This is a genomic window from Photorhabdus sp. RM323S (assembly GCF_042879375.1).
Lineage (GTDB): Bacteria > Pseudomonadota > Gammaproteobacteria > Enterobacterales > Enterobacteriaceae > Photorhabdus > Photorhabdus tasmaniensis.
The window spans coordinates 1-51,003 of record NZ_JBHFKZ010000035.1 but is presented as its reverse complement, the minus strand read 5'-3'; the positions used below and the strand labels follow the sequence as shown (position 1 = coordinate 51,003).

Below are 51,003 nucleotides of genomic sequence, written 5' to 3'. Positions count from 1 at the left end.
CCAATCAGTTGCGCCTGTTGCAAACGCTGCTGTTCTTTTTCCCTGTCAAATATCGGACTGAGGACATTAGCGGCGTTATCGGTATCGCCGCTCAGAGTGGCAATATCCTGCGTCTGGTGGTCCTTATCCCGGATAATCACCGCGCCCTCACTGACGGCAGCGTGCGTGGTACTTTCATCATGGCCGGCGCTGTTTGCGCCCACCAGAGTATTGGCGGCCAGATTGCTCAGTAATTGACTGCCAACGGGCCCCCCGGTGCTGATACCGGCACTCTGGTGTTCAGTACGGAAGTCCGCTTTGTTTTGAATGTCCTTAAAGCCCAACGTGCCCGTGTCAAGGGTGTTGTGGGCTTTGTCGGCCGTGCTGGCAATCACCGCGCCGTCAAGCTGAGTATGGTCCCCCACGTTCACCTGATAGCCCCCTTTCCCCGCATACAGCCCGGTTTGTTCCTGTACGCTGTCAAAATTGCTGTGGAGCTTGTCGCGGCTGGCGCTGAGGCTGAGGGTCCCGCCCGGTTGCGGGCCCACGGTGGCACTGGCTCCGGCACTGGCGTTCTGCTGCTGACTGTCATAGCGGTGGCTGTCTTGTTCGCTACTGAGCGTCAGGTGACGTTTCACCTCGGCGGTTATCTGTTCGCCGCTGACCTGAGCGCCTTTTAGCGAGGTGTCCCGGCCACTGTTCAGCTCGACGGTCTGTCCTGCCTGTAACGTGGTGTTATTGTGACTGACACTGTTGCCATTTTCATGGCCTTTGCCCCGACTGACATTGGCTGAGACATTCAGGCCGGTGCCCCCCGGTCCCGCAGTCAGGCCCACGCCCAGCGAGCTGCCGTGGCGACTGTTTTTGCCAGTGGTCTGCTCACTGTTCTGGCTGGAGGAGAGCTGAATATCCCGGTTAGCATTCAGTTGCAGGTCTTTACCTGCCTGTAACTGGCTGCCCTGAATGTGGATATCCCCGCTTTGATTTGATGGACCTTTGCTCTCCCCGTTAGCGGTTATCGTGAGGTTATCCCCGGCAGTGAGATGGCTGCCTTGTTGGGTGGTCTGATGCTGCTGCTGTTCTGAACGGGAAGATTGACGCCCGTAGGACAGGTTAACCCCGGCCAGGTTGTTATTGCCTGTGTCATCACTGCCCTGAGCCTCCGCCAGTCGGCCCGCCTGCACGGCCTGTACCCCACTCAAGGCGGCTTTGGTGTGCTGTAACGCGTTGAGGCGCGGGTCTGCGGTCTGCTGCGCGTCACGGACCGTTTGCACCGCGCTGTTGACGGCACCTCCCGCGGTGCCACTCAGCGCCACGGTTAAGCCGCTCTGTTTTTGCTCGGTTTTTGTCAAGACCGTGTGATTATTTTCCGCACTGGTGATACTGACGCGCTGACCGCTGAGGGTCATGTTTTTACCTGCCACTACGTCACTGCCGTGAATCCGGAGCTGTTCACCTGCGGTGAGAGTGACGTTGCCCTGACTGCTGCCCACGGTGCTGCCTTTGGTCAGCTGGCTGTCACTGTCCGTAGTGGTTTTTTGGCTGGCCTTGCCTAATGTGAAGCCGATACCCCCGGTGCCCATCAGGCCCGATTGTTTCTCCTGCCGTAAATGGGTTTCATCGTGCGCTTCGGCTGCGGTGGTGACGGTGAGCTGATGACCAGCGCTCAGGCTGACATCCTGCGTGCCCGCCACATGACTTCCACTGATATGCAGGTCTTTACCGGCCTGGAGAGTCACTTTATCGCCACTGAATGTGGTGCTCAGGGCCTTCCGGTCATGCACTTCGTCGTGGGTTTCCACTGACGACTTCGACAGCCAGCCTTGACTGGCTTGTTTGCTGTGCTCCACTAAGTCGGATGAGGCGGTACCGGTGGTCAGCGTCAGGTTATTTCCAGCCTGCGCCGTCAGTTGCTGACCGGCATTAATCTGAGCTGCGGTGGCCGTCAGGTCATGCCCGGCTTGCAATGTCAGGTCACCGGCGCTGGTTATCTGGCTGCCGATATCGGTCTGTTGGGTCAGATGGCGCGTGTTACCGCCGCCCCAGTCGCCGCTTTCTGTGTGTTGCGTGTTTACGGTCTCCAGCGTCAGGTCATGCCCGGCCGTTATCCCGGTGTGACCGTCTTTCCCGGCGTTCTTCACCTCACTGGCGGTTATCTGGACATTATTTATCGCGTTAAGCGACAGGGTGCCCTTATCGTTCTGCACATAGATGCCCGCCGGACGGTCCAGCCAGCGATTAGCCTCATCCCCGCGCACCGTCGAGGCACTGGTGATATCGCGGCCTCGCAAGCTCACCCGGTCATCTCCCTGAATCTGGCCGCCCCGGTTGGTAATAGTCTGCTGGGCCGTCAAATCCACTTTGCCGCCGCGAATAAAGCCGCTGTTGGTCAGATTGTTGGCGGTCAGTTGCGTGACGTCACGCCCGCTTATCGTGCCGCTGTTAGTGATATCGCCCTGACTGTTAAGGGCCACGGTATTGCCGGCTAGCAAAGCGCCGTCACTGCTCAGGTCGCCCTGACGGACACGCGCGTAAACCTGCGGCACAGTCACCACCTCGGTCGTGCCATCCGTCAGGGTCACTGTCTGGTTAGTCAGCCAGATAATATCCGAGGTCAGCAGCGCCATTTGGGCTGGACTGAGGGCAACGCCGGGGGTGAGTTGTTGGGCTTTACCGAAAGCCACTCCGGCATCCATCAGCGCTTTAAACTGCGCTTCATCATTGTGGTAACCGGGCAGATAACGCTGGCCGGTCAGTTGGGTGATTTGGTCGCGCACCAACCGCTGTTCGTAAAATCCGTCCCCTAACCGTTTGTGGACCAGAGCCGGGTCGTGCGTTAACTGTTGCTGCATGTAGTCCGAGCCCAGCCAGGGTTTATACTGGGTAAATTTCGGGTCGGTCTCCACCAGATAGTGGCTGTCACTGCCCGGTTGCACGGTGTACAGGCTGTTATCCGGTAATCGGGTATCGGGCGTGATAACGCGGATGACCGGGTCAACCGTTTGTCCTTTGACAGTTTCCGGGGGCAACGTCAGTTCAAACGGCTGGCCGGGTGGCAGAACTAAGGGCTGGCCGGGCGGCAAGACTAAGGGCGCGTTGTTTATCCCGGCAACCGGTTTCACGGCGGTGGGGGCTTGCTGCACTTGCCCGGTCTGGCGATCCGCTATTGGGATACCGGCAGCCTCTGGCCGGGTATGGTCCTGCCAGGCCAGCGTGTTCAGGTCAATCGTTTCTGTCACCGGGCCCCGTTTATAATCGCGCGTATCTTTCCCCTGCGAGGTTTTGGTGCCGCCGAATCGGTGCCAGCGTTTGGTCTTTTTGGCGTACCAGTGGATCCGGCTGCCGGTATCGGTGGTGATACGTTCGCCCTGCGTGGCGATATTGTGCAATTCGCCAATATTGCCCGCCAGCGCCCCGCCGGCGACTATCTGGCTGTCGTGATTGATGACCTGCGCACTGTTGAGCGTGATATTGCCGCCCGCCAGAATTTTACCGGGGTCACTGTGTTTGACCTGGGTCTCTCTGACGGTGCGGGTGTACTGATATTCATAAAAGTCATTACTGCGGCTGCCATCCGGCATGATGGCATCGTGTACGCCGTATTTGTTGCGGTGCGACGTATCGACCTGCGACCAGTCGTAACGCGCAGTCTGGCCGCTCAGTACCGCATCGTGATGCGGCGATTTCTCTGTTTCGACGACCTGGGTGACCAGACCGGCGTTGGTGTTGCGGATCTGGTCAGCCTGGATCTTCAGGTTGTTCCCGGCTTCAATCGTCGCCGCGTGGTTATTGAGTTTATGCGCCTGACCGCTGGCCGTCAGGGTGTTATCCAACTGGCCGCCGATATGCATGTCGCCCACGCTGTAAATCTGGGCATGATGCTGGTTGTTGAGCGTTCCGGTGCCGATATTTAGCCGGTCACGCGCCGCAATCACGGCGGCTTTGCCATCTTGAGCGGTGTTATTCAGGGTGCCCGTCTGGAGGGCGAGCTGGTCCCCGTAAATACGCCCGGTGCCGGTATTGTTCAGGGTGTTGGCTGTCAGGTGGGTCAGGTCGCCATCTATCAGCCCGGTATTGTTTACTGTGTCGTGGACGTTGATTTGCGTTTGTTTAGCGCTGATTTCGCCTGACGCGTTATTGGTGAGATGTTGTGCGTCAAGATGCAGCGCCTGACCGGCTTTTATCTGACGGTCATTGCGAATATGGCCGGTCGTTTTCAGGGTCAGATTGCCATTGGCCGCGGTGTTGCCGGTCTGGTGAAAATCTTCGGTTAAGGTGACCGCCATATCGCCCTGTGATAACAGTTGACCGTCACCACTCAGGGCTCCGGCGCTAATGTCAGCCTGTTTCCCGGCAATCAGGGTGCCCTGTCGATTGAGGATCACCAGATGCGGTTGCTGAGCCTCACTGTTGACCGTGAGCTGTTTGCCCGCAGAGACCAGCCCCTGGGTATTATTCAGCGTCTGGCTGATGTTCGCTTGCAGGTGGTGAGCCGCCCGTAAAGCCCCGCCGGTATTATCGGCCAGTTGGGCGTTTATCGTCAGATTTTGGGCTTCCACGCCGTTATCTGTGTGCGCTGTCTCGCGGTTAATCAGGTGAGCAGTGTTCAGGGTGAGTTGCTGACCCCCTCGCATCAGGCCGCCAGTGTTGTCGGTTTTTTCCTGCACGTTAAGCGTGGTATCGCCCACCGCTTGTACCTGACCGTGACGATTGTCGAGCCGTTGGGTTTTCAGGTTGAGCCTCCCTGCCGACAACAATTTGCCGTCCCGGTTATCGGTCTGCGCCTGTCGGGTGTCGATAGCCAACTGTCCGCCTTGAAGGTGGCCCTGACGATTATCCAGTTGGCCACTGGTGACCGTGGTGGTGCCCTCACCAATAATCTGGCCCTGCTGGTTATCCAGTAACTGCCCGTCAGTATCCAAAGTCAGGGCGTCTGCGGATTGTAAGGTGCCTTCGCGGTTTATCAGTTGTCGGCTGTGAATGTCCAGTCCGCCATTGCCCGCTACCCTGCCGCCGGTGTTATCGATGTCGCCGGTGCGCAAGGTTAACTGCCCGCCACTCAACAACTGGCCCGCTTTTTGGTCAGTATTGCGGGTATTAGTCAGCCAATGGCCGTGGGTATTAATGGACATCTCACGACCCGCCTGTAACAGCCCCGCCGTATTATCCAGTTGGCCACTGGTGACCGTGGTGGTGCCCTCACTCAGAATACGCCCCTGCTGGTTATCCAGTAGCTGCCCGTCAGTATCCAGCGTCAGGGCGTCTGCGGATTGTAAGGTGCCTTCGCGGTTTATCAGTTGCCGGCTGTGAATGTCCAGTCCGCCATTGCCCGCGATCTGTCCCTGCGTATTGGTGAGCACGGTGCTGGTCAGGGTGGTTTTGCCGTCCGCCGTGATTATCCCGCCAGTGTTATTGATGTCACCGGTGTGCAAAGTTAAGTGTCTGTCGCTCAATAACTGACCGCCTTTTTGGTCTGTCGTGGCGGCATTGGTGAGCCAGTGACCGTGAGTATCCACGGTCATGTCGCCACCAGACTGTAACAGCCCGGCGGTGTTCTTCAGCTCACCACTGTGTAAGGTTAGGGTGTCCCCGGCTATCACCTGCCCCTCGGTATTGGTGAAGGGATGGCCTGTGGTCTGGTTGTTAATGTTTTGCGCCAGTAACACACCCTGAGTGTTATCCAGAGTCTGGCTGGTTGTGGTCAGTTGGGTTTTGGCTTCAAGATGACCGTTGGCATTCTGAATGGCTTTGCCAACGGTGAGGAGGGTGCTGTCCCCGGTGGCAACGATGCTACCCTGACGATTATCCAGTTGGCTGGCGCTGAGCTCAAGCGCATTGCCGGCTTCCAGCCGGCCCGACTGATTGTCCAGTGCATCGTTAACCGCCAGTGTCAACGAACCATTTTTAGTCGCGACAAGTTGACCCTGACGATTATTTATTGCCGTGGCATTCAGGTGTAGATTGCCGTTGCTGGCAATCTTACCGCTTTGATTATTCAACGTGTTGACCGTGAGGGACAGGTTATCGGTGCCCGATTGTTGCATGACGCCGCCCTGATGGCTCAGGGTGTCCGCATTGACGGTCATCTGCCCGGCCTGAGTTTCAGCGTGGTTGAGTTGCAGTTCACCGGCCTGTATCGTCAGGGTGCCATTGGTCAGCAGTTTGCCCTGATTGCCCAGCCACCGTTGGGTGTTGAGCGACAGTTTCCCGTTGCCCGCCAGTTGCACCGTGCCTTGAGTATTATCCACCTGATGTGCGGTGAGATGCAGGTCCTCGCCCTGACTGGCAATGTTGCCCTGACGGTTGTTAAGCGTGTCAGTGGTTATCGTGAGCTGTTTGCCTTGGTTGAACAGGGTACCGCCACCGTTATTCAGGCTGCGCGTGTTAAGCGTCAGTTCACCGGGACCGGTCTGGTTAATTTTTCCCCGTTCGTTAGAGATATCAGGCGTCGTGAAGTGGATTTCCCGCGCCACTAACTGGCCGCCTTCGTTGTTAAACTGGCCCGGTGTTTTCGCAATAAAACGGTTGGCGTTGACGGTGGCGTGAGCCGTCCTTATTCCCGCTTGACTGGCGGTGAGTTGAATCTGGCTAGCGGCGGTCTGGCTGTGGCTCAGGTCAATCTGCTGACTGTGGATAGCCAGCGTATCGGTGGCCAGATTTTTCCCCTTCGCCTGAACCTGCCGCGCGGTCAGGGTTAATGAGCCGGGGCGGGTGGTGTTGCCGTTATCATCCAGCCCGGCCACCCACACACTGCTGTGACCACTGTGTATTGTTCCTGCTCTGGCAGTGATATTGCCCCGCGCCTCAATCCGGCCGCTATTGTCCAGTTGTCCGCCGGATTGCAAGGTCACTGTCGATTGCGACAGGAGTTTGCCCTGATTGTCTATCCCGACGGTCCCGGTTAATTGCAGCGCATCCCGGCTGCTGATGGTGCCCCGATTTTCAATCCTGCCCTCGGCGGTGATATGCACCTCGCCTGCCGGAACACCGAGGTTACCGGCGTTACGCACCCCCACACCGGCTTCGGTGCCCACCAACTTAATTTTATCGGCATAAATGCCACCGAGGGCAGCCACATCCAGCGCAAACAGCGGGTGCGCCTCATCCTCCCCGGCAGATTTCTTCTCACTCTGCTGATGTGCGGCATCCACGGTATTGCGTCCGGTGGTCACGTTCAGGTCTTGCGCGTGTAATTGGGCGTTAATCGCCACAGAGCGGGCGATAATATCGGTGTAACTTTGCTGTGTGCTGTCCATGCCGTGCCCGTCAATCCGGACTTCCCCCTGATTGACATCAAACCCTTTCAACCGGCCCTGTTCCATCAGGGCCTGTCCGGTGGTCAGGGTGGTGCGGTGGGCGTTAATAAAGCCGCAGCCGTTGCAGGTGATCCCGGACGGGTTGGCAATCACCACTTCAGCCTTGCGTCCGGCGACTTCAATCCAGCCGTTGAGGTGACTGGGGTTGCGGCTATTGACCTCATTGAGGATAATTTTCGCTTCCCCTTTCGCCAGCCAGGGGTTACCGGCCACTTTGCCGCCGAGCTGGGTGTCGGTGGTTTTGTGACTGTTATTGAGGATAACCCCGTGTTTATCCACATCAAACTGGCGATAGGTATTGTGGGAAACCCCGGCAGCACTGGGGGTCTGGATATTGACCTGCGGCGTGCCATTGGCACTGGACATTACCGTCGGTTGCTGATGACCGGGCGCGTGTCCATCGGCCACAATCGCTGCCTGAGCAGTGAAAACAATCCCCCCCAGGGCGAACAATAAACCCAATCGTAATGCCGTTAAACGGCAAAGACGTTGGACGGATGACCGACCCCGGCGACGTGCCGTATGACCTGGCCCGGGGCTCGCAATCTCGGCTACCACCATCAGCATGTTGCGGGCGTGATTAAAAATAATGCGATACAGATGTTTATTCATAGTGTTGCTCCACTCCCTCGACGGATGTTGGCGATGCGTCGGTTGAATTAATACTGCCAGTACAGATTGAATCCAGCGGTGACCGGTGAGGTTTGAAAGCCTGCCGGTTTGGATAGCGGGATACCAACAAACAGGTCATAGCTCAGGCTTTTCAGGCTGCCTCGCCAGCCCAGAACACTCCCGGCCAGGTGTTTGCCCAACAACGCTTCACTGCCCAGTCCGCCCACTTCGCCATAGTCGATCCCCAGATACAGTGATTGCCCGTGCAGTGGGGTATGCCAGTCCAGTTCGTTCCGGCTGTACCAGCCCCGGTCAGCGGATAAGGTCAGTTCCCCATCGAAGCCACGCACGGTCCAGCGACCCCCCAACGAGAATCGATCTTGTGGCGTCAGCGGACTGGCACTTATCTGGCGCAAATACTGGGTTTGATAAGAAAAAGGTTGGGAAAACAGCGTCAGCGGCCCGGACAGCGTGGCCGAAAACTGGGTGATTTTTGGCAGCGCGGTGCCTTCGTTTAGTCCCTCTTCCGGCGCAGGTTGGGCACCAAACCAGCGCCGACCTCGCTGATAAGTGACGTTGGTATCTAACGTCGCGCTGCCGAGGTAGTGATGATGGGATAGCCCCAGTCTCCAGCCCGCAGTTTCCCGTCGCTGAACATCGATTTCGGTGTCATCGATAAAGTTTTTGGTGGTGCGACGATAAATTTCGCCGTTGAGCGTGGTTTTCTGCCCGGCATTATGGTGCAGGACCCGGCTGAGCTGGACCGCCAGATTTTGGCTTTTGCCTCGATATTGAATCGCCTGATTCAGCCCGGCTATCGTCTGGGTATAATCGTAATGACTGGCCGTCACACTCGCCAGCCAGTAGCCGAAGGGCAGGGAGTAATAGAGCGTGTTATTTTGGCTGCCTTTCCCGGCGGACGCATGAATATCGTGTCCACCGGAGAGGTAAAACAGGTCGCTTAACGCCAGCGGATTATCCAGAAAAAAGGTGAATCCGCCTTGATAACGCCCGGTGCTTTTGGAACCGGTATCATCCAGATAAGTGGCGACTCGCCAGTGCCGTGACTGACGCCAGTCCAGCACAATATCGCTCTCACCCGGCTGTTCAGCCGGGACAATATTCATATCGGCTTTAACGGTGGGAACACGTTGCAGATTTTCCAGTCCCTGCTCAATAGCCCGTAAATCCAGCAGGTTGCCTTCACGGGCAGGGAACGGGGTTATTCGCTGGATGTATTTGCCGCTGTCCGGGGTATAACGGATATGCCGGATGTTGCCCGGTATCATCACCAGGGTTAAGGTCTTGGAACGAAGATCTTGACGGGGTGCCAGCACCCGGCTGGTGACATAGCCATGATCGATTAACTGATTTTGTAACCGGGTCATCAGTCGGTTAATGCCCTGATCACCGAGGCAATGATGTTCGCCTTGTTGGGCTATCCGCCTGAACGGTAACCAATGGGGGAAATTTTCGGTCCCTGCCAATACGACGCGGGCGACAGGAAAACAGGGGGTTTCCGAAGGAAATCCCGCAGGCACGGCCTTTTCAGGCACGGACAGACGAACATCTGGCTGCGGTGGAGCCAATTGGGCTTCCAGCGCGTCCTGACGTGCCTGTTGATGGATCAGTTGTTGATCTGCCATGTCTGCGGCCTGACTGCTTGTCATCACGCTACAAAGAACCGCAAACACTAAAATACTGCTTTTCATTGTCTTTCTATCCCGCAATTTCGAAGCAGTATTAACCTTGAATTTTACTTAGCGATCAATGTTTGCGGTTGATAATCAACCAGGCAACTAAAATAGGGGGATTGGTTAAGATAGCAGCAAAAACAAGAAGTTATATTTTTAGATAAAAAATAGAATAATGTTATTATATTGTTACAAATCATACAAAAAATAGATTAATATTAATCATTTAATAACTTAATGTAATAATTTGAAATTAATTTTATTTTTTTTGCTTTATTTTGTGATCTATATCGCATATTTAAGTTTGGTTGTGGAAAATGCAATCACCAATAGGATGATAATTTTGGTTATGATACGGTAGCTTGGATTGTTTTTTCATCAATATTTTGGATAAGGATAAATTGGACGGGCTAAATTATTGCGGGTTGAAAGGGGGCTCATGCAGCTTATTGAGGAGCAGACGAAGTTATTGGGGAAGTGGCTACCACGAACTTTTTTATTATTGAGAGATAATGACTTCACATATTCATTTTAAGGAAATAACGTATTTATTTGATAAAATGCGTTCATTAAACTAATAAAGCAATAAAATAAAGTATTTGAAAATACATCATTAATGACTTGGGATGGAAACCGTATAGATCATTTTATTTCATTAAAGTATAAATTAAGCAGTGATTACACTTAATAATCAATCTGTAAACATGCTAACGAAGTTCTGAACATGATAAACAGTTACAAGATAATTTATAATTTCACCAATGAGAATGATTTTATTTCCATTACCATCCCCAAGAAAACAATTAATACTAAATAACATAATAACTTGTGATTATTTTCAATGTATATTAAAGCAATAATAAATAATTAATACGTTGAAAATTATCGATTATATATAGTGTTAAATATTTAACTTCTTCAACATATAATATAATCGTTAGTCGCGAAAAATAATAAAAAATCACCGTGAAGCCGAATTTAATTTGCAACGCATTGATATGGTTAAAAATTAATGAAAAAATTAAAGATCTTGATCATTTTGCTGATAACACTAAATAAATTTATAATTTCATTACCATCGCCATAATAATCAGATTACGAATAGATAATACCTACAGCTCAATTATAATTAAATTCATCATTCCGCGCCGTAATTAAATATATATTTACATCCTATTTAAGAGTAATGATCGTAATTTTTCAATAACACCATTATATATAATCATTCAGTGATTTTTTATCTTATTTGTGATTATAGTCACCCAGATAATTTAAATACAAAAACGAATTAACATATAATGTTTGAAAATACCTTTTCATATAGATTGACAGCACAATTTCAACATTGTTCAATAAAGTTTAGATATCAAATAATTGCAATTGCCATTAAGAAGAATACTATATTAATAGTAGGCTAAAGTTTTTATTTACAATGTTTTTTAATAATTGGCGGACTCTACTAATAAGCTATCGTCTTGATTGTCAAGTTTTTATAGTATAATTTTCATCATATGATTGCTGCGTATTTAGTACTCTTTCGTCATCATTTTACGAAGCAAGGCCTACTCAGCTTCACCGCCCAGTCCAGATACAGTGCGCTGTTTTGTTTATCGGTATCAATAAATATCAAATCAAACGATATCTATAGTTCCGTGGTGAACCATACCCCGGGGTGTTGTGCGGTGGGTTTCGTTGTAATGTTAGTCGCAAGTATTTTAGGGCAGTTTGGTGAAGTGTAGATATCTATAGCCTTTGGGCAGGGGAACAGTCAGAATATTGGGTTTACAATAACATTAAACACACCCTAACAGTGACTGGTTGAAAATAATATGATTTCTAATGTTACAGCGGCGTTGGCTGATGTTACCCATCGTTATGTTGATTTGTGGCAAAAGGAAACCGGAGCCTCACCTGCCAGCAGGGAGCTTTATGGTGTGCCATCACCTTGTATTACCCATACTGGTAATGACATGGTTTACTGGCTTCCGCAGCCTTTTCTTTCAGAAGATAAACTGAATAGAGTTGAAGTAGCACTGGATATCCAATTACAGCCAGCAATTCATGATTTTTATACATCGCAATTGGCCGGTGATATGACGGTAATGTTTGAAGGCCAGCAGTTTAGTTTGATTCAGGTCTGGAGTAAGGATGACTTTATCCGTTTACAGGAGAACCTGATAGGGCATTTGGTGACGCAAAAGCGGCTGAAACTATCGCCAACGGCATTTATCGCTACTATGGATTCGGATATGAGTATTATTTCTCTATGTAATTTGACCGGTGAAGTGATTTTGGAGCAGTTTGGCAGTAACAAACGCACTCGTCTATTTACCGACTTAGTTGAGTTTCTTGGTGCAATCGAGCCTGTCTTCATTCGTTAGTCCCGGATTTTTAACTCTGAATTTGTGAGATATCTCTTACACTTTATGTAAGAGATGTCATTGTTTACTTTGGTGAGTTTAACATCAGTTTATTATTTTTATTTTATTTCAATAGCCTATAAATAATTACAGATTTAATTTCCTTTACTGACTTACTGGTTCCATTTGTATGGCTTGTTTCATACAGCGAATTAATTCATGCTGTCCCTCGCAGGAAAGGAATCATTGCGCATAACTTCTCAAGGACAAATAGGGTGATGATGGTCAGGATGACTGACACAATGCATAACAGGATTGTATGCAATATAAATAAAAATGATGGGTAAGGGATAACCAATTAAGGATAATTTGTCAGGGAATGAGCAGGGAGCAAACTATTAGCCGGACTACTATAAAAGCACAACTTAAAGGGAGCGCTGGTTCGCTCCCTTCTCTTTATTTCTTTTTATTTGATTGATGGAAAAAGCAAATTTTCAGCTTTGGGGTTATCAATGATATTCTTATAAACTTGGTAGCTTTGAATAAATATTTATCAGGCTGAAAATATGAGTACTGAAAAACAAATTCTGCAAAAATTACAACTAATTGAACAAGCTATGAGGGAAATTGACTTATGGCAAAGTCATCCTCCTAAAGCGGAAGCTTTCGAAAGTGTTGAACCGTTTTCAATTGATACGATGCTGGCTGAAGAGTGGTTGCAGTGGGTATTAATGCCGGGAATGTATGCGTTGCTGGAACAGGGCGCAAAGTTGCCTGTGGCATTCGCTATTGCTCCTTATTTTGAAGAATTTTATAAAGCAGAGGCTACCGGGCGTTGTCAGCAACTGCTTGAGCATCTTCGTGCATTGGATCGCTTATTTATTCAGGATAACTTCTGATATGTTGGAAGTGTTATATCAGGATGAGTATATTGTGGCGGTTAATAAACCGGCTGGTTGGTTAGTTCATCGTAGCTGGTTGGCGCGCCACGAAACACTCTTTGTTATGCAGACATTGCGTGATCAGATTGGTCAGCATGTTTTCCCTGTACATCGTCTGGACAGGCCGACATCAGGCGTATTGTTAATGGCGCTTTCCAGTGATGTTGCTCGTCAGCTTTCTCAGCAATTTGAATATCATCAGTTGCAAAAAACTTATCATGCGGTTGTGCGTGGCTATGTGCTGGAACCCGATATTATCGATTATGCTCTGGTTGAAGAGTTGGATAAAATTGCCGATAAATTTGCAGACAGTGATAAAGAGGCGCAACCCAGTGTGACTTATTACCGACCATTGGCGAAAGTAGAATGTTCGGTAGAGATTGGCCGTTATCCTACATCACGCTTTAGTCTGCTGGAACTGACGCCGAAAACAGGCCGGAAACATCAATTGAGACGGCATATGGCACATATTCGTCATCCAATTGTTGGTGATACGACACATGGTGATTTACGGCAGAATAGAGGGATTATCACCCATTATCAAACCAGCCGGTTGATGCTTCATGCTAGTCTGCTTGAATTGGATCACCCTGTTACCGGTGAGAAATTATCTCTTACGGCAAAATGGGATGCGTCGTGGCAACATTTGATGCAACAATTTGGTTGGCAAGGCATTATCCCTAATTTGGAATATGACAATAGTTAGTACGGAGAAAGAATACCTGTTTGCCTTGTCTCTTGATTTAGTTAATTAAGAGACAAAGGAAAAATAAATAAAATATTATAAATAGAAATTTTCAATATATAATATTATTGATTTTTACTGGTTAATGTTATTGTTTTTTTGGAATTAATCATTGAGCGAAAAATAGTTGAGGTGACTATTGAAAAGATTAATAATATTGTAAATCCAGCGACTATTTCTTCAATTCCGGCACCTAAGTAAATAGTATAAAAAAGAATAATCATAGTAATAGATACATAAACGCCTGATTGCATACCCAAGGTATAAAGAGAGTCTTTAGAATATAAACCCAGATAAGAGAAAAAAACAGGTTGCATCAGTGTATTCGCTAAAAATACCAGGATCATAAATAACAAATAGAATATACCAGAGCCCATGATAATGCCAAGTAAACAGCATCCAAGAGCAAATAATTGAATGATATTACCGACTATGATTTTTTTTCTGCAAGGTACTGGTTTCATCACTTTAATGATCGCAATTGCACAAGGGAGCCATATAATCAACAAGATAGTATACATATGAACCATGTTAATATGTTCGAAATATTTTGTCCTGACTGCTGGCATAATCATTAGGGATAGGAAAAAGCAAATATTTATTATAACCAGACTAAGAAAAGCAAAGAAAACACCTAATTTATTTGTTATTGTCACAGAGTGATTAATATCGTTTTTTTGTTTTATTAATGTGTTATTTTTATAGCCAGTTAAATAGATAATCAAAGCAATAGAATAAATAAAAGCAGAGAAAAAATCTGCTGATGTACGAGAATTTAAATCAAGGAGAGAGAAAATAACAGGGATCAAAAAGGGTAAACTTAATAATGCGAGGCTTAAAATAGAGAAACCTGTATTCGTTTTCTTTTTATTTTTTTCGACTACCAGAATATTTCTTCCCATTATCACAATAAATCCACTTATTCCTCCCCACAATATTCTATGTAGAGTATCCAGCCAAACGGGAATGAATATTTCTTTTCCTGAAAATAGTATGCAATTTAGTGTTGCTAATAATAAGAATGATCCAAAGAGATTTTTTCTGGAAGCGGGAATATTCGATTTTTGAATGAAAAAGGATATTTTCATACATCCAAGGGAGAGCCCTAATAAATAGGAAAAAACAGGAAGGTAAGCATTTAATACCATGCTTCCATTTTTGAGCATAATATCTATCCAGATCATTAGGCCAGATGAACCGGCTATGTTTGCGGTGCTTAATAACACACTCAGCACGATAGCCCTATTATTAAACATGATGACCATTCTCCTTATGTATATTTACTTCTGCCATTCTACTAATTTCATTCGATTATTGTTTTCATTGAAATAGAGTATAAGTAATCTTTAATACTAATGAAAATATTATTAGCTGGAATTTTTCCAAAAAGTAACGTTAATATTAAATGATTATTGGCTAAATGACTTAGTTTAATACCACTTTATTCTGCTACTTCATGGCCATTTTTAGCGGAAATTTAAGTTATCCTTTTGAATTATATTTAATTTTTCAGGAGTTGTTAAAGATGCAATGTTGGTGATTACCTATTACCGCTTTATTGTAGAATAGCCACAGTCATTGATCAGTGCATCTGTCCGTAATTAGCCTGACAGATATATCATTAGTCATTAGTGCTGATGAGATTATTGTTTACATGACAGAGGGAGCTCAACAGTGGCAACATTTGATCGGTGCGACGACTTAGCTGGCAAAGTAATTATCCCTGATTTGGAAAGGGTTGAGTTTTCTGTGGTTGCCAGCGAGGATAATGAATAATTCCTTTAAAAAGAGATAATAGGCGATGGCGAAGATTGGTATTTTTGTTGGTACTGTTTACGGTAATGCCTTGGCAGTGGCAGAAGAAGCACAGCTAATTCTTGAACAACAAGGCCATGAGATAGAGGTATTTGAAGAGGGTGAGTTGGAACAGTGGCAATCCTATCTGAATCAGGTAATTTTAGTTATCACTTCAACGACTGGACAAGGGGATTTGCCTGATAATATTCAGCCGCTTTATTGTGCTTTGCGGGATGAATTAGGTTATCAGCCGGAATTACGCTATGGCGTTATCGCTTTGGGTGATGGCAGCTACGAGAATTTTTGTGGTGGTGGTCGTACTTTTGATGAGCTGTTGCACGAGCAGGGAGCAATAAGAATCGGCGAGGTTCTTCTGGTGGATGCGATGGAAGAAGCTGAACCGGAAGTTTTTGCTCAGTCTTGGATCAAGCAGTGGGGCGAATTAGTTGAATAATCTTAATACACCGTTTATACCGGATAGGATATAAGCGGTGTAGTCATGTATGAACGGTTTTATTTACGGGTTAATTTTTCCAGATCGGCTTCAATCTCGGCAATTTTATTGGCAACAACGTGTTCAAGATGGCGCAGGTCATCAAGGATTTTATGTTTCAAATCGACTTCTGCCTGATCACGTTTGCAAATTTGATCCAACTCTTCAATCACATAACGTAGGTTAGTATTGATTTCGTTGATCTCTTTGTATCCTTGTTCTGTATTGTCTGAAGCAACCGTTTTGCGTTGACGTGGGTATTTGAATTTCACGCTTTTGGCAAAGAATTCTCCTCTATCTTTGCGAAAATAGATTTTCAGGATGTCGTTGTTAGCTTCCTGACGCAGACTGTAGCGGTCAATCTCTTCGGGATATGTGATCCCCAGACTCTTTAAGTTATCGTACATGGCACCACCTTAAGGGTATTTTTCCCAGTAGGGTATTAATGCGTCATTTTGAATTTGGATCGTGCTTAAACCCCTTATGTACTCTGTGTACGTTCGGGGTTGTGCACATTGCCTACGTTCAAACTACCTATATTAATAACACTGACTGAGGTCGGTAATGATGATAAAAAGCAAAAAAATAGCGGACTGATTATCCGCTATTTTAAAGCTTAATCTATCGCTCTTAATAGTTCATTAATGCCTACTTTTGCCCGTGTTTTAGCATCCACTTTTTTCACAATGACAGCACAATACAAGCTGTAGCTGCCATCTTTCGATGGAAGGTTGCCAGAGACAACAACAGAGCCGGCAGGGACTCGGCCATAATGGATTTCGCCTGTTTCACGATCGTAGATTTTGGTGCTTTGACCGATATAGACGCCCATTGAAATCACAGAGCCTTCTTCGACAATGACACCTTCTACGATTTCAGAACGGGCACCGATAAAGCAGTTATCTTCAATAATGGTCGGGTTGGCCTGCAAGGGTTCCAGCACGCCACCGATACCAACGCCGCCGGATAAATGGACGTTTTTACCAATTTGGGCACAGGAGCCGACAGTTGCCCAGGTATCTACCATTGTCCCTTCATCAATATAGGCACCGATGTTGACATACGAAGGCATCAGTACACAGTTACGGGCGATAAAGGCTCCCTGGCGCGCTGCCGCAGGAGGAACCACGCGAAAACCCTCTTTTTCAAATCTCGCTTGATCGTAATCAGCGAATTTCATCGGGACTTTATCGAAATAACGGCTTTCGGCACCATCCATGACCTGATTTTCATTAATACGGAAAGAGAGCAGTACCGCCATTTTTAGCCATTGATGAGTGACCCACTGACCGTCAATTTTCTCTGCAACCCGCAGTTTTCCACTGTCCAGTAGATGGATGACCTGAGTAACGGCATCACGTGTTTCACTGTTGACTGTTGCTGGAGTAATAGTTGCGCGATTCTCAAAAGCACTTTCGATAATGGATTTTAATTGCTGCATTACATCTGTTTCCTTGGTTATTAGCCGGATCATGGGGGCTTGTATTCAGTTACATTTTATCCTTTGGATTTAGGGTTTCTGTCAACCTTTCTGACAATTCTTCTCTGACTTTTTTATCTAATGCTTTATGGTCCTTATCCGCCAGCACAAAAAAATCTTCGACACGTTCGCCGATCGTAGTGATGTGCGCACCATGCAGTGAAACCCCCATTTCGGTAAAAATATTGCCGACTCTGGCCAGTAATCCTGGTTGATCCAGCGCGAATAGCTCCATATAGGTTCGCCGTTCATTGTGGGTAGGCAGGAAGATCACTTTTGTTGGTACATTGAAATGACGCAGTTTGGTTGGCAATCTTCTTGCTTTGGGGGTTTTGGTATAAGGATCCAGAACGACTCGCAAAAGTGCGTTATGTATTATTTCGTGACGATCCGGCGCTAAAGCATGACCATTGGGTTCCAGTACCACAAAAGTGTCCATCGTCATATCATCACGATTGGTAAATATCTGAGCGTTATGAACGCTCAGATTGCGTCTGTCCAGTTCGCCGACTACTGCTGCAAAGAGGGAAGGGCGGTCCGGGCTCCAGATAAAAATCTCGGTACCGCCACGAGTTGGCTTGGTACTGATCAGTATCAGCGGCTCTTGAGAATCATGAGCCACCAGATGACGAGCGTGCCATGCCAGTTGCCTTGATGTATGGCGAAGGAAATAATCGGCATGACAACGGCTCCAAAGCTGATGCAGTCTCTGCTCGTTAATATTGTCCTGGCGCAGAAGTGCAAGAGCCTGAAAGCGGTTATGACGGATGCGCTCCCGCAAATCCGGTGTATTTCCCTGACGTAATTGGCTCTCTGTAGAAAAATAGAGTTCCCGTAATAAGCTCTGTTTCCAACTATTCCACAGGTTGGCATTGGTTGCGCAGATATCCGCGACTGTCAGGCAGATGAGATAATGTAACCGGGTTTCATTGAGTATTTCATGGGCAAATTGTTTAATGACTTCCGGATCCTGGATATCTCGTCGTTGAGCCGTGACTGACATTAAGAGATGATAACGAACCAGCCAAGTCACCAAGTCAGCTTCTCGTGAGTTAAGCCCATGTTGCAGTGAAAATGCCAGCGCATCTTCAGCGCCAAGTTCAGAATGATCACCATTACGCCCTTTGGCGATATCGTGAAACAGCGCAGCAAGGCGCAGGATCTCAAGCTGAGGTAAACGTGGGTATAGTTCAACGCAGAGTGGGTGGGCTGCCCGGTTGTTCTCATCAGCAAAACTTTCCAGTTTTCTCAGTACACGGATTGTATGTTCATCAACGGTGTAGGCGTGAAACAGATCAAATTGCATCTGGCCGACAATATTGCCCCAAAGTGGTGTATAAGCGCCAAGAACACTGTGACGGTGCATGGGGACAAATGCGCTTTCAATTGCCCTTGGGTGACGCAGGATATCCATAAAGATTTGGCGGGCTTCGGGTAATTCACACAATGGCTGATTTAAATTGCGGCGGGCATAACGGAGCTGGCGTAACGTAGTAGAATAGATGCCCTGAACTTCGGCATGTTCAGCCAGGCGATAAAACATCCGCATAATCGCTGTAGGATCTTTGATAAACAGCGTCTCATCGACCAGATCAATTAATTGTCCACGTAGCTGGAATTCACTATCCAGTGGGCGGGATTTTTCACTGGTTTCCAGCGCCAGAATAGCTTCATCAAACAGTTGCAGCAGCATATTGTTGAGTTCGCTGACGCGGCGTGTCATCCGGTAGAAATCTTTCATCATCCGCTCTATCGGCTGATTACGTTCTCCTTGATAGCCCAGTAACTGAGCAATGCTGAATTGGCGATCAAACAATAGGCGATTATCATAACGATTAACGACCAGATGAAGGGCAAAGCGGATACGCCAGAGGAAGCTTTGGCACTCATTCAATTCATTACGTTCTTCCGCTGTCAGGAAGCCAAAATCGACCATTTCATCTATTGAGGTTGCTCCAAAATGGCGGCGGGCAACCCACAGCAAGGTATGGATATCCCGTAACCCTCCGGGACTGCTTTTGATATCAGGTTCCAGATTGTAACTGGTGCTGTGATAGCGCTGGTGGCGTTCATGCTGTTCGACAATTTTGGCATTAAAGAATTCAGTGGAAGGCCAGAAACCATCACTGAAGGTATGTCGCTGTAATCGAAGAAAAAGTGATAGATCGCCGCAGATTAACCGTGATTCGATTAAATTTGTCGCAATAGTCAGGTCTGACAGCCCTTCCAACAAACATTCTTCGAATGTACGAACACTATGGCCTACTTCCAGCCGGATATCCCACAGCAGGGTGATAAATCGTCCAATATTCTGAGCTTGATGTTGTGTGAGAGGTTGCTCACTGAGTATCAATACGTCAATATCAGAGAGCGGGTGCAGTTCCCGTCTGCCATATCCGCCGACTGCAATCAATGAAAGTGATGAAATTTTATCAAACCCATAAACATTCCATAACTGTTTCAGTAACTGATCTATGTAATCGCTGCGGGCAGAAATCAAGGCTTCTGCGGAAATTCCTGCTTTAAATGCATGTTCTAGCCAAAGTTGAAATTCTTCGAGGTGTCTTTTCAGCATCGGGTAGTGAAGATCATCACAGGAAAAATCCGCTGGAGAAAGTGGTGGGACAGGTGCCTGAATGGTGGCGATATCTGCTGGCATAAGTATGAACCCATGAGAAAGGCGAATCATAATGGCCAGATTACTGAGAAAATATCGTGTTGAACAGGAGATATTGCCGGAGAAAGAGATTGGAAGCCCTGTAGGGTTTCAGTAAGGCTTCACAATTTAGCGTCTAACTTATTCATTAACCAGGACGGCGGAAAGTACGGGTTCCTCTTCTTTACGCAACGTCATGATTTCACAGCCGTTATCAGTGACAACAATCGTGTGTTCATACTGAGCAGACAAACTGCGGTCTTTGGTTTTGACTGTCCAGCCATCTTTCATGGTACGGATGCGGTAATCGCCAATGTTAACCATAGGTTCAATCGTGAAAGCCATTCCTTTTTGCAGTACAACACCGCCATCATCTGCATCATAGTGCAATACTTGAGGTTCCTCGTGGAAAACTGCGCCGATGCCGTGACCACAATATTCACGGACCACAGAAAAATCGTTGGCTTCAACAAACTGTTGAATGGCTTTACCAAGAGTGCGTAGGCGAATACCTGGTTTTACCATTTTCAATGCCAGATAGAGGCTTTCTTGGGTGATACGGCACAGACGTTCACTCTGAATAGTTGGCTTGCCGACAATAAACATTTTGGAAGTATCGCCGTGAAAGCCCTCTTTTATGACAGTCACATCAATATTAACGATATCGCCATTTTTCAGTGCCTTATCATCGTTTGGGATGCCGTGACAAACGACTTCATTAACAGAAATACAGACAGATTTTGGGAAACCGTGATAACCAAGACAAGCTGAAACAGCCTGTTGTTTATTGGTGATGTGATCGTGACAGATACGGTCCAATTCACCTGTTGTTACACCCGGTTTGACGTAAGGTTCAATCATTTCCAGTACTTCCGCCGCCAGGCGGCCAGCGACGCGCATTTTTTCAATATCTTCAGAGGTTTTAATTGAGATTGCCATGAAACTTGTCCATTCAAAGCCAGCAAATCTGCTGGTTGTATGATTATCAATAGGGAAAAAATTATTGAACCAATGGTATCAGCCTACAGAATATCTGCCAATAACCGTTGGTAGCCATATTTCCCCCGTTATTTGTATTTATTAGGAATATCCATTACAACTGTGTTTTTCTTTCCATATTGTGCTGTCAGAAAATGACAACTAAAGTTGGTGTCTTAAGCTGGTTTATGGTATAAAGCGCGCCGGCGTTCTGTGTGTTTGTTTCTAAGGCAAAACACCAGAGGCGTTAAATATACTCACTGTGTAAATAACACACACGGGTCGGCACATACACCGGGGTGCTCTCATGCAGAACATGCAGCTAAAGAGTCGGTGTTATGGGGCTCGTGGAGGCATAACCCCAACTTAATATTTTACAGAGGTTTACAATGGCAACTGTTTCCATGCGCGATATGCTGCAAGCGGGCGTTCACTTCGGTCACCAGACTCGTTACTGGAACCCAAAAATGAAACCCTTCATCTTTGGCGCTCGTAACAAAGTGCATATCATCAACCTGGAAAAAACCGTTCCAATGTTCAACGATGCGTTAGCTGAACTGAACAAAATTGCTTCACGCAAAGGCAAAATCCTGTTTGTTGGTACTAAGCGTGCTGCAAGCGAAGCGATTAAAGAATCAGCTCTGAGCTGTGATCAATTCTTCGTTAATCACCGTTGGTTAGGCGGTATGCTGACAAACTGGAAAACTGTTCGCCAGTCCATCAAGCGTTTGAAAGATTTAGAGGCACAGTCTCAGGACGGTACTTTTGACAAACTGACCAAGAAAGAAGCGTTAATTCGTTCTCGTGAACTTGGTAAGTTAGAAAACAGCCTGGGCGGTATCAAAGATATGGGCGGCTTACCTGACGCTCTGTTTGTTATCGATGCTGAACATGAACACATTGCTATCAAAGAAGCGAACAATCTGGGTATCCCAGTATTCGCTGTTGTTGATACTAACTCTGATCCAGATGGTGTTGATTTCATCATCCCTGGTAACGATGACGCAATCCGTGCAGTAAAACTGTATTTGGGTGCTGTTGCTACCGCTGTTCGTGAAGGTCGTTCTCAAGATCTGGCTGTTCAGGCAGAAGAAAGCTTTGTAGAAGCTGAATAATAAGGCAAGCTCATTGGTTGAGCCCTTATTAACCAGGTATTGAAATATATTGGTTAGGGGGCCTGTTATGGCCCCCTTTTACGTATCTGATATAAGAACTATCCATGCGGAATATTGTCTTCCTGCGGGATACATCGAGGAATAAAACAAATGTCTGGAATTACCGCTGCTTTGGTAAAAGAACTGCGTGAGCGTACTGGCGCAGGTATGATGGAATGTAAAAAAGCGCTGGTTGAAGCTAATGGTGACATTGAGTTAGCCATTGATAACATGCGTAAATCAGGTCAGGCGAAAGCGGCTAAGAAAGCTGGCCGTGTTGCAGCTGAAGGTATCATCCTGGCGGAAGTGGCTGCTGATGGCAAATTCGGTGCTTTGGTTGAGTTGAACTGTGAAACTGACTTTGTTGCTAAAGATGCAGGTTTCATCGCTTTCGGTAAAGAAGTTATGGCCGCTGTATTGGCTGATAAAGTCTCTGACATTGAAACTCTGAAAGCTAAGTTCGAAGAACAGCGTACGACACTGGTTGCTAAAATCGGTGAAAACATCAACATTCGTCGCGTTTCTGTATTAGAAAGTGAACAACTGGGTACTTACCTGCATGGCGCGCGTATCGGCGTTCTGGTTGCGGCTGAAGGCGCTAGTGAAGAGCTGATTAAGCATGTTGCTATGCACATTGCTGCAAGCAAGCCAGAATATGTTAACCCAAGTGATGTTCCTGCTGAGGTTGTTGAGCGTGAGCACCAAATCCAGCTGGATATCGCAATGCAGTCTGGTAAACCACGCGAAATCGCAGAGAAAATGGTTTCTGGCCGTATGAACAAATTCACCGGCGAGATCTCTCTGACTGGTCAGCATTTCGTGATGGACCCAAGCAAAACAGTTGGCGATCTGCTGAAAGAGAACAGTGCTAAAGTGATTAACTTCATCCGCTATGAAGTTGGTGAAGGTATTGAGAAAGTTGAGGCTGACTTCGCAGCAGAAGTTGCTGCAATGAGTAAACAGTCTTAATTTCTATAAACAGAGCCGCCAAATGGCGGTTCTGTTTTATCTAATCTAAACCGTCTATTCCAGTAGGCGTTGAGTTTTGGCATCTGGTCAGAGTGGCCCAGATGTATGTAAATCCCCAATATACTTTTCTGCTTTAGGACAGAACATCATGGCAACTAATGCAAAACCCGTATATCAGCGTATCCTGCTTAAACTCAGCGGCGAAGCCCTGCAAGGTGCAGAAGGTTTTGGTATCGATGCCAGCGTCTTAGACCGCATGGCTCAAGAGGTCAAAGAACTGGTTGAGTTAGGCGTACAGGTTGGTGTCGTCATTGGCGGAGGCAACTTGTTTCGTGGCGCTGGTTTGGCCGAAGCAGGAATGAACCGTGTAGTAGGCGATCACATGGGCATGTTGGCAACAGTGATGAATGGTCTGGCAATGCGAGATGCATTACACCGCGCCTATGTGAACGCCCGTCTAATGTCTGCCATTCCTTTAAATGGCGTTTGCGATAACTATAGTTGGGCAGAAGCGATTAGTTTGTTACGTCATGGTCGGGTTGTTATTTTCTCTGCGGGTACTGGTAATCCGTTCTTTACTACAGATTCGGCGGCATGTTTGCGTGGTATTGAGATTGAAGCAGATGTTGTGCTAAAAGCAACAAAAGTAGATGGTGTTTACTCTGCTGATCCGGCTAAAGATGCGGAAGCGGTATTGTTTGATAAGCTGTCTTATCAGCAGGTATTAGAACGTGAATTAAAAGTCATGGATTTGGCGGCATTTACTCTGGCTCGTGATCATAGCTTACCAATTCGTGTATTTAATATGAATAAACCGGGTGCGTTGCGTCGTGTGGTAATGGGTGAAAATGAAGGTACTTTGATTTCCCACGAATAATGTTCAGAGACACCAGAGATGTTTGGCGGTATGATTAACCGCCTGATACGCCAAATTTAATAAACATGGTCATAATGACTTATGGCTTGAAAAACAACCAGTTCCCAAGGGTTTGTAACGTGATTAATGAAATCAAAAAAGACGCACAAGACCGTATGGAAAAAAGCGTCGAAGCACTTAAAAACCAAATCAGTAAGGTTCGCACTGGCCGTGCTTCACCAAGTCTGTTGGACGGTATCACTGTTGAGTATTATGGTGCGCCTACACCTCTGCGTCAGATTGCTAACGTCATCGCTGAGGATGCACGTACGCTGGCTATCACGGTATTTGATCGTACTATGACTCCGGCGATTGAAAAGGCAATCATGGCTTCTGATTTAGGTCTGAACCCCTCTTCTGCGGGTACAACAATCCGTGTTCCTTTGCCCCCATTGACAGAAGAACGCCGTAAAGATCTGATTAAAGTGGTGCGTAGCGAAGCTGAACAAGGGCGTGTTTCTGTGCGTAATATTCGTCGTGATGCTAACGATAAAATCAAAGCCTTACTGAAAGATAAAGAGATCAGTGAAGATGATGAGCGTCGTGCACAGGATGATATTCAGAAATTGACTGATAATTTCATCAAAAAAGTTGATGAAGCTTTAGCTAAGAAAGAAGAAGAACTGATGGAGTTCTAATCTCTTTCGTGAAATATATCAAGCGCCGCTATCGTGCGGCGCTATTTTTTATCCGGCATTTCTCTGAGGTCATGGGCATTCATCGCCAGGCAAATCAGACAAGTATCAATACACATCAAACAGAGCAATTCAGAGCATCAGTATGAAAAGGTTGACCATCCTTGGTTCCACAGGTTCCATAGGCAAAAGTACACTTACTGTAGTTCGCAATCATCCTGATAAATTTGAAGTAACGGCACTTACCGCCGGGAAGAATGTTCAGGTTATGGTTGAGCAATGTCTGGAATTTCAGCCTCAATATGCTGCGATGGCGGATGAAGTTTCCGCAAAAGAGCTTAAACCGTTGCTTATTGAACAAGGTTGTCAGACCGAAGTACTTTTCGGCGAACAGGCTGCGTGTGATCTGGCTGCTTTGAATGATGTTGATCAGGTAATGTCTGCGATTGTCGGTGTTGCGGGTTTACTGCCAACACTGGCCGCTATCCGAGCGGGTAAACAGATTTTACTTGCGAATAAAGAATCCCTGATCACTAGCGGTCGGTTTTTTATGGATGCTGTAGTGAAGCATAATGCTCAATTGTTACCCATTGACAGTGAGCATAACGCGATTTTTCAGAGTTTACCCGAGGTAATACAACAAAATCTTGGGGGCGGGGATCTAAAGCAACACGGGGTTGCTAATATCATTCTGACAGGATCAGGTGGGCCTTTTCGCCATACTCCTTTGGAACAGTTGGCTTTTGTGACACCGGACCAGGCTTGCGCTCACCCGAATTGGTCGATGGGGCGCAAGATTTCTGTAGATTCTGCGACAATGATGAATAAAGGTCTGGAATATATTGAGGCATGTTGTTTGTTCAATGCGTCTGCTGCGGAAATGGAAGTGGTGATCCATCCTCAATCGGTTGTTCACTCGATGGTCCGTTATCAGGATGGTAGTGTTATTGCTCAACTAGGAACACCGGACATGTGTACGCCGATTGCCTATGCAATGGCCTACCCAAATCGTATTGCTTCCGGTGTTGAACCCCTTGATTTTTGTTCTTTAGGCACACTGACTTTTTCGAAGCCAGATTATGAACGGTATCCCTGTTTGAAGCTGGCTATTGAAGCTTGTCACGAAGGACAGGCTGCAACTACAGCGCTAAATGCAGCGAATGAAGAAATCGTTAAAGTTTTTTTACAAAATGGAATCTCTTTCACAGATATTGCTATTATAAACCGGCAGGTTGTAGAAAAATTAAATTTACCGGAACCTCAGAGCATTGAAGAAGTCTTACAGCTTGATAAGCTCGCAAGAGATTTAGCGATAAAGACTATCAGTTCATTTATCAGATAGTATTGCTGATTGGCAAACGGGTATTTGTTCGCATTTTTACCTGATGGTATAGTTTTCGTATAACTGTAGGTTGGTATAATTAACAGTTTAGATTTTGGAGGGTTTTCTCTCAGATAATTAGGCCCCTACCCAAGTCGTGATACAAGACACGGCTTTTTTCTGTTTGGATGCCTGAGTTTGTAAGAGAATTACTCCGACCAGTAAAGGATTAATTGAGTGATATTATCCAGCGATCATCATCAGAACGATTTATCGTCATTATTACCTAAACACGTTGCCATTATTATGGATGGTAACGGTCGTTGGGCAAAGAAACGTGGAAAATTAAGAGTCTTTGGTCATCGTGCGGGTATTAAGGCGGTACGGAGTGCGGTGAGTTTCTCGGCTAAACACAAAATTGAGTCGTTGACTTTGTACGCTTTTAGTAGTGAAAACTGGAACCGGCCGGAGCAGGAAGTCAGCTCTTTAATGGAGTTGTTTATTTTTGCACTAGATAGCGAAATCAAAAGCTTACATAAACATAATATTAGATTATCTGTTATTGGTGATATCAGCCGGTTCAGTGAGCGTTTACAAGAGCGTATCCGTCGTTCGGTTAAGTTGACTGCTAATAATATTGGCCTGCAACTTAATATTGCTGCAAATTATGGTGGTCGTTGGGATATCGTTCAAAGTGTTCAGAAAATTGCTCAACAGATTAAGGATAATTCCCTTGAACCACAGGATATTACTGAGGAATTAGTCGATAATTACATTAATCTGAGCCAGCAGCCTCAGGTTGATTTGGTCATCAGAACCGGCGGTGAACATCGTATTAGTAATTTTCTGTTATGGCAGATAGCTTATGCAGAATTCTATTTTACCGATATACTCTGGCCTGATTTTAATGAAACCGTTTTTGAAGGTGCAATTAATGCCTTTGCCAAAAGAGAACGCCGGTTTGGCGGAACAATACCAGACGATGCCGATGTGGGATCATAGGAGGAACTCTTGCTGAAGTACCGCCTTATAACGGCTGTGATATTAATCCCTCTTGTGATTGCCGCTCTGTTTTTGCTGCCACCAGCCGCTTTTGGGCTGGTTATTATCGCTGTCTCAGTCCTTGCTGCATGGGAATGGGGGCAATTCGCCAGCTTATTTAGCCAAAAGAAACGGGTTATTCTGGCTGTTTTATTTGCTATCGGTTTATTGGCTTTACAATATACCCTGCCAGATTTCACTGATTTGATTGAACAACAGCAAATCACTTTTATCCTATGGATGGGGATGATTTGGTGGATCATTGCGACTCTTCTGGTGATTACCTATCCTTCTTCCGCTTTAATCTGGAAAAAATCCATACTATTGCGCCTCTTGTTTGGTGCCCTGACATTAGTGCCGTTTTACTGTGGAATGATGGTTTTACGGACTCAGGGATATGGTGATAATTCATATCACGGGGCATGGTGGTTGCTGTATGTCATGTTACTGGTATGGGGCGCTGACTCAGGTGCTTATCTATTCGGACGTACTTTAGGTAAACACAAAATGGCGCCAAAAGTTTCTCCAGGAAAAACGCTGGAAGGATTAATTGGCGGTTTAATGACTGCGGCTATTATTTCATGGTTATTTGGTCAATATGCTCCAGTACCTGTAATGCCTGAAAAACTCATGTTGTGTTCTGCCATTGTTGTTATCGCTTCTGTATTTGGTGATTTGACTGAGAGTATGTTCAAACGTGAATCTGGTATTAAAGACAGTAGTCAGCTAATTCCGGGGCATGGCGGTGTGATGGATCGTATCGATAGCCTGACTGCGGCGATCCCTGTCTTTGCCGGCCTGATATTGCTGGTATTTTGATTTCTGTGTTTGACGGTGTTTAAAGGAATATGATGGGAATTCTCTGGAATCTGGCGGCTTTTATTATTGCGCTGGGTATATTGATCACTGTGCATGAGTTCGGTCATTTTTGGGTGGCCAGAAAGTGTGGTATTCATGTTGAACGTTTCTCCATTGGTTTTGGTAAAGCGCTATGGCGGCGTACGGATCGTCAGGGAACTGAATATGTCATAGCCCTTATTCCATTAGGGGGCTATGTGAAAATGCTTGATGAGCGTGTTTCACCTGTTGCTCCTGAACACCGCCATATGGCATTCAATAATAAAACGATTGGTCAGCGTGCTGCGGTTGTCAGTGCGGGGCCAATTGCTAACTTTTTACTGGCGGTTGTGGTTTATTGGTTGGTGTTTATTATTGGTGTGCCAGCAATACGCCCTGTCGTTGCAGATATCAAACCAGATTCTATTGCGGCACAAGCAAATATTTCATCAGGAATGGAACTAAAATCTGTAGATGGTATCGAAACGCCTGACTGGAATTCAGTTCGTTTTGCTCTGATAGGTAAGATAGGTGATGAGAACATGACTGTTCAGGTCATACCTCCAGGTTCATCGCATCCGGTAGAGAAAATTCTGGATTTGCGGCAATGGCGCTTTAATCCCGATAAACAGGATCCCGTGTTGTCATTAGGGATTATGCCTGTCAGCCCTCGTTTGGATTCTCTGCTGGAGAATGTGACTCCTGGTACCGCAGCGGAAAAGGCCGGTTTACAAAAGGGGGATAGGATAGTTAAAGTCGATGGTCAGGAAATAGACGCCTGGCATACTTTTACATCCTTTGTCAGTAATAATCCGAATGTCCCGTTGGAACTTTCAGTGGATAGGGCTGGTCATATTATTTCTCTTTCTATGACACCGGAAGTAAAACAGCAAGCCAGGGGTAAGGAAGTTGGCTTTGCCGGTGTGGAACTGAGGGTTATTCCATTAGCAGACGAATATAAAATGGTTCAACAATACGGGCCTTTCTCTGCCATTTATCAGGCAGGAGACAAGACCTGGCAGCTGATGCGGCTAACTGTCAATATGATGGGTAAGCTAATCGTTGGTGATGTGAAAGTTAACAACTTGAGTGGGCCTATCTCTATTGCCAAAGGGGCAGGGGTGTCGGCTGATTCAGGCTTGGTGTATTATTTGATGTTTTTGGCGCTAATAAGTGTCAATCTTGGGATCATTAACCTGGTTCCATTACCTGTGTTAGATGGTGGACACTTGCTCTTCCTGATTATCGAAAAGATAAAAGGTGGGCCAGTTTCCGAGCGTGTACAAGACTTCAGCTATCGCATCGGTGCTATGGTACTGGTGTTATTAATGGGGCTTGCACTTTTCAATGATTTCTCCCGTTTCTAAAGCGGAAGACTGGTTAGGAAGACGCATTACAACGATGGCGATGAAAAAGTTACTCATAGCGTCGCTGCTGTTTGGCAGCGCCACTGCGTACGGTGCAGACGGGTTCGTAGTTCGGGATATTCACTTTGAAGGTCTTCAACGCGTTGCCGTAGGTGCAGCATTACTGAACATGCCAGTTCGCGTAGGTGATACGGTCAGCGATGAAGATATCGGTCGTACCATTCATGCACTATTTGCTACTGGTAACTTTGAAGACGTTCGTGTCCTGCGTGATGGCAATACACTTATTGTTCAGGTAAAAGAACGGCCGACTATTGCCAGCATTACTTTCTCTGGAAATAAATCGGTGAAAGATGACATGCTGAAACAGAACCTTGAGGCATCTCGTGTTCGGGTCGGTGAAGCTCTTGACCGCACTACGCTGTCTAATACTGAAAAAGGGCTGGAGGATTTCTACTACAGTGTGGGTAAATACAACGCCAGCGTAAAAGCGGTTGTTACGCCACTTCCACGCAATCGTGTCGATTTAAAACTGGTTTTCGCTGAAGGTGTTTCGGCAAAAATTCAGCAGATTAACATCGTAGGTAACAAATCATTTTCTTCTGATGAGTTATTGAATCGTTTCCAACTCAGAGATGATGTGCCGTGGTGGAATCTGACTGCTGATCAGAAATATCAGAAACAAAAACTGGCGGGTGACCTTGAAGTGTTGCGCAGTTTTTATCTTGATCGTGGTTATGCCCGTTTTAATATTGATTCGACTCAGGTCAGTTTGACGCCGGATAAAAAAGCTATTTATGTCACGTTGAATATTACTGAGGGGGATCAATATAAAATATCTGGTATTGATCTGAACGGTAATATGGTGGGTTATCAGTCAGAAATCACTAAACTGGCTACCATTGAGCCTGGTTCCCTGTATAACGGAACTCAGGTGACTAAAATGGAAAGTGAAATCAAAAATTTGCTTGGCCGTTATGGTTATGCTTACCCACGGGTGATGACTCAACCTGAAATCAATGATCAAGACAAAACAGTAAAACTGCATGTCAACATTGATGCAGGTAACCGTTTCTATGTTCGTAAAATCCGTTTCTCTGGTAATGACACCAGTAAAGACTCCGTTTTGCGTCGTGAAATGCGCCAGATGGAAGGCGCATGGCTGGGGAGTGATCTGGTTGAATTGGGTAAAGAACGCCTTAACCGCTTGGGTTATTTCGAAACTGTCGATGTTGAAACTCAGCGTATACCCGGCAGCTCTGATCAGGTAGATATTGTTTATAGAGTTAAAGAACGTAATACCGGTTCTCTTAACTTTGGGGTTGGTTTCGGTACTGAAAGTGGCGTTAGTTTCCAGATTGGTGCTCAACAGGATAACTGGTTGGGAACAGGTAACTCTGTTGGGGTTAATGCCAGTAAGAATGATTACTCAACCTATGCAGAAGTCTCTTTCACTGATCCTTATTTTACGGTTAATGGGGTGAGTCTTGGTGGTCGGGTATTCTACAACGATTTCAGAGCTGATGATGCTGATTTGTCCGGTTATACCAACCAAAGCTATGGTACAGAGGGTTTCCTTGGTTTCCCGATTAATGAAAATAACTCCTTGCGTTTTGGGTTGGGTTATATTCATAACTCTCTGTCCGAGATGCTCCCCCAGGCAGCAATGTGGCGCTATCTGAGGTCTATGGGTGAGAATCCAAGTCTTGAAAGTAAAGCTGATTTCAAAGCAGATGACTTTTCTCTGACTGCGGGCTGGACATACAATAATCTTGACCGTGGTTTCTTCCCAACATCGGGTGTGAAATCGACTCTGAATGGTAAAGTGACCATCCCTGGTTCGGATAACGAATTCTATAAAGTGACTTTTGATACGTCTGCGTACTATCCAATTAATGATGCGCGTACTTGGGTGATTTTGGGGCGCGGTCGTTTAGGCTATGGTGATGGGATAGGTGGTAAAGAGTTACCATTCTATGAGAACTTCTATGCAGGTGGTGCCAGTACCGTTCGTGGTTTCCGTTCCAACAATATCGGTCCTAAGGCTATTTACCTAAATAAGGACGGGAGTCCTAAGGAAAATAGCCCATCCCGTGATGCTGTGGGGGGGAACGCAATGGCAGTTGCCAGCCTTGAGTTGATCACACCAACGCCATTCCTTGATGGTAAATACTCGAATTCTGTCCGAACTTCATTCTTTATTGATTCAGGCACGGTTTGGGATACTGACTGGAATAATTCTGTTGTAATGAAAGACAAAGGTATACCTGATTACAGTAAACCGGGTAATATCCGCGTTTCGGCGGGTATTGCATTGCAATGGATATCGCCTTTGGGGCCGCTGGTATTCTCTTATGCTAAACCGATCAAAGACTACGAAGGTGATAGATCAGAACAATTCCAATTTAATATTGGCAAAACCTGGTGATAATGCGTTTTTATCTTATTATTGATAAGACAGATTATTGATAAAGCAAGCTTTGAAATCATTGGTTTCAGGGCATTAACGAAGTTTTCCAACATGTTACAGATAGCGTGGTTTAAGGAGTTTATAGTGAAGAAATTGTTGTGTGCAGCAAGCCTCGGTATTGCATTAGCTTTCTCTGCTGGTGCTCAGGCAGCAGACAAAATTGCCGTTGTAAATGTCGGTGAGATTTTCCAGCAGTTGCCTGCCCGTGAAGCTGTTGCGAAACAGTTGGAAAATGAGTTCAAAAGCCGCGCATCTGAACTGCAAAGAATGGAAGCTGATTTGCAGACCAAAATTCAGAAATTACAGCGTGATGGCTCTACTATGAAATCCAGCGAGCGTGCTAATCTGGAAAAAGACGTTATGGCTAAACGTGAAGAGTTCGGCAAAAAAGCCCAGGCTTTTGAGCAAGATAATCGCCGTCGCCAAATGGAAGAACGTAACAAAATTCTGAGCCGTATCCAGGATGCAATCAAAGTAGTTGCAGGTAAAGAAGGTTATGACGTTGTGGTTGATGCGAATGCTGTTGCTTATTCAGTCTCTGGCAAAGACATTACTGCAAGTGTATTGAAACAGGTTAAATAATAGATGTCTTCAATTCGATTGGCTGATTTAGCTCAACAGTTGAATGCGCAATTACATGGTGATGGCGATGTAGTCATCACCAGTATTGCACCAATGCATTCGGCCAATAACGAACAGATCACTTTTTTGTCTGACGGTCGTTACCGTGAACGTTTAGGTGAATGTCAGGCTGCCGCTGTTGTTCTCCGCGAGTCAGATCTTCCTTATTGTAATGTTCCGGCATTGGTTGTTGACAATCCTTATCTGGCTTATGCCTATATGGCTCAGATTATGGACACAACACCGGTTCCCGCACAGGATATTCACCCTTCTGCGGTGATTGCACCTCAGGCAACACTGGGTAAAAATGTTTCCGTTGGCGCTAATGCTGTTATCGAGTCCGGCGTTGTTCTTGGTGACAATGTTGTGATCGGTGCTGGTTGCTTTATTGGCAAAAACACACATATTGGTGTGGGAAGCCGCTTTTGGGCAAATGTTTCTGTTTATCATAATGTTGAAATCGGTGAGCAGTGTTTGATTCAGTCAGGGGCTGTTATCGGATCTGATGGCTTTGGCTATGCGAATGATCGCGGTAATTGGGTTAAAATTCCGCAATTAGGTTCAGTCATTATTGGTGACCGGGTTGAGATTGGTGCCTGCACAACTATCGATCGGGGTGCTCTGGACAATACCATTATCGGTAATGGTGTCATTATCGATAACCAGTGTCAGATTGCTCATAATGTTATCATTGGTGATAACACAGCAGTTGCTGGTGGTGTGATCATGGCCGGTAGTCTGAAAATTGGTCGTTATTGTATGATTGGTGGTGCCAGTGTCATTAATGGACATATGGAAATCTGTGATAAGGTAACAGTCACGGGGATGAGTATGGTGATGCGCCCAATCACCGAACCTGGTGTATACTCCTCTGGCATTCCGTCACAACCAAATAAAGTTTGGCGTAAGACAGCAGCTTTAGTCATGAATATCAATGAAATGAATAAACGTCTTAAGTCACTGGAGAGTAAGCTGGAAGGCAAAAACGAGTAATTGCACTATATTTTTGGTTGTGTCTTATTTTTTCGGCCTGCCTGGGGACTCTGGATTTGGGGTTTAAGCGGGCCGTGTCGTTAATACAATTAGTCCTTTTTAGACAGGAAGAGTATTTAGATGAGTGATAATCATACTCTGCACATTGAAGAAATTTTAGATCTGCTTCCGCATCGTTATCCGTTTTTATTGGTGGATCGCGTTCTTGATTTTGAGGAAGGTAAATTCCTACGTGCAGTTAAAAATGTATCTTTTAACGAACCCTTCTTTCAGGGGCATTTTCCAGGCAAACCTATCTTCCCTGGTGTTCTGATCCTTGAAGCTATGGCTCAGGCCACTGGAATTCTGGCATTTAAGAGTATGGGTAAACTGGAGCCAAATGAACTCTATTATTTTGCCGCTATCGATGGTGCCCGTTTTAAACGCCCGGTAGTGCCTGGGGACCAAATGATTTTAGAAGTTGAATTTATTAAAGAGCGTCGAGGGGTTGCTCGTTGTAGAGGCGTAGCAAAAGTCGATGGAGAAGTGGTTTGCGAAGCAGAAATGATGTGCGCTCGCCGTCGTGAGGTTTAGTTTATGATTGATGAAACCGCTTATATACATCCTAGCGCTATTGTAGAAGATGGCGCGGTTATTGGTGCTAATGTTCGTATTGGCCCATTTTGTTGCATTGGTTCTCAGGTTGAAATTGGCGAAGGTACAGAGCTGAAATCTCATGTTGTTGTCAATGGAATAACTAAAATTGGCCGTGATAATCAGATTTTTCAGTTTGCCTCGATTGGGGAAATGAATCAGGACCTGAAATATCATGGTGAACCAACCAGAGTTGAAATTGGTGATCGTAACCGTATCCGCGAAAGTGTGACCATTCATCGTGGAACTGAGCAAGGTGGCGGTTTAACGAAAATCGGCAATGATAATTTGTTGATGATTAATGCTCATATCGCTCATGACTGTATTATCGGTGATCGTTGTGTCATTGCTAATAATGGTACTTTGGGGGGGCATGTTACTCTGGGGGATTATGTCATCATCGGTGGTATGAGCGCGATTCATCAGTTTTGTCAGATTGGCTCTCATGCTATGGTCGGTGGTTGTTCTGGTGTGGTACAGGATATCCCTCCATATATTATTGCGCAGGGTAATCATGCAACACCTTTTGGCATTAATGTTGAAGGTTTGAAACGTCGTGGCTTTGATAAGGATTCATTACATTTAATCAGAAATGCATACAAACTATTGTATCGTAATGGAAAAACTTTAGAAGAAGCACAGCAGGAAATCGCTAAGTTGGCTGAAGACAATCAGCATGTAAAAATCTTTAGCGATTTTCTGGCAAATTCTACCCGTGGCATTATCCGTTAAGTAGATGAAGGATATTCCTTTGGCTACCATTTCTTCTATTGATAGTCTGCGCCCACTGACGATTGGATTAGTCGCCGGAGAAACCTCCGGTGATATCCTTGGCGCAGGTTTAATCCGTGCATTAAAAGTCAAAATACCCAATGCCCGTTTTGTTGGTGTTGCGGGTCCTCTTATGCAGGCTGAAGGTTGTGAAGCTTGGTATGAGATGGAAGAGCTGGCTGTAATGGGGGTTGTCGAAGTTCTTGAACGTCTTCCTCGTTTGCTGAAAATTCGTAAGGATCTGACAACCCGTTTCACAGAACTGAAACCTGATGTGTTTGTGGGCATTGATGCGCCGGATTTCAATATCACATTGGAAGGCCGGTTAAAACAGCAGGGCATCCGTACTATTCATTATGTCAGTCCGTCGGTATGGGCCTGGCGTCAAAAACGTGTTTTCAAAATTGGTAAAGCCACTGATATGGTTCTGGCCTTCTTACCTTTTGAAAAAGCGTTTTACGATAAGTTTAATGTCTCTTGCCGGTTTATTGGGCATACAATGGCGGATGCCATGCCGTTACAGCCGGATAAAGTAGTAGCTCGTGAGTTATTAGGTATCCCGCAAGAGGCCGTTTGCCTGGCTTTGTTACCCGGGAGTCGCCATGCTGAAGTTGAGATGCTGGGTGCTGATTTTCTTAAAACTGCTCAGTTATTGCGGCAACAGATGCCGGATTTACATGTGTTGGTGCCGTTAGTGAATGCTAAACGGCGTGAACAATTTGAACGAATCAAACAGGAAACGACGCCAGATCTGAATGTCCACCTTCTGGATGGTAAAGCGCGTGAAATTATGATCGCAAGTGATGCCGCACTTTTGGCATCTGGCACGGCTGCTCTGGAATGTATGCTGGCAAAATGCCCGATGGTAGTGGGTTACCGCATGAAACCCTTTACTTTCTGGTTGGCAAAACGTCTTGTCAAAACAGCTTATGTTTCATTGCCGAACTTGCTATCCGGTCAAGAACTGGTGAAAGAATTATTGCAGGAAAAGTGCCAGCCGCAGAAACTTGCAGATGAATTGTTGTCATTACTGCAAGGTAGTGAAAAAGTTGAAGCATTGAAACAGACATTTTTACATCTGCACGAAAGCATCCGCTGTAATGCTGATGAACAAGCTGCACAGGCTGTACTTGAATTGGCAGGAAAATGATGGAATTTATATATCCTCAGGCAAATCTGATTGCCGGAGTTGATGAAGTTGGCCGAGGCCCATTAGTAGGCGCAGTGGTAACCGCAGCGGTTATTTTAGATCCATCGAGGCCGATCGCCGGGCTGGCTGATTCTAAAAAACTCAGTGAGAAACGCCGTGAAGCATTGTATCTGGAGATTACTGAAAAAGCGTTGTGTTGGAGCCTGGGGCGTGCGGAACCAGAAGAAATTGATCAACTGAATATCTTGCACGCAACTATGCTTGCAATGCAAAGGGCTGTGGCTGGCCTGTCTATTTCACCTGAATATGTGCTGATTGATGGTAATCGTTGCCCTAAATTGTCAATGCCTGCACAGGCGGTGATAAAAGGCGATGGGCTGGTTGCTGAAATCAGTGCGGCTTCTATCGTGGCGAAAGTCACTAGAGATCGGGAAATGGCTGAACTTGACCAATTATTTCCTGAATATGGATTTGCTAAACATAAAGGCTACCCAACGGCATTTCATTTAGAAAAGCTGGCTCTGTTGGGAGCGACAAAATATCACCGTAAAAGTTTTGCGCCGGTTAAAAGAGCAATTGACCTTAAGTAAACTTGTTGACTGAATACAGCTATTCTTCAAATCAATATCATCTGGACAAACACATGGCCGAACCCCGTTTTGTACACTTACGTGTCCACAGCGACTATTCAATGATTGATGGCTTAGCCAAAACCAGCCCTTTAGTGAAAAAGGTTGCTCAATTAGATATGCCAGCTTTTGCGATCACTGATTTTACTAACCTGTGTGGGCTGGTGAGATTTTACGGCAGTGCTCATGGGGCGGGAATAAAACCGATTATTGGTGCTGATTTCTATATGGAAAGCGAGTTGCTCGGTGATGAGTACGCTAACCTGACCATTCTTGCACGCAATAATACTGGCTATCATAACCTGACGTTACTGATATCAGAGGCTTATCAGAAGGGGTATGGTGCTGTTGGCCCGACAATTAAGCAGGAATGGCTGATAAACCATAAAGAAGGGTTGATCCTGCTCTCCGGTGGGCGTATGGGAGATGTTGGCAAATTCCTGTTACGTGGTAATCAGGTCATGGTGGACCAATGCCTTGAGTTTTATCAGGAGCATTTCCCCGATGGTTATTATCTGGAGCTAATTCGTACTGGCCGAGCAGATGAAGAAAGTTATCTTCATGCAGCGGTTACCCTGGCGACAGAAAAGAACTTGCCTGTTGTTGCGACTAATGATGTGTGTTTCATCGACAGTGAAGATTTCGATGCTCATGAGATCCGCGTGGCGATTCATGATGGTTATACATTAGCTGATCCAAAACGCCCGAAAAATTACAGTCCTCAGCAATATCTGCGTAGTGAACAGGAGATGTGTGAACTATTCGCTGATATTCCCGAAGCGCTGGAAAACAGTGTAGAAATTGCTAAACGTTGTAATGTCACTATCCGCCTTGGTGAGTATTTCCTGCCGCAATTCCCAACAGGAGAAATGAGCACTGAAGATTATCTGGTCGATAAATCTAAACAAGGGCTAGAAGAGCGTTTGGCATTTCTTTACCCGGATCCTGAAGTACGGGCAGAAAAGCGTCCTGAATATGATGAGCGACTTGATGTTGAACTTCGGGTTATCAACCAGATGGGATTTCCCGGCTACTTCCTGATCGTGATGGAATTTATTCAGTGGTCGAAAGACAATGGTGTTCCTGTTGGCCCAGGGCGTGGATCTGGTGCCGGTTCTTTGGTGGCTTATGCTCTGAAAATAACTGATCTCGATCCTTTGGCGTTCGACCTGCTGTTTGAACGGTTCCTTAACCCTGAACGTGTTTCCATGCCCGATTTTGACGTCGATTTCTGTATGGAAAAACGTGATCTGGTGATTGATCATGTGGCTGATATATATGGTCGTGATGCCGTATCTCAGATCATCACATTCGGTACGATGGCAGCGAAAGCTGTCATCCGGGATGTTGGCCGCGTGCTGGGGCATCCATACGGGTTTGTTGACAGAATTTCCAAATTAATACCGCTTGATCCCGGAATGACACTGGAAAAGGCATTTATCGCAGAGCCGCAACTTCCTGAAATCTATGAGGCGGATGAAGAAGTTAAAGCGCTGATAGACATGGCGCGTAAACTGGAAGGGGTTACCCGTAACGCAGGGAAACACGCTGGGGGGGTCGTTATTGCCCCAACTAAGATCACGGATTTCGCGCCTCTCTACTGTGACCCGGAAGGTTTGAACCCGGTTACTCAGTTTGATAAAAACGATGTGGAATATGCTGGGTTGGTGAAATTCGACTTCCTCGGACTGAGGACGTTGACTATCATCAATTGGGCGTTGGAAATGATCAACGCACGCAGAGCGAAGAAAGATCTGGACCCTATTGATATCGCAGCGATTCCGCTGAGCGACTCCAAGAGCTTCGATGTGCTGCAACGCGCTGAAACAACAGCGGTATTCCAGCTCGAATCCCGTGGTATGAAGGATCTTATCAAACGCCTGCGTCCCGACTGTTTCGAAGATATGATTGCGCTTGTGGCACTATTTCGCCCAGGCCCTTTGCAATCAGGCATGGTGGACAACTTCATTGACCGCAAGCATGGTCGGGAAGAGATCTCATACCCAGATGTACAATGGCAGCACGAATCTTTACAGCCTGTTTTGGAGCCAACCTACGGCATCATCCTTTATCAGGAACAAGTAATGCAGATTGCTCAGGTGCTGGCGGGATATACTCTCGGTGGTGCAGATATGCTCCGACGGGCAATGGGCAAGAAAAAGCCGGAAGAGATGGCGGAGCAGCGTTCCGTATTTGAGGATGGGGCCAAAAAACTCGGCATTGATGGCGAGCTATCAATGAAAATCTTTGACCTGGTAGAGAAATTTGCGGGTTATGGATTTAACAAATCTCACTCTGCAGCGTATGCATTGGTCTCTTATCAGACTTTATGGTTGAAAGCACATTATCCGGCTGAATTTATGGCTGCGGTAATGACTGCTGATATGGATAATACAGAAAAAGTCGTTGGGTTGATTGATGAATGTTGGCGCATGGGGCTGAAAATCTTACCACCTGATATTAATAGCGGCCTGTACCATTTCCATGTTAATGATGACGGGGAGATCGTATATGGTATTGGGGCAATTAAAGGGGTAGGTGAGGGGCCGATTGAAGCGATCATCGAAGCTCGTCAGAAAGGCGGTTATTTTAGAGAACTGTTTGATTTATGTGCCCGTGTTGACACTAAGAAATTAAATCGTCGAGTGATGGAAAAGCTGATCATGTCAGGGGCTTTTGACCGTCTGGGGCCGCACCGTGCGGCACTGATGTCCTCTCTGGAAGATGCCCTGAAAGCAGCAGATCAACATGCTAAAGCAGAAGCCATTGGTCAGACTGATATGTTTGGTGTATTAGCTGACGCGCCGGAAGAAGTTGAGCGTTCTTATGCCAATATTTCTCAATGGCCGGAACAAGTTGTTCTTGATGGTGAACGGGAAACTTTGGGGCTCTATTTAACTGGGCATCCTATCACTCGGTATTTAAAAGAAATTGAGCGCTATACTAATGGATTACGGTTAAAAGATGTGAATCCAACACCGCGTGGTCAAGTAACGACTGTAGTAGGTTTAGTGCTGGCGTCCAAAGTGATTATAACCAAACGGGGTAACCGGATTGGTATTTGTACATTGGACGACCGTTCAGGACGTCTAGAAGTCATGCTATTTTCCGATGCCCTGGAGAAATACCGGCATTTGTTGGAACAGGACCGGATATTGATAGCTACCGGGCAGGTCAGCTTTGATGACTTCAACGGTGGTCTTAAAATGACAGCCCGTGAATTAATGGATATTAGTGAAGCGCGTGAAAAATATGTGCGTGGGCTTGCTATCTCGCTGTTAGACAGGCAAATTGATGATCAATTGTTGAACCGTCTTCGTGGTGCCTTGGAACCACATCGTTCTGGAACGATACCGGTTCATCTTTATTACCAGAGGGAAGACGCCCGCGCCCGTTTAAGGTTTGGCGCGACGTGGAGGGTAACGCCAACGGATAACCTTCTGACAGATTTGCGAACTCTGCTGGGTAATGAGCAGGTAGAATTAGAATTTGACTAAAATAGGAATGTTATGAGTCTGAATTTTCTTGAATTTGAACAGCCGATTGCCGAGCTGGAAGCGAAAATTGATTCGCTAACCGCAGTTAGCCGTCAAGATGAAAAATTAGATATAAATCTGGATGAAGAAGTACAACGTTTGCGGGAAAAAAGTCTGGAATTGACGCGCAAAATCTTCTCAGATTTAGGTGCTTGGCAAATTGCTCAACTTGCCCGTCATCCACGCCGTCCTTATACATTGGACTATATTCAGCATATTTTTACTGATTTTGAAGAGCTGGCGGGTGATCGCGCTTACGCTAATGACAAAGCAATGGTTGGTGGTCTGGCTCGTATTGATGGGCGTCCAGTGATGATTATTGGTCATCAAAAAGGCCGTGAAACCAAAGAAAAAATCCGCCGTAATTTCGGTATGCCAGCGCCGGAAGGCTATCGTAAGGCTCTGCGTCTGATGGAAATGGCGGAGCGTTTTAAACTGCCAATTATCACTTTCATTGATACTCCTGGCGCATATCCTGGCGTTGGTGCAGAAGAGCGTGGTCAATCTGAGGCTATTGCCCGTAATTTGCGTGAAATGTCCCGTTTGTCTGTGCCTGTTATTTGTACCGTGATTGGTGAAGGTGGTTCCGGTGGTGCGCTGGCAATTGGTGTTGGTGATAAAGTGAATATGCTGCAATACAGTACTTATTCTGTTATCTCTCCGGAAGGCTGTGCCTCAATTTTATGGAAAAGTGCGGAAAAAGCGCCTTTGGCGGCAGAAGCAATGGGGATCACCGCACCTCGTTTGAAAGAGCTGGAATTAATCGACACTGTGATCTCAGAGCCATTAGGTGGTGCGCATCGTAATTATGAAGCAATATCAGCATCACTAAAAGCTCAGTTATTGGCTGATCTGGCAGCTCTTGATCATTTTTCACCTGAGGAATTGGTGAGCCGTCGTTATCAGCGTCTGATGCAATATGGTTATTGTTGAGATCTGAACGAACTGTTTGAATAAGGGATGGGGAGTGGCTGGAATTGATAAATTTAAGCCACTCCCGTCCTTTACTGTTTCTGCTTTTTTTGCCATTTCATATTCTTAATAAAAGTAGCGGAGAATATTATCTGAGGGGCTGTGGTTCTTGGCTTAATAATGCAGATGATAATAAATTCATATTGTTACAAATTAAGGAGTTCTTAAGTCTGTAATGACAAAAATTGATGAACGATTATTTTTCACTTTAGCTAAACAGCTTGGTGAACATAAGAAAATTCTGGTTGGATTCAGTGGTGGACTGGATTCTTCAGTTTTGCTGCATTTGTTGGTCAATTGGCGTAATCAGCGCAATCAGAGAGTTCAACTGAGAGCAATGCATATTCACCATGGTTTAAATCCAAAAGCAGATCAGTGGGTTGAACATTGCCAACAGATTTGTGATGACTGGCAAGTGGAATTTTGTTTTGAAAGAGTAACGATAGATGCCCGTGAAAAGGGCATTGAAGCTGCTGCCCGTGATGCCCGATATCAGATGTTCAGGCATGAATTACAAAAAGACGAAATTCTGGTAACCGCTCAACATCTTGATGATCAGGCGGAAACTTTTTTACTGGCATTAAAGCGTGGTAGCGGTCCGGCTGGCCTTGCTGCTATGCCTCCAGTCGCCGTATTTGCGGATACATTATTGTTTCGCCCACTGCTTGGTCATAGCCGGTGTGAATTGGAAATATATGCTAGCGAACATCGTCTGAATTGGATTGAAGACGACAGCAATCAGGATGATCGTTATGACAGGAATTTTCTGCGCTTACATGTTATGCCGTTACTGAATCAACGCTGGCCACATTTCCCACAATCTGTTGCTCGTAGTGCAAGTTTATGTGGTGAGCAGGAGCAGCTTCTGGATGAGTTGTTGAATGAATCTCTGAAAGGGCTAATAACTCAGGATGGCGCTTTAGGTATTTCACCTTTGGAAGTGTGTTCAGAGGCTAAACGAAATGCATTGTTACGCCGTTGGTTTGGTTACCATGACATGAAAATGCCCTCACGGGAGCAGCTTCACAGGCTTTGGTATGAGGTGGCCCTTGCTCGCACTGATGCTGAACCCCAGCTACAATTTGGTCAGTATAATGTACGGCGTTATAAGCAAAAACTTTGGTTGGTTCCTCAATTGCAATCTTTGAGAGACTCTATTCTTGCGTGGGATATTTGCAATACGTTGGTATTACCGGATAGCCTGGGAGAACTGAATATTTCTGATTGCGGTATTCAAGTAAGGGCACCCGCTAATAATGAGCAGGTGACTATCCGCTTTGGTGTACAGGGAATGATGAGTATTGTGGGTCGTCAACACTCCCGGCACAGTAAAAAATTGTGGCAGGAGCTTGGGGTTGCACCGTGGCTTAGAGAGCGAATTCCATTGCTTTATTACAACGAACAACTTATAGCTGCATTAGGTATTTTTATCACCAAAGAAAGCGAAGCGGCAAAAGGGCAGAGGACATTAACAATTGATTGGAATAAAACGTTGTTAAAATAAAGAGTTAAGCCGCCAGAGGCGGCCGTTTTTTGTCAGGATTCGGAATGTTCAACAATAACAGTACCAATTTCAGGGTGACTGAAACTGGCGATATGATCCAACCTTAGTTCTTGAGGGTTATTTGCTGTTTCGATTATCAGGTATTCAACTTTCTTTCTCAAAATCAAATCACAGGCTTTCCCTTCAATAACGTCACCACCTCGTAATTTTATGTGTAGATAGAGCTGATGTTGGCAAGCCAACTCAAGGTTGTCATAGTCGTCACAGTTAATTGGTTGATATTCAGTATTTATAGACATATTTGCTCACCACTATGGTTAGTGGCGGTTATTGCCGCCTGTGGTTGTTAAAAATTGTAATTCAAAAGCACTATTAATGACTATAGCACAGGAAATCAATCGTGATTAATGAATAACTTTGGTTATTCCTTCTGAACAGTAAGTAAATAAAAGTCTTATTTCACAGCAAGTTCCTGACAAAAGTATTAAAATCGGTTCAGATTATTTTACTATTATTGGGTAACATCCTTAAAAAGGACGGTATTTACGCTATTAAGCTGTAATAATTGCTATGTTCTTTGTGTTACTAATTAAGGTGAGTCACAGGGCTTACTATACTGTTTGGAGATAAGTGTGAATAAAAAACTTTTAACCGCATTAGTTGCTGTGGGTATATCTGCTTTGGTGGGATGTAAAGGCAACTTGGCACAGCAAACGAATTCACAGCCAGTGGATCAGACTTTTCATGGTGTTCTCCCTTGTGCTGATTGTTCTGGTATTGATACCACACTGTTACTGGATGATGATGGTACTTATATTCTGGAACAAACTTATCTTGGTACTCGTGATGGTGATCAGTCATTCTTTGAATCCGGCCTGTGGGCGAAAGATGGAAAAAAAATCCGTCTGGCAAAATCAGATGACCAGAAATATTACTATCTGCCGAAAGATGGAAACTTGGTAATGCTGGATATGGAAGGCAACACAATTGAATCATCATTCAGCTATGAGCTGAAACGGGTAAAACCGAAAAAACTAATGGGTGAATACAGTTACATGGCTGATGCCGCTTCATTTACTGATTGTAGTACAGGTAAGCATTATGACGTGCCGGAAAGTTTGGATTTGGAGCGAGGCTACCACCAAGTTGGCGTAGAAGGTGGAACACCGGTTTATGTTGAAGTTGAAGGCTATTATAGCGTGAGTCCTTCAATGGAGGATGGGCAATTTAATTCTGCCTTGATTCAGACAGGTAAAATTCATTTCGATAAATCGAAATCTTGTAATTTGAAGAAATAATTCTATTTTCAATATGAATGGTGATAATGAGCCAGAAGAGTAAGATGAGTTTACTTACCGCGTCTTTACGATCTGACCATTATCACCATACTGCTCAATAAGTTATTGCGATAACCTTAATTAACAACCAAGTTGTTGCTTTAGATAATCAGCAACATCGTTTAGTTTTAGTATCTGTTTTTCATCACTGCGACGATATTTATATTCCACTTCTCCATTATCGAGATTACGGTCACCGATAACGATAGTGTGTGGTACGCCAATAAGCTCCATATCAGCAAACATCACGCCTGGGCGTTCTTTACGATCATCGAAAATAACATCAATGCCGTTAGTGCGCAGATCGGTATACAGTTTCTCTGCAACTTCTTTAACACGATATGACTTGTGCATATTCATTGGCAGAATAGCGACCTGGAATGGTGCAATTGCATCAGGCCAGATGATACCGCGGTCATCGTGATTTTGTTCAATCGCTGCGGCGACAATACGGGTAACACCAATACCATAACAACCCATAGTGACGATCTGATTGTGACCGTCTTCGCCTTGAACGGTTGCTTTCATTGCATCAGAATACTTGGTGCCAAGTTGGAAGATATGACCAACTTCAATGCCACGTTTGATGAGTAATGTCCCTTTACCATCCGGGCTGGCATCACCTTCAACAACATTACGGATATCAGCAACTGTTGGTATTGGTAAATCCCGCTCCCAGTTGATTCCGAAATAGTGTTTGTCATCAATATTGGCACCTGCGCCAAAGTCATTCATCACTGCCACACTGCGGTCAATAATAACCGGTATTGGCAGATTGACGGGTCCCAGTGAGCCTGGACCGGCACCGACAATTGCACGAATCTCTTCTTCGGTAGCAAAAGTGAGAGGGCTGGCGACTAAAGATAATTTTTCTGCTTTGATTTCATTAAGTTCATGGTCGCCCCGGACCAGTAAGGCGATCAATTTATGGCCCGTATCTTCTGCTGCATGAACCATCAGAGTCTTAACCGTTTTTTCAATTGGCAGATTGAATTGTTCAACCAGTTCAGCGATTGTTTTTGCATTTGGGGTATCTACCAGATGCATCTCTTCTGTTGGTGTTGCACGATCATAAGCAGGAGCGATAGCTTCGGCCAATTCAATATTAGCTGCGTAATTGGATTCAGTTGAGAAAACGATATCATCTTCTCCACTGGCAGCCAGAACCTGAAATTCATGGGAAGCACTACCGCCGATAGAACCGGTGTCTGCCAGAACAGCACGGAAATCCAAGCCAATACGGGTAAAGATTTTGCTGTAGGCTTTGTACATGTTGTCGTAAGTTTCTTGTAGTGACTCTTGGGTAGCATGGAAAGAGTAAGCATCTTTCATTAAGAATTCCCGGGAGCGCATTACACCAAAGCGAGGGCGAACTTCGTCCCGGAATTTAGTCTGGATCTGGAATAAAGTCAGCGGTAACTGTTTGTATGAGCTGACGTCATTGCGGATCAGATCAGTAACGACTTCCTCATGAGTTGGACCCAGCACAAAAGGGCGATCCCCCCGGTCAGCAAAACGCAGTAATTCTGGGCCGTACTGTTCCCAGCGACCACTTTCCTGCCATAAATCTGCCGGCTGTACGACGGGCATAGATATTTCAATTGCTCCGGCATTGTTCATCTCTTCACGAACAATTTTCTCAACTTTTTTTAGTACTCGGACACCTGTAGGCATCCAATTATACAGACCTGAAGCGAGTTTACGGATCATGCCCGCACGAAGCATCAGTTTATGACTGACAACCTCTGCATCGGCAGGAGTTTCTTTTAATGTGGAGAGCAGATATTGGCTAGTGCGCATTGTTAGGGTTCCATTAGAGCAGCAAATTGCTTCTGACTGGCAGAAATTTACCAGCTAATAAAAAAACGAAAATAAGCCTTTAGTCTACCAGCGAGTTTAAGATGTCAAAAGGGCATATACTGATTTTTAAAGGGATTCAATGGAAAACACTTTAGTCAGTGTGCCACAGATTCTCCATCGCACGTTAAAATTCAGTAAATGAACGGCATATTCTCGATTTTCCTGTTCTCCTCTCCGGTAAGCAGGACGAGGATCTTGAGCCAAGACCTGACTGATAAAACGGCGTAAATCCGGGTAAGTGTCTTGAACTGAGATGAGCTGTTGTTCAGCGGCAGGTAAAAATATCACTTCCATACAGGCAGAAGGCGCTTCTTGAGCAAAACCTGCCACAGCGTGTGGCTGACATTCAGCGAAAGGCAAATAAGGTTTGATGTCAATAACAGGTGTACCATCAACTAAATCCAGGCTCCCCAATTCTAGCGTAACGCTACCTTTTCTGTATTCAATTCCTTTAAGTTCAATCAGAGACATACCAATGGGATTCGGTCGGAAAGTTGAACGGGTTGCGAATACGCCCATTTTTGCATTGCCACCTAAACGAGGAGGACGCACCATTGGCTTCCAGCCGCCTTCTATTGTTTGGTGAAAAATAAAAATAATCCACAGATGACTAAATTGTTCCAGACCACGAACTGCATCGGGTTGATTATAGGGTGGAAGCAATACCAATTGTCCCCCACCATCTTCAATAAGGCCAGGCTGGCGCGGAACGGCAAATTTTTCTTTATAAGGGGAGTGGATAACCCCTATTTGTGTGAAATGAAAATTGGTCATTGAGTAATAAGCAGGGCTGAACCTTCACATATTGCTACTTGGTAGCATCCTTGACCTGATAACATTTCGCACCGATGTAATAAAACTGCGTTAGCATTCAAATGAGCAGCCTTCGTTATCATTTGGTTACGTGCTATGGTGATATTAGCGGGTGGATCCTGTAAAGAACCACGACATGATTGACCAGAAACAATCCCTAAATCTTTAAATGAAGCACTTAATAGATCCTCACTTTTGGTATACAACTTTACGAATGAAGAAAGATTCTTTTTCTCTTCGGTTGATGCTTGTTTGAGTCTTATATCCGATGACTGGGAAGAGTCAGTCAATGTTGTCTGTTGCATTGAACATCCTGTTATGAATAGAGCTAACAAAGAGATAAACAGCTTACGCATTAATAGATCCTCGAATTTTTACTGTCAGAGTTAAGAGAATAGAATCAGGTTAACAAAAAAATATTGAAAACATGGTGCCATAACAAATCAGGCGGACAATTTGTCCGCCTGATTATTCTAATATCGATGAGTGTAATATGAAAGATTACCAGCCTTTCACCGCACCACCGTTAAAAATTTTATTGGCAGCTTCATCAACTTCATCGGATTGATATGCTTTAACGAATTTCTTAACGTTTTCAGCATCCTTGTTATCTTCACGGCTAACCAGCAGGTTTACATATGGAGAGTCTTTATTTTCGACAAATAAACCGTCTTTCGCTGGAGTCAGGCCAATCTGGCTGGCATATGTCGTATTAATGATTGCCAGAGCAATTTTTTGATCGTCCAATGAACGTGGTAATTGTGGCGCTTCTAGCTCAACTAATTTTAGATTTTTAGGATTTTCAGCAATGTCCAGAGTTGTTGGTAATAAGCCTATGTTATCTTTCAGTTTGATTAAGCCTTGTTTCTGTAACAGTAATAAGGAACGGCCTAAGTTCGTAGGATCATTTGGTAGCGCAATTTGAGAACCATCCTGTAATTCATCCAGGGATTTAATTTTCTTGGAATAACCCGCAATTGGATAAATAAAAGAGTTGCCAACGGTGACCAGTTTGTAACCACGATCTTTGATTTGTTGATCCATATAAGGTTTGTGTTGGTATGCATTCAGATCAATATCACCTTTACTCAGAGCCTCGTTTGGCAATACAAAATCATTAAAAGTGACCAGCTCTACATCAAGACCATATTTATCTTTAGCTACTTTTTTCGCAATTTCAGCAACTTCCTGCTCTGCACCAACGATAACGCCTACTTTAATGTGGTTTGGATCTTGTTTTTCCTGCCCACAACCAGCCAGAATTAGTGAACCTAAAAGAGCGCTGATAGTTGCGATGGCTCTTAATTTAATAGACATATTTTACCCCTATTGAATTCTGATTTATTAGCACCGATACCGGTGCTGTTTCAAAATAATTTTATTATTTGCGTGTTGTGGCTTTAACTAAACGGTCACCACTTAATTGAATTAAGTACACTAAAATAACCAGTAACACGAGTACAGTGTTCATTACTGTTGCATTATAGCCGATATAACCATATTGGTAGCCAATCTGGCCTAATCCGCCCGCACCTACAGCACCTCCCATTGCGGAATAACCTACTAACGTAATCAGGGTAATTGTAGCCGCATTGAGCAAACCCGGTAACGCTTCAGGTAACAGAATTTTCTTCACAATCTGGAACGGAGTTGCTCCCATTGCGCGAGCTGCTTCAATTAATCCTGATGGAATTTCCAGTAAAGCATTTTCCACCATCCGGGCAATAAATGGTGCAGCACCTATGGTTAATGGAACAATGGCGGCCTGTAAACCGATAGATGTTCCAACAATCAATCTGGTAAAAGGAATCATCCATACCAATAAAATAATAAATGGGATAGAACGGAAAATATTCACTATCGCTGAAAGAAAACGATAGAGTTTACTGTTTTCCATAATCTGACCAGGGCGGGTGACATATAACAGTACACCTATTGGCAGCCCAATAATAAAGCCAAAGAAACCGGAGACAAAAGTCATTACCAGAGTTTCCCAGACGCCTTTAGCCAGCAATAAAATCATTCCTTCAGACATAACCGAGAACCTCTACTTTCACATGATGGTCTTGTAAAAATTTAATTGTTGATTCAACGCCGCCATTTTCACCGTGTAATTCCGCTAACATCACACCAAATTTTACTCCACCGGCATAGTCGATTTGGGAACTTAATATATTCATATCAATATCAAAACGACGTACTGCCATCGAAATCAGAGGTGCGTCTACAGACTGACCGGTAAACTCCAGTTTCAATAATGGGCTGAGATCTGGGGCTGGGTTGCTTTGCATTTTTTGCACATAATCTTCAGGGATATCCAGATGCAAAGTTGATTGGATAAATGCCTGAGCAATAGGTGTCTTGGGGTGAGAGAACACTTCACTGACAATGTCCTGTTCAATCAATTGCCCACCGCTGATAACTGCAACCTGGTCACATATACGTTTGACGACATCCATCTCATGTGTAATTAACAGAATAGTCAAACCCAAACGGCGATTAATATCTTTCAATAATTCCAGAATAGACCGGGTTGTTGCTGGATCCAGAGCGCTGGTTGCTTCATCACATAAAAGGACTTTAGGTGAATTAGCTAAAGCACGGGCAATAGCAACACGTTGTTTCTGTCCGCCAGAGAGATTTGCCGGATAAGCATCGTGTTTATCTGCAAGGCCAACAAGTTCTAATAACTCATCTACCCGTTTTTTTATTTCTGCCTTTGGAACATTATCTAATTCTAAAGGTAAGGCTATGTTGCCAAAAACTGTTCTCGAAGACAGCAAATTAAAGTGTTGGAAAATCATGCCAATGCGGCGACGCGCATGGGTCAGATCACTATCAGATAGGATAGTCAGATCCTGACCATCAACCAATATTTGCCCGGAAGTTGGACGCTCAAGCATATTCACACAGCGAATTAACGTACTTTTACCTGCACCAGATGAACCGATGACACCGTAAATTTGCCCTTGCGCAACATGCAGACTGATATCTGAAAGTGCGTTGATAGAGCGGGCACCCTGATGGAATATTTTATTGATATGAGACAGTTTTATCATTTTTATTCTTATAAAAGTTCGAAAATTGATAGTTTGAACATTTTTGAGAAAACAAACCACTAGTTAAATTGGATGTTAAGGTGTCTAGACGTCTAAGTCAACTGGGAATAAATTAATTGCTGCATTCTCATTCATCGCTAAATCATGCCATACTGGTAACTTCTTACATTGCTTGGAGCAATCAGGTGACACAAGGTATTCCTGCCGTATTTTTAGATCGTGATGGAACAATAAATATCGATCATGGTTATGTACACGAAATAGATGATTTTCAATTTATCGATGGTGTCATTGAAACCATGATTGAATTGAGAAAAATGGGGTATGCACTGGTATTAGTCACAAACCAGTCAGGTATTGCCCGTGGCATTTTCAATGAAGAACAATTCTTGCAACTGACAGAATGGATGGATTGGTCACTGGCAGATCGCGGCGTAGATTTGGATGGCATTTATTATTGTCCCCATCATCCAGATGCGACTGAAGAACAATATAAGAAGAGTTGTGATTGTCGTAAACCACAACCAGGTATGCTGCTGGATGCACAAAAAGAGCTTGGCATTGATATGGCTGCTTCTTATATGGTTGGTGACAAACTGGAAGATATGCAAGCGGCGGTGACGGCGAAAGTTGGTACTAAGGTATTAGTTCGTACAGGTAAACCAATTACAAATGAAGCAGAACAAGCGGCTGATTTGATAATCAATAGCCTTGTAGACTTGCCTAAAGCGATTAAAAACATCAGGAAGTAGTCTTTTTTGTTCTTTATATCATCTTTTTGTTGAAGAAGTACGCTAACGGAAGTTTTTTTTAATTAAACGCTTGCCAGCGCCGAAGAACTCCCTATAATGCGCCACCACTGACCGACACAACGCTGACAAAGCGTGTGAGGCCAGGCAGAGTAAAGTGAATTAAGCGCTTGACTCTGCGGGCGAAAAGCGTAGTATACGCAGCCCGGCTGAACGAGAATATTAATTTTTGTTTCAGCCTGCTCTTTAACAATTAATCAGATAATCTGTGTGGGCACTCACAAGACCGTATCACAAAAAAATACACTAAAGTCTTGAAGAGTGAACAACAGTTAATTCATTACGAAATAACAGTCAGTTTCTTTGAGCATCAAGCTTTTAATTGAAGAGTTTGATCATGGCTCAGATTGAACGCTGGCGGCAGGCCTAACACATGCAAGTCGAGCGGTAACAGGAAAGTGCCTGCACTTTTGCTGACGAGCGGCGGACGGGTGAGTAATGTCTGGGGATCTGCCCGAGGGCGGGGGATAACCACTGGAAACGGTGGCTAATACCGCATAATGTCGCAAGACCAAAGTGGGGGACCTGAAAGGGCCTCACGCCCGTGGATGAACC

At 45.2% G+C, this 51,003-nt stretch carries 40 protein-coding genes, 1 rRNA gene and 1 pseudogene; 27 read left to right on the top strand and 15 right to left on the bottom strand.

Annotation, left to right across the window (positions count from 1 at the left end):
* On the bottom strand, positions 1-5,111 hold a 5,111-nt coding region (locus ACGF7G_RS14750), incomplete at its 3' end, for a hemagglutinin repeat-containing protein (RefSeq protein WP_387466427.1).
* Positions 5,112-5,114: 3 nt separating this feature from the next.
* Positions 5,115-7,862 (bottom strand): annotated as a pseudogene (locus ACGF7G_RS14745) (filamentous hemagglutinin N-terminal domain-containing protein); the annotation flags it as partial.
* Here ACGF7G_RS14745 and ACGF7G_RS14740 point away from each other — a divergent pair.
* Complete coding sequence (locus ACGF7G_RS14740; protein ID WP_242688748.1) at positions 7,818-7,958, top strand: hypothetical protein; 141 nt, start codon at positions 7,818-7,820, stop codon at positions 7,956-7,958. The pseudogene ACGF7G_RS14745 and the gene ACGF7G_RS14740 overlap by 45 nt on opposite strands.
* On the opposite strand, the gene ACGF7G_RS14735 is transcribed toward ACGF7G_RS14740, so the two are convergent.
* On the bottom strand, positions 7,955-9,619 hold the full coding sequence (locus ACGF7G_RS14735) for a ShlB/FhaC/HecB family hemolysin secretion/activation protein (protein ID WP_387466422.1): 1,665 nt from the start codon (positions 9,617-9,619) through the stop codon (positions 7,955-7,957). The two genes, ACGF7G_RS14740 and ACGF7G_RS14735, sit on opposite strands and share 4 nt — an antisense overlap.
* 1,811 nt (positions 9,620-11,430) lie before the next feature.
* Between ACGF7G_RS14735 and syd the strand changes: the two genes are divergently transcribed.
* From syd to truC, 3 genes are all read left to right on the top strand, one after another.
* Positions 11,431-11,982, top strand: a complete 552-nt coding sequence (syd, locus tag ACGF7G_RS14730) for a SecY-interacting protein (RefSeq protein WP_387466420.1) — start codon at positions 11,431-11,433, stop codon at positions 11,980-11,982.
* A 545-nt stretch (positions 11,983-12,527) separates the two neighbouring features.
* Entirely contained in the window at positions 12,528-12,860 is a 333-nt protein-coding gene (locus ACGF7G_RS14725; protein ID WP_133813339.1) for a YqcC family protein, read from the top strand.
* Position 12,861: 1 nt separating this feature from the next.
* A complete protein-coding gene (gene truC, locus ACGF7G_RS14720) occupies positions 12,862-13,608 on the top strand; it encodes a tRNA pseudouridine(65) synthase TruC (protein ID WP_387466418.1) in 747 nt (248 codons plus the stop codon).
* A 104-nt stretch (positions 13,609-13,712) separates the two neighbouring features.
* Here the strand turns inward: truC and ACGF7G_RS14715 are convergent, their stop codons facing one another.
* Positions 13,713-14,903, bottom strand: coding sequence for a hypothetical protein (locus ACGF7G_RS14715; protein ID WP_387466416.1), 1,191 nt, complete (start codon positions 14,901-14,903; stop codon positions 13,713-13,715).
* Between the two features lie 545 nt (positions 14,904-15,448).
* Here ACGF7G_RS14715 and ACGF7G_RS14710 point away from each other — a divergent pair.
* Positions 15,449-15,898 (top strand): flavodoxin, encoded by a 450-nt coding sequence (locus ACGF7G_RS14710; RefSeq protein ID WP_133813342.1) that lies wholly within the window; start codon positions 15,449-15,451, stop codon positions 15,896-15,898.
* Between the two features lie 59 nt (positions 15,899-15,957).
* On the opposite strand, the gene ACGF7G_RS14705 is transcribed toward ACGF7G_RS14710, so the two are convergent.
* The 4 genes from ACGF7G_RS14705 to map all read right to left on the bottom strand — a co-directional run bounded on the left by ACGF7G_RS14705 (position 15,958) and on the right by map (position 21,012).
* On the bottom strand, positions 15,958-16,344 hold the full coding sequence (locus tag ACGF7G_RS14705; RefSeq protein WP_133813343.1) for a DUF3461 family protein: 387 nt from the start codon (positions 16,342-16,344) through the stop codon (positions 15,958-15,960).
* 209 nt (positions 16,345-16,553) lie between these two features.
* Positions 16,554-17,378, bottom strand: coding sequence for a 2,3,4,5-tetrahydropyridine-2,6-dicarboxylate N-succinyltransferase (gene dapD, locus ACGF7G_RS14700; RefSeq protein ID WP_133813344.1), 825 nt, complete (start codon positions 17,376-17,378; stop codon positions 16,554-16,556).
* A gap of 49 nt (positions 17,379-17,427) precedes the next feature.
* The gene (gene glnD / locus ACGF7G_RS14695; RefSeq protein WP_387466414.1) at positions 17,428-20,076 is read right to left on the bottom strand and encodes a bifunctional uridylyltransferase/uridylyl-removing protein GlnD; all 2,649 of its coding nucleotides are present in this window, start codon (positions 20,074-20,076) and stop codon (positions 17,428-17,430) included.
* Positions 20,077-20,214: 138 nt separating this feature from the next.
* A complete protein-coding gene (map, locus tag ACGF7G_RS14690) occupies positions 20,215-21,012 on the bottom strand; it encodes a type I methionyl aminopeptidase (RefSeq protein ID WP_133813346.1) in 798 nt (265 codons plus the stop codon).
* Between the two features lie 428 nt (positions 21,013-21,440).
* On the opposite strand from map, the gene rpsB reads away from it, so the two are divergent.
* The 19 genes from rpsB (at position 21,441) to tilS (ending at position 42,570) form a co-directional block, all read left to right on the top strand.
* Positions 21,441-22,166 (top strand): 30S ribosomal protein S2, encoded by a 726-nt coding sequence (rpsB, locus tag ACGF7G_RS14685; protein ID WP_046974080.1) that lies wholly within the window; start codon positions 21,441-21,443, stop codon positions 22,164-22,166.
* A gap of 150 nt (positions 22,167-22,316) precedes the next feature.
* The gene (gene tsf / locus ACGF7G_RS14680; RefSeq protein ID WP_387466411.1) at positions 22,317-23,174 is read left to right on the top strand and encodes a translation elongation factor Ts; all 858 of its coding nucleotides are present in this window, start codon (positions 22,317-22,319) and stop codon (positions 23,172-23,174) included.
* 148 nt (positions 23,175-23,322) lie between these two features.
* Positions 23,323-24,051 (top strand): UMP kinase, encoded by a 729-nt coding sequence (gene pyrH, locus ACGF7G_RS14675; protein WP_133813348.1) that lies wholly within the window; start codon positions 23,323-23,325, stop codon positions 24,049-24,051.
* Between the two features lie 119 nt (positions 24,052-24,170).
* Entirely contained in the window at positions 24,171-24,728 is a 558-nt protein-coding gene (gene frr / locus ACGF7G_RS14670; protein WP_036843730.1) for a ribosome recycling factor, read from the top strand.
* Between the two features lie 8 nt (positions 24,729-24,736).
* Positions 24,737-24,874 carry a hypothetical protein gene (locus ACGF7G_RS14665; protein WP_166296158.1) on the top strand — a complete coding sequence of 46 codons (138 nt, stop codon included), beginning with the start codon at positions 24,737-24,739 and terminating at the stop codon, positions 24,872-24,874.
* Positions 24,871-26,067 (top strand): 1-deoxy-D-xylulose-5-phosphate reductoisomerase, encoded by a 1,197-nt coding sequence (gene ispC / locus ACGF7G_RS14660; RefSeq protein WP_387466408.1) that lies wholly within the window; start codon positions 24,871-24,873, stop codon positions 26,065-26,067. Before ACGF7G_RS14665 ends, ispC begins: the two co-directional genes overlap by 4 nt.
* Before the next feature lie 285 nt (positions 26,068-26,352).
* On the top strand, positions 26,353-27,048 hold the full coding sequence (gene ispU / locus ACGF7G_RS14655; protein WP_387466425.1) for a (2E,6E)-farnesyl-diphosphate-specific ditrans,polycis-undecaprenyl-diphosphate synthase: 696 nt from the start codon (positions 26,353-26,355) through the stop codon (positions 27,046-27,048).
* Positions 27,049-27,057: 9 nt separating this feature from the next.
* A complete protein-coding gene (gene cdsA / locus ACGF7G_RS14650) occupies positions 27,058-27,906 on the top strand; it encodes a phosphatidate cytidylyltransferase (RefSeq protein WP_387466406.1) in 849 nt (282 codons plus the stop codon).
* Positions 27,907-27,935: 29 nt separating this feature from the next.
* Positions 27,936-29,291 carry a sigma E protease regulator RseP gene (rseP, locus tag ACGF7G_RS14645; RefSeq protein ID WP_387466404.1) on the top strand — a complete coding sequence of 452 codons (1,356 nt, stop codon included), beginning with the start codon at positions 27,936-27,938 and terminating at the stop codon, positions 29,289-29,291.
* Positions 29,292-29,325: 34 nt separating this feature from the next.
* The gene (gene bamA / locus ACGF7G_RS14640) at positions 29,326-31,719 is read left to right on the top strand and encodes an outer membrane protein assembly factor BamA (RefSeq protein WP_387466424.1); all 2,394 of its coding nucleotides are present in this window, start codon (positions 29,326-29,328) and stop codon (positions 31,717-31,719) included.
* A gap of 126 nt (positions 31,720-31,845) precedes the next feature.
* Positions 31,846-32,343 (top strand): molecular chaperone Skp, encoded by a 498-nt coding sequence (gene skp, locus ACGF7G_RS14635; RefSeq protein WP_021324817.1) that lies wholly within the window; start codon positions 31,846-31,848, stop codon positions 32,341-32,343.
* A 3-nt stretch (positions 32,344-32,346) separates the two neighbouring features.
* Positions 32,347-33,375, top strand: a complete 1,029-nt coding sequence (gene lpxD / locus ACGF7G_RS14630) for a UDP-3-O-(3-hydroxymyristoyl)glucosamine N-acyltransferase (protein ID WP_387466402.1) — start codon at positions 32,347-32,349, stop codon at positions 33,373-33,375.
* A gap of 120 nt (positions 33,376-33,495) precedes the next feature.
* Complete coding sequence (fabZ, locus tag ACGF7G_RS14625; RefSeq protein ID WP_133813354.1) at positions 33,496-33,948, top strand: 3-hydroxyacyl-ACP dehydratase FabZ; 453 nt, start codon at positions 33,496-33,498, stop codon at positions 33,946-33,948.
* A gap of 3 nt (positions 33,949-33,951) precedes the next feature.
* A complete protein-coding gene (gene lpxA, locus ACGF7G_RS14620; protein ID WP_133813355.1) occupies positions 33,952-34,740 on the top strand; it encodes an acyl-ACP--UDP-N-acetylglucosamine O-acyltransferase in 789 nt (262 codons plus the stop codon).
* Between the two features lie 4 nt (positions 34,741-34,744).
* Entirely contained in the window at positions 34,745-35,929 is a 1,185-nt protein-coding gene (gene lpxB / locus ACGF7G_RS14615; protein WP_387466399.1) for a lipid-A-disaccharide synthase, read from the top strand.
* Positions 35,929-36,519 carry a ribonuclease HII gene (gene rnhB, locus ACGF7G_RS14610; RefSeq protein WP_387466423.1) on the top strand — a complete coding sequence of 197 codons (591 nt, stop codon included), beginning with the start codon at positions 35,929-35,931 and terminating at the stop codon, positions 36,517-36,519. Before lpxB ends, rnhB begins: the two co-directional genes overlap by 1 nt.
* Before the next feature lie 53 nt (positions 36,520-36,572).
* On the top strand, positions 36,573-40,055 hold the full coding sequence (dnaE, locus tag ACGF7G_RS14605) for a DNA polymerase III subunit alpha (protein ID WP_387466397.1): 3,483 nt from the start codon (positions 36,573-36,575) through the stop codon (positions 40,053-40,055).
* A gap of 12 nt (positions 40,056-40,067) precedes the next feature.
* Positions 40,068-41,027: an acetyl-CoA carboxylase carboxyl transferase subunit alpha gene (accA, locus tag ACGF7G_RS14600; RefSeq protein ID WP_133813359.1), complete on the top strand. Its 960-nt coding sequence runs from the start codon at positions 40,068-40,070 to the stop codon at positions 41,025-41,027.
* A 214-nt stretch (positions 41,028-41,241) separates the two neighbouring features.
* Entirely contained in the window at positions 41,242-42,570 is a 1,329-nt protein-coding gene (tilS, locus tag ACGF7G_RS14595; protein WP_387466394.1) for a tRNA lysidine(34) synthetase TilS, read from the top strand.
* Between the two features lie 32 nt (positions 42,571-42,602).
* On the opposite strand, the gene rof is transcribed toward tilS, so the two are convergent.
* Positions 42,603-42,869: a Rho-binding antiterminator gene (gene rof, locus ACGF7G_RS14590; protein WP_166296161.1), complete on the bottom strand. Its 267-nt coding sequence runs from the start codon at positions 42,867-42,869 to the stop codon at positions 42,603-42,605.
* A 333-nt stretch (positions 42,870-43,202) separates the two neighbouring features.
* Here rof and nlpE point away from each other — a divergent pair, with 333 nt between their 5' ends.
* The gene (nlpE, locus tag ACGF7G_RS14585) at positions 43,203-43,868 is read left to right on the top strand and encodes an envelope stress response activation lipoprotein NlpE (protein WP_133813361.1); all 666 of its coding nucleotides are present in this window, start codon (positions 43,203-43,205) and stop codon (positions 43,866-43,868) included.
* Positions 43,869-43,988: 120 nt separating this feature from the next.
* On the opposite strand, the gene proS is transcribed toward nlpE, so the two are convergent.
* The 6 genes from proS to metN form a co-directional block, all read right to left on the bottom strand.
* Positions 43,989-45,707, bottom strand: coding sequence for a proline--tRNA ligase (proS, locus tag ACGF7G_RS14580; RefSeq protein WP_387466392.1), 1,719 nt, complete (start codon positions 45,705-45,707; stop codon positions 43,989-43,991).
* 126 nt (positions 45,708-45,833) lie between these two features.
* Positions 45,834-46,541 (bottom strand): tRNA (N6-threonylcarbamoyladenosine(37)-N6)-methyltransferase TrmO, encoded by a 708-nt coding sequence (tsaA, locus tag ACGF7G_RS14575; RefSeq protein ID WP_387466390.1) that lies wholly within the window; start codon positions 46,539-46,541, stop codon positions 45,834-45,836.
* Positions 46,538-46,885, bottom strand: coding sequence for an Rcs stress response system protein RcsF (gene rcsF / locus ACGF7G_RS14570; protein WP_278250170.1), 348 nt, complete (start codon positions 46,883-46,885; stop codon positions 46,538-46,540). Before rcsF ends, tsaA begins: the two co-directional genes overlap by 4 nt.
* 196 nt (positions 46,886-47,081) lie before the next feature.
* A complete protein-coding gene (locus ACGF7G_RS14565) occupies positions 47,082-47,897 on the bottom strand; it encodes a MetQ/NlpA family lipoprotein (protein ID WP_133813365.1) in 816 nt (271 codons plus the stop codon).
* A gap of 64 nt (positions 47,898-47,961) precedes the next feature.
* A complete protein-coding gene (locus tag ACGF7G_RS14560) occupies positions 47,962-48,615 on the bottom strand; it encodes a methionine ABC transporter permease MetI (protein ID WP_133813366.1) in 654 nt (217 codons plus the stop codon).
* Complete coding sequence (gene metN / locus ACGF7G_RS14555; RefSeq protein WP_387466387.1) at positions 48,608-49,639, bottom strand: methionine ABC transporter ATP-binding protein MetN; 1,032 nt, start codon at positions 49,637-49,639, stop codon at positions 48,608-48,610. The genes ACGF7G_RS14560 and metN overlap by 8 nt, the downstream gene beginning before the upstream one ends.
* Before the next feature lie 185 nt (positions 49,640-49,824).
* On the opposite strand from metN, the gene gmhB reads away from it, so the two are divergent.
* Together gmhB and ACGF7G_RS14545 are read left to right on the top strand one after the other, a co-directional pair.
* Positions 49,825-50,391: a D-glycero-beta-D-manno-heptose 1,7-bisphosphate 7-phosphatase gene (gmhB, locus tag ACGF7G_RS14550; protein ID WP_133813368.1), complete on the top strand. Its 567-nt coding sequence runs from the start codon at positions 49,825-49,827 to the stop codon at positions 50,389-50,391.
* A gap of 376 nt (positions 50,392-50,767) precedes the next feature.
* Positions 50,768-51,003 (top strand): 16S ribosomal RNA (locus ACGF7G_RS14545); the annotation flags it as partial.

What these genes read in the sequence shown, in the direction of transcription:
- ACGF7G_RS14725 (WP_133813339.1), top strand. Translation starts at nt 12,528, where the DNA reads ATGAGTACTGAAAAACAAATTCTGCAAAAATTACAACTAATTGAACAA.
- rnhB (WP_387466423.1), top strand. Translation starts at nt 35,929, where the DNA reads ATGGAATTTATATATCCTCAGGCAAATCTGATTGCCGGAGTTGATGAA.
- rpsB (WP_046974080.1), top strand. Translation starts at nt 21,441, where the DNA reads ATGGCAACTGTTTCCATGCGCGATATGCTGCAAGCGGGCGTTCACTTC.
- ispU (WP_387466425.1), top strand. Translation starts at nt 26,353, where the DNA reads ATGGATGGTAACGGTCGTTGGGCAAAGAAACGTGGAAAATTAAGAGTC.
- tilS (WP_387466394.1), top strand. Translation starts at nt 41,242, where the DNA reads ATGACAAAAATTGATGAACGATTATTTTTCACTTTAGCTAAACAGCTT.
- accA (WP_133813359.1), top strand. Translation starts at nt 40,068, where the DNA reads ATGAGTCTGAATTTTCTTGAATTTGAACAGCCGATTGCCGAGCTGGAA.
- ACGF7G_RS14710 (WP_133813342.1), top strand. Translation starts at nt 15,449, where the DNA reads ATGGCGAAGATTGGTATTTTTGTTGGTACTGTTTACGGTAATGCCTTG.
- rcsF (WP_278250170.1), bottom strand. Translation starts at nt 46,885, where the DNA reads ATGCAACAGACAACATTGACTGACTCTTCCCAGTCATCGGATATAAGA.
- tsaA (WP_387466390.1), bottom strand. Translation starts at nt 46,541, where the DNA reads ATGACCAATTTTCATTTCACACAAATAGGGGTTATCCACTCCCCTTAT.
- ACGF7G_RS14735 (WP_387466422.1), bottom strand. Translation starts at nt 9,619, where the DNA reads ATGAAAAGCAGTATTTTAGTGTTTGCGGTTCTTTGTAGCGTGATGACA.
- metN (WP_387466387.1), bottom strand. Translation starts at nt 49,639, where the DNA reads ATGATAAAACTGTCTCATATCAATAAAATATTCCATCAGGGTGCCCGC.
- proS (WP_387466392.1), bottom strand. Translation starts at nt 45,707, where the DNA reads ATGCGCACTAGCCAATATCTGCTCTCCACATTAAAAGAAACTCCTGCC.
- rof (WP_166296161.1), bottom strand. Translation starts at nt 42,869, where the DNA reads ATGTCTATAAATACTGAATATCAACCAATTAACTGTGACGACTATGAC.
- lpxD (WP_387466402.1), top strand. Translation starts at nt 32,347, where the DNA reads ATGTCTTCAATTCGATTGGCTGATTTAGCTCAACAGTTGAATGCGCAA.
- lpxB (WP_387466399.1), top strand. Translation starts at nt 34,745, where the DNA reads ATGAAGGATATTCCTTTGGCTACCATTTCTTCTATTGATAGTCTGCGC.
- dapD (WP_133813344.1), bottom strand. Translation starts at nt 17,378, where the DNA reads ATGCAGCAATTAAAATCCATTATCGAAAGTGCTTTTGAGAATCGCGCA.
- ispC (WP_387466408.1), top strand. Translation starts at nt 24,871, where the DNA reads ATGAAAAGGTTGACCATCCTTGGTTCCACAGGTTCCATAGGCAAAAGT.
- truC (WP_387466418.1), top strand. Translation starts at nt 12,862, where the DNA reads ATGTTGGAAGTGTTATATCAGGATGAGTATATTGTGGCGGTTAATAAA.
- ACGF7G_RS14715 (WP_387466416.1), bottom strand. Translation starts at nt 14,903, where the DNA reads ATGTTTAATAATAGGGCTATCGTGCTGAGTGTGTTATTAAGCACCGCA.
- ACGF7G_RS14560 (WP_133813366.1), bottom strand. Translation starts at nt 48,615, where the DNA reads ATGTCTGAAGGAATGATTTTATTGCTGGCTAAAGGCGTCTGGGAAACT.
- dnaE (WP_387466397.1), top strand. Translation starts at nt 36,573, where the DNA reads ATGGCCGAACCCCGTTTTGTACACTTACGTGTCCACAGCGACTATTCA.
- ACGF7G_RS14740 (WP_242688748.1), top strand. Translation starts at nt 7,818, where the DNA reads ATGACCTGGCCCGGGGCTCGCAATCTCGGCTACCACCATCAGCATGTT.
- ACGF7G_RS14705 (WP_133813343.1), bottom strand. Translation starts at nt 16,344, where the DNA reads ATGTACGATAACTTAAAGAGTCTGGGGATCACATATCCCGAAGAGATT.
- tsf (WP_387466411.1), top strand. Translation starts at nt 22,317, where the DNA reads ATGTCTGGAATTACCGCTGCTTTGGTAAAAGAACTGCGTGAGCGTACT.
- bamA (WP_387466424.1), top strand. Translation starts at nt 29,326, where the DNA reads ATGGCGATGAAAAAGTTACTCATAGCGTCGCTGCTGTTTGGCAGCGCC.
- fabZ (WP_133813354.1), top strand. Translation starts at nt 33,496, where the DNA reads ATGAGTGATAATCATACTCTGCACATTGAAGAAATTTTAGATCTGCTT.
- syd (WP_387466420.1), top strand. Translation starts at nt 11,431, where the DNA reads ATGATTTCTAATGTTACAGCGGCGTTGGCTGATGTTACCCATCGTTAT.
- glnD (WP_387466414.1), bottom strand. Translation starts at nt 20,076, where the DNA reads ATGCCAGCAGATATCGCCACCATTCAGGCACCTGTCCCACCACTTTCT.
- map (WP_133813346.1), bottom strand. Translation starts at nt 21,012, where the DNA reads ATGGCAATCTCAATTAAAACCTCTGAAGATATTGAAAAAATGCGCGTC.
- rseP (WP_387466404.1), top strand. Translation starts at nt 27,936, where the DNA reads ATGATGGGAATTCTCTGGAATCTGGCGGCTTTTATTATTGCGCTGGGT.
- pyrH (WP_133813348.1), top strand. Translation starts at nt 23,323, where the DNA reads ATGGCAACTAATGCAAAACCCGTATATCAGCGTATCCTGCTTAAACTC.
- ACGF7G_RS14565 (WP_133813365.1), bottom strand. Translation starts at nt 47,897, where the DNA reads ATGTCTATTAAATTAAGAGCCATCGCAACTATCAGCGCTCTTTTAGGT.
- lpxA (WP_133813355.1), top strand. Translation starts at nt 33,952, where the DNA reads ATGATTGATGAAACCGCTTATATACATCCTAGCGCTATTGTAGAAGAT.